At 47.3% G+C, this 57,671-nt stretch carries 53 protein-coding genes and 3 pseudogenes (2 of these 56 running past the window's edge); 44 read left to right on the plus strand and 12 right to left on the minus strand.

Translation table 11 applies throughout. The features are described 5' to 3' along the window. A protein-coding gene (locus V1224_05880; GenBank protein WWR16963.1) for a glucose-1-phosphate adenylyltransferase crosses the window boundary here: on the minus strand, window positions 1-673 show its 5' portion. Its footprint begins 536 nt before the window's first position; 673 of the gene's 1,209 nt are visible here — the first part of the coding sequence; its start codon is at window positions 671-673; its stop codon lies beyond the left edge, outside the window. Between the two features lie 304 nt (window positions 674-977). On the opposite strand from V1224_05880, the gene V1224_05885 reads away from it, so the two are divergent. After that, on the plus strand, window positions 978-2,339 hold the full coding sequence (locus V1224_05885) for an MATE family efflux transporter (protein WWR16964.1): 1,362 nt from the start codon (window positions 978-980) through the stop codon (window positions 2,337-2,339). Between the two features lie 8 nt (window positions 2,340-2,347). Here V1224_05885 and V1224_05890 read toward each other — a convergent pair whose 3' ends face one another. Both V1224_05890 and V1224_05895 read right to left on the minus strand, forming a co-directional pair. Continuing rightward, window positions 2,348-2,911 (minus strand): TlpA disulfide reductase family protein, encoded by a 564-nt coding sequence (locus V1224_05890; GenBank protein WWR16965.1) that lies wholly within the window; start codon window positions 2,909-2,911, stop codon window positions 2,348-2,350. An 11-nt stretch (window positions 2,912-2,922) separates the two neighbouring features. Then, window positions 2,923-3,606: a cytochrome c biogenesis protein CcdA gene (locus V1224_05895; GenBank protein ID WWR16966.1), complete on the minus strand. Its 684-nt coding sequence runs from the start codon at window positions 3,604-3,606 to the stop codon at window positions 2,923-2,925. A gap of 142 nt (window positions 3,607-3,748) precedes the next feature. On the opposite strand from V1224_05895, the gene V1224_05900 reads away from it, so the two are divergent. The 3 genes from V1224_05900 (at window position 3,749) to V1224_05910 (ending at window position 8,449) form a co-directional block, all read left to right on the plus strand. After that, window positions 3,749-6,733, plus strand: a complete 2,985-nt coding sequence (locus V1224_05900; GenBank protein ID WWR16967.1) for a response regulator — start codon at window positions 3,749-3,751, stop codon at window positions 6,731-6,733. A 140-nt stretch (window positions 6,734-6,873) separates the two neighbouring features. Continuing rightward, entirely contained in the window at window positions 6,874-7,875 is a 1,002-nt protein-coding gene (gene bioB / locus V1224_05905; protein ID WWR17426.1) for a biotin synthase BioB, read from the plus strand. Then, window positions 7,865-8,449: a biotin transporter BioY gene (locus V1224_05910; protein WWR16968.1), complete on the plus strand. Its 585-nt coding sequence runs from the start codon at window positions 7,865-7,867 to the stop codon at window positions 8,447-8,449. The genes bioB and V1224_05910 overlap by 11 nt, the downstream gene beginning before the upstream one ends. Window positions 8,450-8,496: 47 nt before the next feature. Here the strand turns inward: V1224_05910 and V1224_05915 are convergent, their stop codons facing one another. Beyond that, complete coding sequence (locus V1224_05915) at window positions 8,497-8,883, minus strand: response regulator (GenBank protein WWR16969.1); 387 nt, start codon at window positions 8,881-8,883, stop codon at window positions 8,497-8,499. Further along, entirely contained in the window at window positions 8,880-12,149 is a 3,270-nt protein-coding gene (locus V1224_05920) for an ATP-binding protein (protein ID WWR16970.1), read from the minus strand. Before V1224_05920 ends, V1224_05915 begins: the two co-directional genes overlap by 4 nt. Window positions 12,150-12,307: 158 nt before the next feature. Between V1224_05920 and deoD the strand changes: the two genes are divergently transcribed. Continuing rightward, window positions 12,308-13,021 carry a purine-nucleoside phosphorylase gene (gene deoD, locus V1224_05925; protein ID WWR16971.1) on the plus strand — a complete coding sequence of 238 codons (714 nt, stop codon included), beginning with the start codon at window positions 12,308-12,310 and terminating at the stop codon, window positions 13,019-13,021. Between the two features lie 425 nt (window positions 13,022-13,446). Here the strand turns inward: deoD and rpsT are convergent, their stop codons facing one another. Continuing rightward, window positions 13,447-13,710 (minus strand): 30S ribosomal protein S20, encoded by a 264-nt coding sequence (gene rpsT / locus V1224_05930; protein ID WWR16972.1) that lies wholly within the window; start codon window positions 13,708-13,710, stop codon window positions 13,447-13,449. Between the two features lie 242 nt (window positions 13,711-13,952). Here rpsT and gpr point away from each other — a divergent pair, with 242 nt between their 5' ends. From gpr to sigK, 8 genes are all read left to right on the plus strand, one after another. After that, window positions 13,953-14,861: a GPR endopeptidase gene (gene gpr / locus V1224_05935; GenBank protein WWR16973.1), complete on the plus strand. Its 909-nt coding sequence runs from the start codon at window positions 13,953-13,955 to the stop codon at window positions 14,859-14,861. A 35-nt stretch (window positions 14,862-14,896) separates the two neighbouring features. Further along, window positions 14,897-16,165 carry a stage II sporulation protein P gene (locus V1224_05940; GenBank protein ID WWR16974.1) on the plus strand — a complete coding sequence of 423 codons (1,269 nt, stop codon included), beginning with the start codon at window positions 14,897-14,899 and terminating at the stop codon, window positions 16,163-16,165. A gap of 121 nt (window positions 16,166-16,286) precedes the next feature. Further along, window positions 16,287-17,546, plus strand: coding sequence for a BMP family ABC transporter substrate-binding protein (locus V1224_05945; protein ID WWR16975.1), 1,260 nt, complete (start codon window positions 16,287-16,289; stop codon window positions 17,544-17,546). Window positions 17,547-17,561: 15 nt separating this feature from the next. Then, window positions 17,562-19,277, plus strand: coding sequence for a DUF5722 domain-containing protein (locus V1224_05950; protein WWR16976.1), 1,716 nt, complete (start codon window positions 17,562-17,564; stop codon window positions 19,275-19,277). Window positions 19,278-19,325: 48 nt separating this feature from the next. Then, entirely contained in the window at window positions 19,326-21,140 is a 1,815-nt protein-coding gene (lepA, locus tag V1224_05955) for a translation elongation factor 4 (GenBank protein ID WWR17427.1), read from the plus strand. After that, a complete protein-coding gene (hemW, locus tag V1224_05960) occupies window positions 21,130-22,383 on the plus strand; it encodes a radical SAM family heme chaperone HemW (GenBank protein WWR16977.1) in 1,254 nt (417 codons plus the stop codon). The genes lepA and hemW overlap by 11 nt, the downstream gene beginning before the upstream one ends. Window positions 22,384-22,475: 92 nt before the next feature. After that, on the plus strand, window positions 22,476-24,263 hold the full coding sequence (locus V1224_05965; GenBank protein ID WWR16978.1) for a methyl-accepting chemotaxis protein: 1,788 nt from the start codon (window positions 22,476-22,478) through the stop codon (window positions 24,261-24,263). 111 nt (window positions 24,264-24,374) lie between these two features. Continuing rightward, window positions 24,375-25,070 (plus strand): RNA polymerase sporulation sigma factor SigK, encoded by a 696-nt coding sequence (gene sigK, locus V1224_05970; GenBank protein ID WWR16979.1) that lies wholly within the window; start codon window positions 24,375-24,377, stop codon window positions 25,068-25,070. Between the two features lie 263 nt (window positions 25,071-25,333). Here sigK and V1224_05975 read toward each other — a convergent pair. From V1224_05975 to V1224_05995, 5 genes and pseudogenes are all read right to left on the minus strand, one after another. Beyond that, a pseudogene (locus V1224_05975) lies at window positions 25,334-25,845 on the minus strand (tyrosine-type recombinase/integrase). Between the two features lie 26 nt (window positions 25,846-25,871). Beyond that, on the minus strand, window positions 25,872-26,012 hold the full coding sequence (locus V1224_05980) for a hypothetical protein (protein ID WWR17428.1): 141 nt from the start codon (window positions 26,010-26,012) through the stop codon (window positions 25,872-25,874). After that, window positions 26,002-26,844 carry an MATE family efflux transporter gene (locus V1224_05985; GenBank protein ID WWR16980.1) on the minus strand — a complete coding sequence of 281 codons (843 nt, stop codon included), beginning with the start codon at window positions 26,842-26,844 and terminating at the stop codon, window positions 26,002-26,004. Before V1224_05985 ends, V1224_05980 begins: the two co-directional genes overlap by 11 nt. A 94-nt stretch (window positions 26,845-26,938) precedes the next feature. Next, on the minus strand, window positions 26,939-27,259 hold the full coding sequence (locus V1224_05990) for a MarR family transcriptional regulator (protein WWR17429.1): 321 nt from the start codon (window positions 27,257-27,259) through the stop codon (window positions 26,939-26,941). A 228-nt stretch (window positions 27,260-27,487) separates the two neighbouring features. Beyond that, entirely contained in the window at window positions 27,488-27,820 is a 333-nt protein-coding gene (locus V1224_05995; GenBank protein WWR16981.1) for a winged helix-turn-helix transcriptional regulator, read from the minus strand. A gap of 125 nt (window positions 27,821-27,945) precedes the next feature. On the opposite strand from V1224_05995, the gene V1224_06000 reads away from it, so the two are divergent. The 5 genes and pseudogenes from V1224_06000 (at window position 27,946) to V1224_06020 (ending at window position 32,285) form a co-directional block, all read left to right on the plus strand. Further along, window positions 27,946-28,491, plus strand: a complete 546-nt coding sequence (locus V1224_06000; protein ID WWR16982.1) for a flavodoxin family protein — start codon at window positions 27,946-27,948, stop codon at window positions 28,489-28,491. A gap of 14 nt (window positions 28,492-28,505) precedes the next feature. Next, window positions 28,506-29,057 carry a flavodoxin family protein gene (locus V1224_06005; protein WWR16983.1) on the plus strand — a complete coding sequence of 184 codons (552 nt, stop codon included), beginning with the start codon at window positions 28,506-28,508 and terminating at the stop codon, window positions 29,055-29,057. A 470-nt stretch (window positions 29,058-29,527) separates the two neighbouring features. Then, a pseudogene (locus V1224_06010) lies at window positions 29,528-29,755 on the plus strand (recombinase family protein). 819 nt (window positions 29,756-30,574) lie between these two features. Continuing rightward, entirely contained in the window at window positions 30,575-31,114 is a 540-nt protein-coding gene (locus V1224_06015) for an RNA polymerase sigma factor (GenBank protein ID WWR16984.1), read from the plus strand. Between the two features lie 85 nt (window positions 31,115-31,199). Then, window positions 31,200-32,285, plus strand: a complete 1,086-nt coding sequence (locus V1224_06020; GenBank protein ID WWR16985.1) for a DUF4179 domain-containing protein — start codon at window positions 31,200-31,202, stop codon at window positions 32,283-32,285. 328 nt (window positions 32,286-32,613) lie between these two features. Here the strand turns inward: V1224_06020 and V1224_06025 are convergent, their stop codons facing one another. Further along, window positions 32,614-33,246: a DJ-1/PfpI family protein gene (locus V1224_06025; protein ID WWR17430.1), complete on the minus strand. Its 633-nt coding sequence runs from the start codon at window positions 33,244-33,246 to the stop codon at window positions 32,614-32,616. Window positions 33,247-33,365: 119 nt separating this feature from the next. Here V1224_06025 and V1224_06030 point away from each other — a divergent pair, with 119 nt between their 5' ends. From V1224_06030 to V1224_06155, 26 genes and pseudogenes are all read left to right on the plus strand, one after another. Continuing rightward, on the plus strand, window positions 33,366-34,298 hold the full coding sequence (locus tag V1224_06030; protein ID WWR16986.1) for a YafY family protein: 933 nt from the start codon (window positions 33,366-33,368) through the stop codon (window positions 34,296-34,298). Between the two features lie 88 nt (window positions 34,299-34,386). Further along, a complete protein-coding gene (locus V1224_06035; GenBank protein ID WWR16987.1) occupies window positions 34,387-34,800 on the plus strand; it encodes a DUF3788 domain-containing protein in 414 nt (137 codons plus the stop codon). Window positions 34,801-34,953: 153 nt separating this feature from the next. Continuing rightward, window positions 34,954-35,847 carry a CAP domain-containing protein gene (locus V1224_06040; GenBank protein ID WWR16988.1) on the plus strand — a complete coding sequence of 298 codons (894 nt, stop codon included), beginning with the start codon at window positions 34,954-34,956 and terminating at the stop codon, window positions 35,845-35,847. Between the two features lie 338 nt (window positions 35,848-36,185). Then, a complete protein-coding gene (locus tag V1224_06045; GenBank protein ID WWR16989.1) occupies window positions 36,186-37,145 on the plus strand; it encodes a PilT/PilU family type 4a pilus ATPase in 960 nt (319 codons plus the stop codon). 143 nt (window positions 37,146-37,288) lie between these two features. Continuing rightward, on the plus strand, window positions 37,289-38,830 hold the full coding sequence (locus tag V1224_06050) for a YifB family Mg chelatase-like AAA ATPase (protein WWR16990.1): 1,542 nt from the start codon (window positions 37,289-37,291) through the stop codon (window positions 38,828-38,830). Beyond that, on the plus strand, window positions 38,820-39,800 hold the full coding sequence (gene dprA / locus V1224_06055; protein ID WWR16991.1) for a DNA-processing protein DprA: 981 nt from the start codon (window positions 38,820-38,822) through the stop codon (window positions 39,798-39,800). Before V1224_06050 ends, dprA begins: the two co-directional genes overlap by 11 nt. A gap of 38 nt (window positions 39,801-39,838) precedes the next feature. Beyond that, window positions 39,839-41,932: a type I DNA topoisomerase gene (gene topA, locus V1224_06060; GenBank protein ID WWR16992.1), complete on the plus strand. Its 2,094-nt coding sequence runs from the start codon at window positions 39,839-39,841 to the stop codon at window positions 41,930-41,932. An 80-nt stretch (window positions 41,933-42,012) separates the two neighbouring features. Next, window positions 42,013-42,828 (plus strand): GTP-sensing pleiotropic transcriptional regulator CodY, encoded by an 816-nt coding sequence (gene codY / locus V1224_06065; GenBank protein WWR16993.1) that lies wholly within the window; start codon window positions 42,013-42,015, stop codon window positions 42,826-42,828. 170 nt (window positions 42,829-42,998) lie between these two features. Beyond that, window positions 42,999-43,388, plus strand: coding sequence for a flagellar basal body rod protein FlgB (gene flgB, locus V1224_06070; GenBank protein ID WWR16994.1), 390 nt, complete (start codon window positions 42,999-43,001; stop codon window positions 43,386-43,388). 18 nt (window positions 43,389-43,406) lie between these two features. Continuing rightward, window positions 43,407-43,850, plus strand: coding sequence for a flagellar basal body rod protein FlgC (flgC, locus tag V1224_06075; GenBank protein ID WWR16995.1), 444 nt, complete (start codon window positions 43,407-43,409; stop codon window positions 43,848-43,850). Between the two features lie 85 nt (window positions 43,851-43,935). Beyond that, on the plus strand, window positions 43,936-44,265 hold the full coding sequence (gene fliE, locus V1224_06080; protein WWR16996.1) for a flagellar hook-basal body complex protein FliE: 330 nt from the start codon (window positions 43,936-43,938) through the stop codon (window positions 44,263-44,265). A gap of 19 nt (window positions 44,266-44,284) precedes the next feature. Further along, on the plus strand, window positions 44,285-45,883 hold the full coding sequence (locus tag V1224_06085) for a flagellar M-ring protein FliF C-terminal domain-containing protein (protein ID WWR16997.1): 1,599 nt from the start codon (window positions 44,285-44,287) through the stop codon (window positions 45,881-45,883). A gap of 7 nt (window positions 45,884-45,890) precedes the next feature. Then, window positions 45,891-46,901, plus strand: coding sequence for a flagellar motor switch protein FliG (gene fliG / locus V1224_06090; protein WWR16998.1), 1,011 nt, complete (start codon window positions 45,891-45,893; stop codon window positions 46,899-46,901). Continuing rightward, window positions 46,894-47,736, plus strand: coding sequence for a FliH/SctL family protein (locus V1224_06095; protein ID WWR16999.1), 843 nt, complete (start codon window positions 46,894-46,896; stop codon window positions 47,734-47,736). The genes fliG and V1224_06095 overlap by 8 nt, the downstream gene beginning before the upstream one ends. 8 nt (window positions 47,737-47,744) lie before the next feature. After that, window positions 47,745-49,058 (plus strand): flagellar protein export ATPase FliI, encoded by a 1,314-nt coding sequence (gene fliI, locus V1224_06100; GenBank protein ID WWR17000.1) that lies wholly within the window; start codon window positions 47,745-47,747, stop codon window positions 49,056-49,058. A gap of 7 nt (window positions 49,059-49,065) precedes the next feature. Beyond that, window positions 49,066-49,533, plus strand: a complete 468-nt coding sequence (gene fliJ / locus V1224_06105) for a flagellar export protein FliJ (protein WWR17001.1) — start codon at window positions 49,066-49,068, stop codon at window positions 49,531-49,533. 41 nt (window positions 49,534-49,574) lie between these two features. Continuing rightward, complete coding sequence (locus tag V1224_06110) at window positions 49,575-50,480, plus strand: hypothetical protein (protein ID WWR17002.1); 906 nt, start codon at window positions 49,575-49,577, stop codon at window positions 50,478-50,480. Between the two features lie 81 nt (window positions 50,481-50,561). After that, on the plus strand, window positions 50,562-52,034 hold the full coding sequence (locus V1224_06115; GenBank protein WWR17003.1) for a flagellar hook-length control protein FliK: 1,473 nt from the start codon (window positions 50,562-50,564) through the stop codon (window positions 52,032-52,034). A 14-nt stretch (window positions 52,035-52,048) separates the two neighbouring features. Further along, on the plus strand, window positions 52,049-52,975 hold the full coding sequence (locus V1224_06120) for a flagellar hook capping FlgD N-terminal domain-containing protein (GenBank protein ID WWR17004.1): 927 nt from the start codon (window positions 52,049-52,051) through the stop codon (window positions 52,973-52,975). A gap of 3 nt (window positions 52,976-52,978) precedes the next feature. Then, complete coding sequence (locus V1224_06125) at window positions 52,979-53,380, plus strand: TIGR02530 family flagellar biosynthesis protein (protein WWR17005.1); 402 nt, start codon at window positions 52,979-52,981, stop codon at window positions 53,378-53,380. A gap of 97 nt (window positions 53,381-53,477) precedes the next feature. Beyond that, window positions 53,478-53,765: pseudogene (locus tag V1224_06130) on the plus strand (flagellar hook-basal body complex protein). A 699-nt stretch (window positions 53,766-54,464) separates the two neighbouring features. Further along, the gene (locus V1224_06135) at window positions 54,465-55,517 is read left to right on the plus strand and encodes a flagellar hook-basal body complex protein (GenBank protein WWR17431.1); all 1,053 of its coding nucleotides are present in this window, start codon (window positions 54,465-54,467) and stop codon (window positions 55,515-55,517) included. A gap of 138 nt (window positions 55,518-55,655) precedes the next feature. Further along, window positions 55,656-55,841 (plus strand): flagellar FlbD family protein, encoded by a 186-nt coding sequence (locus tag V1224_06140; GenBank protein WWR17006.1) that lies wholly within the window; start codon window positions 55,656-55,658, stop codon window positions 55,839-55,841. A 27-nt stretch (window positions 55,842-55,868) separates the two neighbouring features. Then, a complete protein-coding gene (locus tag V1224_06145) occupies window positions 55,869-56,663 on the plus strand; it encodes a motility protein A (GenBank protein WWR17007.1) in 795 nt (264 codons plus the stop codon). Further along, window positions 56,656-57,468 carry a flagellar motor protein MotB gene (locus V1224_06150; protein ID WWR17008.1) on the plus strand — a complete coding sequence of 271 codons (813 nt, stop codon included), beginning with the start codon at window positions 56,656-56,658 and terminating at the stop codon, window positions 57,466-57,468. Before V1224_06145 ends, V1224_06150 begins: the two co-directional genes overlap by 8 nt. A gap of 24 nt (window positions 57,469-57,492) precedes the next feature. Further along, window positions 57,493-57,671: the 5' end (the start) of a flagellar basal body-associated FliL family protein gene (locus tag V1224_06155; protein WWR17009.1), read on the plus strand. The gene runs 337 nt beyond the window's last position; only the first 179 of its 516 coding nucleotides appear in the window; it begins with the start codon at window positions 57,493-57,495; its stop codon lies beyond the right edge, outside the window.

A 57,671-nucleotide genomic window follows, 5' to 3' on the forward strand; every position in this document is an offset into this window, starting at 1 on the left:
TGGGGATAATGTTATTGCCAAAATCGTTCTCGGAATTCGGATCTGCTTCGTCTTCTTCCAGATATTTTTTGAGAATATCCCAGTTGAAGATATAGATACCCATGGAAGCCAGATTGGATTTCGGATTTTTCGGTTTTTCCTGGAATTCGGTAATCTTGTCATTGTCATCCGTAACCATCAGACCGAAGCGGGATGCTTCCTCCCAGGGAACTTCCATAACGGCCACACTGAATTCTGCACCCTTTTCCTTATGGAATTTCAAGAAATCACTGTAGTCCTGTTTACAGATCTGATCACCGGAAAGGATGATGACATACTGCGGGTCATATCTCTCGATAAACGCGATATTCTGATAGATCGCATTTGCTGTTCCCTTATACCAGTCCGATCCGCTTGCTTTCTGGTAAGGCGGCAGAACATGTACGCCTCCGTGGAGACGGTCAAGATCCCAAGGCTGTCCGTTTCCAATGTATTCGTTTAATACCAGTGGCTGATACTGAGTCAGAATGCCTACCGTATCAATACCGGAGTTGACGCAGTTAGATAATGGAAAATCTATGATACGGTATTTTCCACCGAATGGTACTGCTGGTTTTGCAAGCTTCTGTGTCAATGTATATAGACGGGACCCCTGTCCACCGGCGAGAAGCATTGCAATCATTTCTTTTGCCATAAAACTACCCTCCTCTAAAATTTGTAAATCATAATAAGATTTTACCTCAAAACGTGTCAGAATGGAAGATTTTATATAAAAATTTTTCGAAATCCTTATATAAATTTGTATATTTTTTCCTTAAAATGTCGTTTTTTTATAATTTTATCGTTTTTATGTCTACACAGGGAATTTTGATAGACAGGCCTGTCTGTGTTATACTATATGACGTGAATTTGATTTTATTACCACAGCCAATGAACCGGACGGGTATCGGTATGGGGATTTGACGTATGATCGGAGAAGACGGAAAGAAGGAGCGGATATGCAGGATAAACAGAAAACGGAGTTGTTTGAACAGATGGCAGTGCCAAGAGCGGTGGCGAAACTGACGATCCCTACGATCATCAGTTCTCTGGTGATGGTTATTTATAATATGGCGGATACGTATTTCGTGGGTATGATGAATGATCCGATCCAGAATGCGGCGGTCACTCTGGCGGCGCCGGTGCTGCTGGCATTTAATGCGGTCAACAATCTATTTGGCGTCGGCAGTTCCAGTATGATGAGCCGGGCTCTCGGGCGGAAAGATTATGATATGGTCTCCCGCAGCAGTGCGTTCGGATTTTATCTGTCTCTGGTCTGCGGTGTTTTATTTTCTATTTTTTGCACGGTATTTTGCGATCCACTGCTTGTCTTACTTGGTGCTGACGCCGGGACTATGGCGGCTACCGGTGCCTACATGAAATGGACTGTCAGCTTTGGCGCGGCTCCGGCAATTCTCAATGTCGTGCTGGCTTATCTTGTGCGTTCGGAGGGGAGTTCCTTTCATGCGAGCGTCGGCACGATGAGCGGCTGCCTGCTCAATATGGTTCTTGACCCGATTTTTATTTTACCATGGGGAATGAATATGGGAGCCGCCGGCGCAGGTCTGGCGACATTCCTCTCTAATTGTGTGGCCTGTATCTATTTCTTTGTTCTGCTGTTTGTGAAGCGCGGTCACACTTACGTCTGTATCCATCCGGGCAGACTTGGCTGGAGAAAGGCGGTCGTACTCGGCATATGCGGTGTAGGCATACCGGCGGCGATTCAGAATCTGCTGAATGTGACGGGCATGACGATCCTGAACAATTTTACTTCCACCTTTGGCGCAGATGCGGTGGCGGCGATGGGGATCACACAGAAGATCAACATGGTTCCCATGTATATTGCGCTTGGCTTTTCACAGGGGATCATGCCGCTTGTCAGCTACAGTTATTCAAGTGGGAATTATAAGAGAATGAAAGAGACGCTTTCTTTTACAATGAAGACAGTGCTCACCTTTATCGTGGTCATGGCGGCCGCTTATTACTGCGGCGCCGGTTACCTGACAGGGTTGTTTATGAAAAATGAGACGATTGTGGCATATGGGACAAGATTTCTGAGGGGCTTTTGTCTGGGTCTGCCCTTTCTCTGTGTGGACTTTATGGCGGTCGGCGTATTTCAGGCGGTGGGAAAAGGTAAGGAAGCCTTTTTCTTCGCCATTATGCGCAAGATTATTTTGGAAATACCGGCGCTTTATCTGCTGAACGCTCTGTTTCCGCTGTATGGACTTGCCTACGCACAGTTTACCGCAGAAGTCGTACTGGCGGCCGCTGCGGTCTGTGTGCTGTGGCGTATGTTTGCCAAATTGCAGAGAGACGTCTGAAAGCCCGCTTACCTGACGGGTTCGATGGCTTCCCTCAGTATGTCTTCATCAATCATGCCGACATATCTCTGTACGAGATAACCGTCACTGTCTATGATGAAGGTAGTGGGAAAGGAGTTGACTGCGAACGTATAGAGCGCTTCCTGCTGTGTGTCGTAATAGACGGGGAAGCGGTATTCCTGCTCTGCAAGGAAGCTGTCCGCGGTCTCTTTTGTTTCTCTCATGCCGTCGGTGGCATTGATCATCAGAAAAGCGATGTCATCGCCGGTCTCTTCCCATAATTTGTGAAAGTCCGGCATTTCCGCTTTACAGGGAGGACACCAGCTGGCCCAGAAATTGACAACGACAGGAGTGCCCCGGAATGAGGAGAGCTTTACTTCATTGCCATCCTTGTCAAAAACTGTGAAATCCGGCGCAAGCAGCTTCTCGCTTTCGGGGTCTGAAGCCGATTCAGACGACGGATTTTTGAGAACCGTATAGCTGCCGCTTAAAATCCGGTAAACCTGTGCGCTGCCGATCAGAAAGACGGCCAGCAAGGCGATGCCTGCCATAAGTTTCCATTTTGATTTCATACATTTCCTCCTTAATTAGCAATGGGGGTGAACAGGGAAAGAAAATATGCCATGCGGCCGGTCATCATCAGGATGCCTACCAGGACGAGAAGAGAGCCGGACAGCAGATTGACGATGCGGTAATGCGTTTTGATCCACTGGAAAGTGGACTTCATCTGGTCGATAAAAAGCGCGCTGGCGACAAAGGGGATGCCAAGCCCCAGGGAATAGCACAGCAGCATGAAAAGTCCCTGTACCGCGGAGCCCTGGCGGGAGGCGAGCATCAGGGCAGAGCCAAGAAATGCGCCCACGCATGGAGTCCAGCCGATCGAAAAGACGATTCCGAACAGAGCGGAAGAGAGAAAGTGTAGCTCGTGGAATTGCACTTCTTTCCGTCTTGTCTGATTGAGCACGCCGATCCGGATCAGTCCCAGAAAGTTTAATCCGAAAATGATTACAATCAGGCCGGTCACTACATTGACGGCAGCGGCATAGCGCTGAAGAAGCTGTCCGATGCTGCCGGCAAAGACACCGAGCGTTACGAAAACGAGTGTGAAGCCGCAGACAAATCCCAGCGCATTTTTCAGTGCCCTGCCTTTGCCCGATTTTGGGCTGTTTCCACCGGCAAAGTAAGAGATATATACCGGAAGCATGGGGAGCAGACAGGGAGAGACAAAGGTGATAATTCCCTCTAAAAATGATAATAAATACTGCATGTTCGTTCCTCCTGATTTTGAATTATAGTATACCAGTTTTCGGCGGGGATGCAATGAAAACATTTTTTCCTCCATATATTTCATTTTTATTTTGAAAATGATATGATAGGGATGCAGCTAACGGTAGGGAGATTTGAAAAATATGAAGAACTTTAAGATTATTGTGTTTAATGCGGCGATTGTGGTCATGGTCACGCTGTCGATTCTGCTCTATGTATCCCATCAGCATGAGGATGCCCGGGAGAATGCCAGCCGGTCTTTTGAGATGACGACACAGACGATGGAAGCTGTGGCCAGCTCTTATCTTGTGACGACGCAGAATCTGGTTGACAGTCAGGAAAACTATATCAATGGAAACCGGATGACTCTGGAGGAAGCCATTGCGTATGTGAGGCAGACGAGGACGAGCAACGAAATATCCAGACATATCGTGATGCTTGATACACTGGAAGGGATGTCGACAGACCCGTCTGCGGCAGATGCGGACGATTATCATGTCAGCTATGCCGGTCTGGACGTGATTGATCTGGAGAAACTGGAGCATAAGCAGGGTGTGTATCTGACGGGAAGTTATCGGAACCCCATGGATGACACTATCGTTGTCTCTTATTGTAATAAAGTAAAGATTACAGATGAGGACGGCGTGGAGCGGCCGGCAGCCCTGCTGCGGGTATTGCCCGTATCTATTTTACAGGAACAGTGGGTGTTTCCTTCCTCTTATGCCGATGCGGAAACACTTTTGATGAAAACGGACGGGGACTGTGTGGTGGGCCAGCATATCGCTCCGGGCAGCAACTTTTATGAGTTTATTGAATCTTACAGGAGCAGCGAGGTCAATATCGCAGATCTGGAGACGGTGATCACGGAACAGGAAAAAGGCGCTTTCTCCGCTCTGGACGCACAGGGAAAAGAGCTTTATGTTACCTACTGCCGTCTGCAGGCGAACCGGGACTGGGTGCTTGTCAGCTATATCCCGGCCACGTCGCTTCGGGTATCGACGACAGACTGGACGATCCCCTGCATAATCATTGTGGCACTGGCGGTTGTGCTTGCCGTGGATGTCTTATACTTCGGAGCGCAGGCAAAGCAGAAACAGAAGATTCAGGAGACCATGCGGGAACAGTTGGATGTGATCGACGTGTTGGGGCAGGAATATCTGATGCTCTGGGGCGTTGACGTACATACAGGTGTCTGCAAACTTTATCGGGCAGATCCGGAAAAGATCAGTGTGCTCCAGCAGATTGGTGTCTCGGAGTCAATGGATTATAAGACAATCATCAGTCGTTATATTGATCATTATGTGACCCGGGAAGAACAGGAGGAACTGAAAAAGACTATTCTTCGGGACGGCTTTTTTGAAGAGATCGCGGAGAACAGTATCTATACTGTGAATTATACAAGGCAGATCGGGGAAGAAATGCGTTATTTCCAGATGTGCTTTGCGAAAAATATCCGTTCCGGCGGGGAGGCAATGGGCGTAGTTGGATTCCGGAATATTGATGAGACGGTGAGAAATGAAATGCGCCAGAAAAAACTGCTCAGTGATGCCCTGGAGCAGGCGGAGGCGGCAAACGAGGCAAAGAGTAAATTCCTGTCCAATATGAGTCACGATATTCGCACACCGATGAACGGAATTATCGGTATGACGGCGATCGCCGGCGCGCATCTGGATGATCAGGAGCGGGTGGCCGACTGCCTGAAGAAGATTACCGTGGCCAGCAAGCATCTGCTCGGACTGATCAATGAAGTCCTGGACATGAGCAAAATTGAATCGGGCAGGGTAGATCTCAATGAGGAAGCCTTTAACCTGTCCGATCTTGTTGACAATCTGCTGACAATGAGTAAGGCACAGATACGTGCGCATCAACATGAACTGGTCGTCAATATTAACAATGTGATTCATGAAAAAGTCATCGGTGACAGTCTGCGTATCCAGCAGGTATTTATGAATCTGATGGGAAATGCGATCAAGTATACACCGGATGGCGGGGAGATCAAACTGACGATCTCCGAGAAAAAGACGAACCGTAAGAAGACCGGGTTTTATGAGATCGTATTTGAGGACAATGGGATCGGCATGTCGGAAGAGTTTGTACAGCGGATCTTTGAGCCTTTTGCTCGCGCGGACGATGGCAGGATCAGTAAAATACAGGGCACAGGCCTTGGTATGCCGATTGCAAGAAATATTACCCGTATGATGGGCGGCGACATAGCGGTGGAGAGCAGACTGCATGAAGGTTCCAGGTTTACGGTGACGTTCCTGTTGGAACTGCAGGAGGAAGAAGAGATCAGCTATGACAAATTCATTGACTTGTCGGTACTCGTAGTTGATGACGACAGTATGAGTTGCGAATCCGCCTGTGATATGCTGGACGGAATGGGCATGAAGAGCGAATGGGTGCTCTCCGGCAAAGAGGCGGTCGCGCGGGTTGCGCAGAGACATGAGTCCGGCGATGACTTTTTCGCGGTGATCGTGGACTGGAAAATGCCGGAGATGGATGGGGTTACCACAACGATGGAGATGCGCAAAATTGTGGGCGACGACATCCCGATCATCATCATTTCCGCCTATGACTGGTCTGACATCGAGCAGGAGGCCAGAAAGGCGGGGGCCGACGCCTTTATCGGTAAACCTCTGTTTAAATCGAGAATGGTGTCACTTTTTCACGAGTTTGTGGAGGGGGCACAGGAGGAAAAGAAGGATAAAGATACACCTCTGGAAGATCTTGGCAAACTGGATCTGAGCGATAAGAGGGTGCTTCTTGTCGAGGATAATGAACTGAATGCGGAGATTGCCCAGGAAATACTGGAAATGACAGGTATTAAGGTGGAGCTGGCGGAAAACGGTTCAGTGGCGGTCGATATGGTTGCCGCGGCTGCGCCCGGATATTACGACATCGTGCTGATGGACATTCAGATGCCTTTGATGAACGGGTATGAGGCGACGAGAGCAATCCGTGCATTTGACCGGAAGGATACGAAGGAGTTGCCGATCATTGCCATGACGGCCAATGCGTTTGTGGAGGACGTACATGCTTCGAAAGGAGCGGGAATGAACGGGCACATGGCGAAACCCCTGGATCTGCGTGTACTGTCGGAAGTACTGCATAAATGGGTCTTGAAATAAAAGAACCGGTACCGATACCAGGCCGGCGCGCCGTAGATTGTAAACCATAAAAATATAATAGTTGACAAATGAAACGTCAGATTGTATACTTAAATCCGGAAAAGGTTGACAATGATTCGACGGATGAGAGGTACGGGAAGATGAGACATTTGGCGGATGAGATAATCAAAGGAAGACGGTTAGGCAGAGATGATGATCTGACCGTCTTTCTTCATGCGGATCTGGAGGAGCTGAAGAAGGGCGCCGATGCAATTCGCAGGGCACTTTGCGGCGACAGAGCAGACTTATGCAGCATTGTGAACGGAAGAAGCGGGCGCTGCAGTGAGAACTGCAAGTTCTGTGCCCAGTCGGGGCATCACCATACGGACTGTGAGACTTATGGATTTCTGAGTCAGCAGGAGCTGCTGGATGACTGCGGACAGATGCAGAGCCAGGGTGTGGACCGCTTCTCGATCGTCACATCGGGACGGACGATGGAAGGAGAGGATCTGGAACGGTCGATCGCGGCTTATGCGGCCATGCACCGGCAATATCCGGATATGATACTCTGTGCTTCTCATGGCCTGATGTCAGTGAAAGATATGTGCCGATTGAAAGAGGCCGGTGTAACGGTATACCACACGAATGTGGAAACTTCACCGCGCTTTTTCCCAGAGATCTGTACGACGCATACGTTTTCGGATAAGCTCATACAGATCAGCAGAGTGAAGGAAGCAGGGCTTGTGGTCTGCTCCGGCGGTATCTTCGGGATGGGTGAGTCATGGGAGGACAGGCTGGATATGGCAATCCTTCTGGCCGAACTGGAGGTGGGTTCGATCCCGCTGAATTTTCTGATTCCGATCAAGGGAACGCCGCTGGCAGACCGGCCGAGACTGACCCGGGAGGAGATCGTCCGCATCGTCGCGACGTTCCGGTATTGTAATCCGGAGGCTTACATCCGCATTGCAGCCGGCAGGATCTATTTTGAAAATGGTGCACAGGTTTTATTCCAGTCGGGTGCGAACGCCGTACTGACCGGGGATATGCTGACAACGACGGGCAGCGGGACTGCCCAGGACAGAGAAATGCTGACGGGACTGGGCTTTACGCTGAAACCGGATTCGTCTGCCAATGGAAACAGGAGGAGATATTATGAATCATAATGGAAAAGAAAGTCAGGCAATGCCGCAGACCGGCAACGCAAAAGTAAGGGAACTTGCGCTGATCGGACTGACAGCAGCGGTGATCTGTGTCGCAGGACCGTTTGCCGTTCCGCTTCCGGTCAGCCCGGTACCGATCTCGCTGACCAATCTGGCCATCTATTTTGTTATCTATGTGCTTGGAATGAAGCGGGGATGTATCAGCTATCTCATCTATCTTTTGATTGGTTTTGCAGGGGTTCCGGTATTTTCCGGCTTTACTGCGGGACCGGGCAAGCTGCTGGGCCCTACGGGTGGATACTTGATAGGCTTCATTTTTATGGCGCTTATCATCGGCTATTTCATCGATAAGTGGCCTGCCAGACGGGGACTGTGTTTTCTGGGAATGGCGGCCGGTACGGTTGTCGCCTATGGATTCGGGACGGTATGGCTTGCCTATCAGGCGCAGATGCCCTTTGGAAGTGCGCTCGCAGCCGGGGTTCTCCCCTTTCTCCCCGGTGATGCCGCGAAGATTATAATCGCTATGCTGGTCGGTCCCCAGATCAGAAAGCAGCTGCAGAGGGCAGGTCTTAATTGACCTGCCCCGGACTGTTGCTGGAAAATTTACACATTATCCCGATTGAGCTACTTGTTTTCTTCATTCAGCAGCTTATGTATTTTATCCATAAACACTTCCTCGTCAATCGGCTTTACGGTATAGTCATTCGCACCGCCCTTTACCGCCTTTATGACGTGTTCTCTGTCATTACTTGATGTCAGAAAAAGGACAGGCACTTCTTTCAGCTCATCTTTTTTGCGGATCATTTCAAGCATTTCATATCCGTTCATTTCCGGCATATCAATATCCAGGATAATCAAATCCGGCGTATCCGCTTCCTTTAAATATCTCAGGGCGCGCATTCCTTTTGAGAATGCATGGTACGCATACTTTTTGCTCAAAAGCATTTCAAGCATTTTTAGTATAAGTCCGCTGTCATCCACAGCTACGATACTTTTTTTGTCTGTCATCATTTAGGATCCTCCCTGTAGTTTTTCAAAAGTCCGATTGCTTTATCCTCGTCGAACTCATCCTCTATTGCCGCCAAAACATCCGTAAACCTTTGCCTCATATCCGGATGCAGTGGACTTTTCAGCCATTCTTTGATCTGTCTGACCGCCGCCTCCGTTTTGAAATCATCGATCAGCGCCGCCACTTCGTCAAGCTTCTCCTGTGGTAATTCAAGCAATTTACCGTCATCTGAAAGATCTGTCTCCTCCTGAATAGGGGCATATTTTTCATAAATGTCCTGAAACGTTTCCAGCGCGATTGTCCATGTCTGTTTCAATTTCTCCCAGTGTGCGGTTACATAATCTTCATGCCCCGCCTTACTGTGCATTTCATGCTCATATGCCATATCTGCAAGGTCATCCGCGCCAAGCGTTCGTGCATTTCCTTTTAAGGAATGTACCTGAATGGCATAATCTTTTATATTATGCTCGAATAAATACTGTTGCAGCAGTTCTATTTTGTTTTGATCCCTGAGAAACATCCGCACAAGTTCCAGATAGATTTCCATATCGCCATGGGAATGTTTCAGCCCGTTTCTGACGGAAACTCCCTGTTCCAGATACCTGTCATATGTATCGGCGCCATTTCCCGTTTCCGGATCGCTGTCCGTTTCTTTGACAGCTTGAATCAACTCTTCGGGAAGATATTTGCGGATTGTCTGTTCCAAAAGCTGCGCGTCAATCGGCTTTGTCAAAAATTCCTCAAAACCTTCCGTGAGATACATTTCTTTGGCGCCTGCCACAGCATTTGCCGTCAGTGCAATAACCGGGGTGGCTTTATTTGGAAAATCCATACGTTTTGCGAGCGTTTTTATCTTATGCAGTGTCTCGATCCCGTCCATCTCAGGCATCATATGGTCCATAAAAATTATGTGGAATTTCTGTTTCTGCACGTATTTGAGGCATTCTTTTCCGGATTCTGCCGTCACAATCTGAAGCATTGTCCGCTTTAACAAAGCCTTAAATACGGTCAGATTCATTGCATTGTCATCCACCATAAGGACACGGCCTTCAGGAGCTGTAAAACTGCCTTTTTTACTGCCGCTTTGCTGTACGGTTCTCGCCTGCATTTTCTGAAAGCTGCCAGTGGGCCTGGGGTTTACAATTTTCTGCGGTATGATTACGGTAAAGGTAGAACCTTTCCGGTATTCACTCTCAACCTTCATATCACCGCCCATCATCTTAAGCAATGACATCGTGATATTCATGCCAAGGCCTGTTCCTTCGATGTGTCTGTTTTTCCCCTCGTCAATCCGTTGAAAACTTTCAAACAGTTTTCCCATATCTTCTTTTCGGATCCCAATCCCTGTATCCTGCACGGATATTTTCAGTAACAGTTCCATGTCGCTTTGGCGTTCGTAAGCAATCTGAAGTCTGACACTGCCTTCCTGTGTATACTTTACCGCATTTGTCAAAAGATTTGTCACAATCTGTTTCAGTCTCATTTCATCCCCATGCAATACACAGGGAAGTGTTTCATCCAATTCCACGTCAAATGCCAATCCTTTTTCCTCTGCACGCAGATCAACGATATTCCACAAATCCGTAATGACAGCCGACGTCTCATAATCTACGGGAATCATTTCCATTTTCCCGGATTCAATCTTCGACATATCCAGAATATCATTGACCAGAAACAGCAGTGTTTTTCCGGAGCTTTTGATATTGGCCGCGTACGTCAGAATCTGCGGATCTTTGGCTTCACGAAGTATCATCTCGTTCATTCCAAGCACCGCGTTAATCGGCGTCCTGATTTCATGCGACATATTGGAAAGGAAACGGCTTTTTGCCTCTCGTTCGTCCTCTATTTTCTTGCGCTTTTCGATTTCTTTCGTCACATCGATAACGACACCGAAAACATCGCCGTTATCCTCGATTTCATCCAGTTTGACATAACGCTCCCGGCAGGAGTAGATACAGGTTTCATCGTCGACAAGATTTTTGCGTAAATCGGTGATAAACTTTCGGAAAATCTTGTAGTCTGCGGCGAACATTTCGTCCTCCCCCGTTTCCAGGGCAAGGATTTCAGGAACATATTCGCTGATATGTACCCTTTTCATATACGGATTGTATTCGTACACGCCGATGGGCATATTGGTTTTGCCGATAATATAGGATATTTTGCGGTCGTTGTTCAGAATGCTCTTTTTCATCTGATTGATATAGCGGCTGAGGTCAGCAAACTCCACACTGCTTTGTATATCGACAGTTTCGTCCAGATTCCCCTGGGAAATGCTGTGCAGTTTATTGTTGATATTGTAAATGCCTTCCACTACATACTTGTTCATATAGTGGGTTACCACATGGGATAAAATAACCGCTATCACAATCAGGCAAACCGCGAATTCTAACATTGTGGACGGGATCCGCCGATACAGGTCCTGACAGGAAATGACACGCCCGATATAGTTTTCGCCGGACTCCATAAATACACAGTAGGAATTGATACCGTTTACGTCCGTATAAAAACCATTGTTGTCAACATGGATTGTTTCGGGGTTCAATCCTATTTCCGAACCGTTTTTTTCAACGCAGGACAAGTCGGTAGAGCCGACAATGTTTCCGCTCTCTTTGTTGATGGCATAATAATTAGCATCGGAATTGACGCGTAACAGGGAAAAAATATGGGACAGTTCGTTTTTCTCCGTGACTTTCAGAACATTGACAGGCTCCATGCCAACCTGTACGATAAAGTTTCCGTCGTGGCTCCATAGTGCGGAATACTGCATCATTTTCATTTCAGCCGTATTCGGTGTAATATCCTGGACAAGGCGCAGAGATTTGTCCTCGAGCATGGGCTTGAAAAAATTCATCTGTTCGCCCGAGTCAAAGGTATAGTCGTAGTACAGCGGGTGAGTTCCCGAAAAAATACGTCCTGTCGTGTCAAAAATATGAATTTCATCAACCTCCACAATCGTAGCGATTTTTTTCAGGTCTTCCACACTGTTTAAAACAGAAAGATTATTTTCTATCATATAAGCGATGGTCTCTGCATTGTGCAGACAGGTTTCCCGATATTCCTGTTTGATATCGATCAGTTCCTGCGTATTTTCCTTCAAAACCTGTTCAATCTGACAGAAGGTTTCCGTGGCCTGCAGGTAAGCCTGTTGCCGTTCGTTGACTACCTGGAAGTAAAAGATAATTACCAGAAGGACAACGATCAGCGAGAAAGTGACAATTTGCATGTAATGGCTGATGATATTTCTAAGGGTGCGCATTTCTGTTTTCAAAGGTCTCCTTTCAGAAAAACATTTTATCAGTTAGAGTGTAAAGAAACAAGAATATCATAGCTTGGGCGCTGGATTTCGCAGAACTCCGATTCCCTGTCGTGGCCGCTTGCGGACCTGTTTTTCCTGTGATATGATGGGTTTGACAGGAGGGATGAAAAATGACGAAATTACCGACACCGACGCCTCATAATGGAGCCAGGGAGGGCGAGATCGCCGGAACAGTACTGATGCCGGGCGATCCGCTCCGCGCAAAATATATCGCGGATACGTATCTGCAGGATGTCGTCTGCTTTAATACCGTGCGCAATATGCTGGGCTATACGGGCACCTATCAGGGCAGACAAATCTCCGTGATGGGAGGCGGCATGGGAATGCCGTCGGTCGGGATCTATTCTTACGAGCTGTATCATTTTTACGGGGTGGAGAGTATCATCCGCGTAGGCTCTGCCGGCGGATATGCCGATGACGTAAAGGTCATGGACATTGTCATCGGGATGGGTGCGTGCACGAACTCCAACTATGCCCATCAATTCGGGCTGCCGGGGACCTTTGCTCCGATCGCAGACTATGAACTGCTTCAGAAAGCGGTGGAAGTGGCCGGGCGGCAGGGCAAAACGGTGAAAGTGGGGAACATTCTTTCTTCGGATACCTTCTATTCCGATGACGCGACAGCGAAAGACAAATGGAAACGAATGGGCGTGCTTGCGGTCGAGATGGAAGCGGCTGCTCTTTATATGAATGCGGCCAGAGCCGGGAAAAAGGCGTTATGTATCCTGACAATCTCGGATCATCTGTATGCTCCGGAGGAGTTGTCGGCGCAGGAGCGGGAGACCGGATTCGGCAGCATGATGGAGATCGCCTTGGAATTGTGACATCCGGCGAACCATGAGATCCGGGTGTCAAAAGCCTGTATGTTTATTTCTGTTTTCCGTTCTGTATCATTAATCTGCTTTCGCTCAAAGACTACGGACATAAGAATTTCTAAATGTTCTGCTCAAAAGCATCATTTCGGAAGGCAAGCGGCTGATATTCGCCATCCGGGCTCAGATCAGCCTTTTACGGACATCCCTGTCCGCAAATTGCCTGACTGGAACAGAACATTAAGAAATACTAATGTCCTTCATATCTCGCGTTCATCAGATTATTGATACAGATTGGCAATGATAAAAAGAAAATAAGGCTTTTGACATCCGGATGCTTATAGCAAATAAAAAAAGAACTTACATGACGGTATAAGTTCTTTTTTTATTTGCACAGAGGGAACTCTCCTCTGTCCGATTTGCTATAATAAGATTCATCAAGCCATCTTGTTAAAGGCCAGATTCAAACGGGAAATCTTTCTGGATGCGGTATTCTTGTGGAATACTCCTTTATGAGCGGCTTTGTCAATGATGGAAGTTGCGTTTGTCAAAGCGGCTTTCGCAGCATCTTTATCATTCGTCTCGATCGCAGCGTATACTTTTTTGATCGCTGTCTTTACACCAGACTTGATCGCTTTGTTCCTCTCCATCTTTGTACGGTTCACAAGGATTCTCTTTTTCGCAGATTTGATATTTGCCAAGGTCTACACCTCCCACTGTAATATACTGTAGTTTTCAGAAGATGTTTCATTAAATCCGGACACGGACGTTCTAATGTAAACATACATTTGCATTATAGGTAAAATACGGTTTTTTGTCAATACATATTTTTGTCTTTTTGGTAAAAGATAACTCAGGAGAAAGGTGTCTGAACCGTAATATTCAGAAGTGAATAATATAGAGAAAGTGCAGCGTGAGCTGGGAAAGAAACAGGGATTGTCAGATGAGTTGTTTTCAGGTTAGAACAGATTTGGCGTTGGAAGCAAGAGAGAGCATTGGAAAAGCGGAGGAAGAGCTTCGGGGTGTCACCGTAGAGGAATATGACCGGGAAGAAATACAGGTGCATATTACAAAAGTAGTGATTTCTTCCAAAAATGGCGCCAGAGCGATGAACAAACCTATGGGAAATTATATTACGCTGGAAGCGCCTGCCATGCAGGAGGCGGACGACGATTATCACCGGGAGATCTCGGAAGAACTGGCATCGCAGATCAGGAGTATCATTCCCCGGGCGGGTGAGGAGCAGTCAATCCTCGTAGTGGGACTGGGAAACCGGGATGTGACGGCAGATGCTCTGGGGCCGGGGGTTGTCGATAATTTATTTATTACAAGGCATATCGTGCGGGAGTACGGAAAAGCCGCCTATAATAAGGAAAAAATGAATCTGGTGAGCGGCATTGTTCCTGGTGTCATGGCGGCAACCGGGATGGAGGCGGCGGAAGTCGTCAGAGGTGTCGTGGAGCAGACGCAGCCGGATCTGGTTATCGTTGTCGATGCGCTGGCGGCGAGAAGCACCAAAAGACTGAACCGGACGATACAGGTCACGGATACGGGGATTCAGCCCGGCTCCGGGGTGGGCAATCACAGAAATGCGCTGACGATGGAGAGTCTCGGGGTGCCGGTCATTGCCATCGGCGTGCCGACGGTCGTGGATGCGGCGACGATTGTCAGCGACGCCGTGGAGAAGATGGAGAAAGAGATGGGTGACGAGGAGAAAGTGTTCCGCACGGACCGTATCCGCACAATGTCGGAGCTGAACAATATGTATGTTACGGGCAAGAATATTGATGAGATCATCAAACGGCTGAGTTATACCGTATCGGAAGCGCTGAATCTTGCATTCGAGTTATAAAATGACAGCGCATCCGCATATATTTGCCTATGCGGATGATCGATTTGAAAAAAAGCATAAGAGCGGACGGGAGGAGAAGAAAAAGGAATCTGTTTATAGCCTTTCTTCTCCTTCTGGGGTGCATTCTGGCGTTTGGACAGGGACCGGGAGCAAGACGCGGCGGCTCTCTTGATTTCAGGAGCGGGATGCTGGGAGAAGTACAGGAAAAGACGTATTTAGCGTATCTTCCTGTATTTTCTTTTGTGGAAGAAGGAATCAAAAAGGAGAAAGATACCCCTTATCTGGCCGATCTTTTTACCGGTCTGGTTCCCCTGTATGAATATATGGAGCTTACCTGTGTGGCGCAGATGCAGCCGGAGAGTCAGAGTACGGTGGAACGCATCATAGAAGGGCAAGAGTCTCATGAAAAAGACATGGAAGATCTGGAGCTGGACAGTGATCTGATTGAGGCAGTGAAAGAGGAAAATGAAAAGATCAACAACGGAGCAGAGGAAGAGATGCTGCAAACCGGAGAATTTCCAGCGGCGCAGAAAGTGCTTTCCATAGACAGGACATCCCTGCAGGATTTTGACAAACTTGTCTCGCAGTTCTATGCGATAGACAGCACGACCTATATCGGCCGGGATCAACTTGATGTGCAGAAGCTGACGGCAAAAGATATGACATTGCAGCAGACGGATGCCTCCAGTCCACAGATACTGATTTACCATACCCATTCTCAGGAAGGATTTGTCGATTCCATACCGGGGGACGATACGACGACGATCATGGGGGCAGGGGAGAAACTGGCGCAGATCCTGCGCGACCAATATGGCTTTAACGTGATCCACCATATGGGAAAGTATGATGTCGAGAGTCGTGATTATGCGTATTCCAATGCGGCGCCGGGGATCGAACAGGTGCTGGCTGAGAATCCGGGGATCGAGGTTATTATTGATCTGCACCGGGACGAGGTACCAGCGGATACGAAGCTGGTAACAGATATTTGCGGACGGCCCACGGCGAAATTTATGTTCTTTAACGGACTTTCGAGAACGAATAAGACAGGCGAGATCGAATACCTGCAAAATCCCAATCTTGATGAAAATCTTGCGTTTTCTTTTCAGATGCAGATGGTGAGTAATGAGTATTACCCGGGCATCACCAGAAAAATCTATCTGAAAGGCTACCGGTATAATATGCACTACCGGGGCAAGACACTGCTGATCGAACTTGGCGCGCAGACGAATACGGTGGAAGAGATCATGAACGCCTGTGATCCGCTGGCGCATATTCTCTCGCTTGTGCTCTCGGGCCAGGAATAAAGAAAATAAGAAATATATGGAAAGAAAGGATGACTTACGGCAGACATTAAGGTATAATATCAAAGATATGATACCGCCGGATGGCATAACGATATGAACTTTCAGGAAGGGACAGTAGCGGATGAGACTTCCATTTATTGTTACTATAAAAAAATGTCTTTTTGTCACGGGAGCGATGCTCCTGTTTCTTTGTACGTGTACAGGCTGTGGAACAGGACAGGGCAGTGTGCACGATATGGAGAGGGAGAGCGAAGAGACAACGGAAGAACCGGAAACGAAAGAGGAAACAGAGGCCGCAGACAGTACAGATACGGCGGTACAGGGCGAGGCAGAGGAAATTTCCGGGGAAGATCATGACCGGAACCGCCGCAAAACGGGCGGGCCGGTGGCGCTTGTGATCGGCACAGGGCCGGCGATGGACGACGGATACAATCAGGCGGCCTTTGAGGGCGTACAGTCATATGCACAGTCCGCGGGAGTGACATATGCCTGTTACAGTGCGGAAACCGATTCTCTGGAGGGCTATGAGGAGGCAGTGCTTTCGGCCATTGAGGACGGTGCGCAGCTCGTTGTCTGTGCCGGCTCTTATTTTGAGCAGGCGGTGGGCAGTCTGCAAAACAGGGACAGCGACATTTATTTTCTGCTGCTGGACGGCGTTCCCAAAGACGGTTCCGGTCATATGATGGACATCGCGCCGAACGTACACTGCACCTCTTATGATGAGGAGGAGGCAGGTTATCTGGCGGGGTATATGGCGGTTCTCGAAGGCTATACCAGGCTGGGATTTATCGGCGGCGGCAGACAGTTCCCCTCCGTGTGCCGGTACGGATACGGGTATATACAGGGGATCGATGATGCGGCGGTCTCTCTGGGAATCGGCGATGAGGTTTCTGTCGATTACTGGTATGCGGATACCTTTCTTCCGAATGAGCAGATCGAGGAAACGGCGCTTGCGTGGTATACGTCGGGCACAGAGATTATCTTTGCCTGCGGTGGCGTTCTCTATCAGTCGGTGCTTGCTTCCGCGCAGGTCTGCGACGGCAGGCTGATCGGAGCGGATGTCGATCAGAGCAGCGTCTCGGAGCTTTTTCTCACTTCTGCCGTAAAAGGAATCCGGTCTTCGGTCATTACTGCACTGGATGACTTTTATGCGTCCGCAGGCATCTGGCCGGAGGAACTGGCCGGACAGACCATTGCCTACGGCGCGGAAAAGAAATGCATCGAGCTCCCCTCCTCGGAGGAGGCATGGCGTTTTGAACATGTGTCGACAGATGATTATCTACGGATACTTGCAGACTTAAAGACCGGAAAGATTCAGGTGTCTGATGAAATAGACATCTGTCCGGAGACGACGGTTTCGGTCATTTATCACGATCAGTAACAGGAGGCTCGTCCCTTGCGCGAAGAAACACCCCATCATCAATTTTCCATAGCGGTTATCGGACTGTTTTTTGTCTTTCTTTTTTTCTTCTGTGGATGCGGGAGAAGCACATTTGTCAGTTCACGCGCCGATGCGGGTCAGCAGGCAGTGAAAGAGAGGGAACGCAGACTGACAGAGGGAAATGTAACGCTTTCTGCACGTGAGCTGGTATCTTATGGACAGATTGAAGCCTGTGTCATTCAGGATGATAAAAAGACGCTCTCACTTACTCTCACACTGCCGGATATTCCGGGGAGTGATGACGTCTATCTGTATCTGTTTGCGCTGGAGCCTTATGAATCTTATGAGACGCTCCGCCAGCCGGGCGCCGGCCCTGTCGCTGTCACAGAGAAATCAAGAAATTCACAATTTGTCTGGCCTTATGAGGAAGAGCAGTTATTTCAGCAATTTGTTCCCACACTGTGTATGGACGGGCAGTATGTGCCGCTGTCTCCGGGTATGTACATAAATAATCCGGAAACGATCGCAGATAATGCGGACAGCTATCCACAGACAAATTCCAAAAAAGGATTGCTGCTTGACCCACAGATGGTAGAGACTCCGCTTTTGGAGGACCTGCACTTGCAGCATGCGATCTATAATATTCCCCTTTCTCTGATTGTCGGGGAGACAACCAATGAAGTGTTTCCGACGATCACTTATTCGTATAAAGGGAAGGACTATCAATTTGACGGCGCCGTCATAGCGAGTTATGATTATCTTTTCGGGTATCTTGAAGACCATGAGATATTGGCTACGGCCATTATCTTAAATGACTGGGACGAGCAATATCCGGAATTGATTCATCCACTGGCATATCGGGAAGGGACGGGCGCTTATTATTATGCGTTCAATACGGCGGAGGAAAAAGGCTGTCTCCATCTGGAGGCGATCGCCTCTTTTCTGACCGAGCGCTATTCGGGGAAGGAGCATGGCCTTGTCTCAAGCTGGGTCATCGCCAATGAAATCAATCAGCATAAGATCTGGAATTATATGGATACGGACGATATAGCGCTGTATGCCGCTGAGTTTGAGAAGGCCCTGCGGATTTTTTATACGGCGGCCAGGAGCAATTATGCGGGTGCGAAAGTCTATTTCAGTGTGGATCACGAATGGAACAGGGAAGGCAACGATAATACGGAATATTTTAACGGCATGGAATTGATCACACAGATCAATGAGATTGCCCGCCAGAAGGGAAATTACGACTGGGGACTGGCGATTCACCCCTATCCGGATCCTCTGACGCGGGTGAACTACTGGACGGAACAATATGATAAGACGATGGATGCGCCGCTGCTGACGCTGATGAATCTGAGTACGACAACAGATTTTATGAGTCAGGAAGAATATCTGGACAGAGCCGGACATGTGCGAAGCATTACCGTGACAGAGCTCGGATTTACGTCTGCTTCCGGGGAGAAACTGCAGGCGGCGGCCTTTGCATACTGCTATTATATTATTGATGATAATCCATATATCGAGGCTTTTATGATGAACCGTCAGACTGACGCGCCGGAGGAGATGCGGCAGGGATTGGCTTTTGGTATTTATGAGAGAGACCACACGAGTAAGTATATCAGAGACGTGTTTCAATATATTGATACGGACGAGGCGGACCGCTATCTGGATTTCATGCTGAACATTCTGGGGGCTGACAGTCTGGAGGAGGCTTTGTCCTGGGCGCGGTAGCCTATATATACGAAATTATTTCAAAGAGATGGAAGGATGGGAACGAAGATGACATACACGGACCAGAGCAAGATCAGGAACTTTTGCATTATTGCGCATATCGATCATGGGAAATCTACTTTGGCTGACAGGATTATTGAAAAGACAGGGCTGCTCACGGAGCGGGAAATGCAGGCGCAGATTCTGGATAATATGGAGCTGGAGCGGGAGCGGGGCATTACGATTAAATCGCAGGCGGTGCGCATTGTATACAAGGCACACGACGGAGAAGAATATATCCTTAATCTGATTGACACGCCCGGACATGTGGATTTCAACTACGAGGTGAGCCGCAGTCTGGCGGCCTGTGACGGTGCGGTACTCGTCGTAGATGCGGCACAGGGCATTGAGGCGCAGACACTGGCCAATGTCTATCTGGCTCTGGACCACAATCTGGACGTATTTCCGGTTATCAATAAGATCGATCTTCCGAGTGCGGAGCCGCAGAGGGTAATTGATGAGATTGAGGACGTGATCGGACTGGAGGCGCAGGATGCGCCGCTCATATCTGCGAAAAACGGCATTGGTATCGAGGATGTACTGGAGCAGATCGTGACCAGAATTCCTGCGCCGTCAGGCGATGCGGACAAGCCGTTATCGGCGCTGATTTTTGATTCGCTGTATGATTCTTACAAGGGAGTGATCATTTTCTGCCGGTTGATGGACGGCAGGGTAAAAAAAGGCACAACGATCCGTATGATGGCTACAGGTGCGCAGGCAGAAGTCGTGGAAGTCGGTTATTTCGGCGCCGGACAGTTCATTCCCTGTGTTGAACTTTCGGCCGGGATGGTGGGATATATCACAGCTTCTATTAAAAATGTAAAAGATACGATGGTGGGCGATACGGTGACGGATGCGGATAATCCGTGCGCAGAGCCGCTGCCGGGATATAAAGAGGTCACACCCATGGTGTACTGCGGCATGTATCCGGCTGACGGGGCGAAGTATCCCGACCTGCGGGATGCGCTGGAAAAGCTGCAGTTAAACGACGCTTCGCTGCGCTATGAGCCGGAGACCTCGATAGCACTCGGCTTTGGGTTTCGCTGCGGCTTTCTGGGACTTCTTCATCTGGAGATCATTCAGGAAAGATTGGAACGGGAGTACAATCTCGATCTTGTGACGACGGCACCGAGCGTGATCTATAAGGTGCATAAGACGGACGGAGAAGTGATCGAACTGACCAATCCTTCCAATCTGCCGGACCCGACAGAGATTGATTATATGGAGGAACCAATGGTCAGCGCGGAGATTATGGTGACGAAAGATTTTGTGGGCTCGATCATGGAATTGTGTCAGGAGAGACGGGGACGTTATATCAGCATGGAATATATGGAAGAAACGCGTGCGCTGCTAAAATATGAGCTTCCGCTCAATGAGATCATCTATGACTTTTTTGATGCACTGAAATCGCGGTCGCGGGGGTATGCTTCGTTTGACTATGAACTGAAGGACTATGAGCGCTCGGAGATGGTGAAGCTGGATATTCTCATCAATAAGGAAGAGGTTGACGCGCTTTCCTTTATCGTACACAGTGCGAGCGCTTATGAGCGAGGGCGGAAGATGTGTGAAAAGTTAAAGGAGGAGATTCCGCGGCATCTGTTTGAAATACCGATCCAGGCGGCGGTAGGCGGCAAGATCATCGCCAGAGAGACAGTCAGGGCAATGCGCAAAGATGTGCTGGCAAAATGCTATGGCGGCGACATTACCCGCAAAAAGAAATTATTGGAAAAGCAGAAAGAGGGCAAGAAACGGATGCGCCAGATCGGTAGTGTGGAAATTCCGCAGAAAGCCTTTATGAGTGTGTTGAAGCTGGATGATAAATAAAAAATGGGAAGGGAAAGCGGACAGAAAAATGGAGCGGGACACAGAGCATCTGCATACACTGGGTGTATACATTCATATTCCGTTCTGCCTGCAAAAATGTCTGTACTGTGACTTTCTGTCGGCGCCGGCGGAGGAAGCAGTGAGAGATCGCTATGTGAAGGCGCTCTGTGAAGAGATCCGTGCGGAAGCGGTGCATTATGGACGCTGCAGTGTGGCGACTGTATTTATCGGCGGCGGAACGCCGTCCGTCCTCTCCGGGCAGCAGATTCAGACGGTCTTATCCTGCCTGCGGGCACATTATCGTCTGGCGGCGGGCGCGGAAATCACGATGGAGATGAATCCGGGGACAGTGACGGAGGAAAAGCTGTCCGCTTATCAGGCGGCAGGGATTAACCGCGTCAGTCTGGGACTGCAGTCTGCAGACAACGAAGAGCTGCACAGACTGGGCCGCATTCATACGTGGGAAGCATTTCTGGAAAGCTACCGGCTTTGCCGGGCAGCGGGCTTTTCCAACATCAACGTGGATCTGATGAGCGCCCTGCCCGGACAGACACTGGACTCTTACAGAGAGACAGTGAGAAAGGTTGTGGAACTGCAGCCGGAACATGTCTCCGCTTACAGTTTGATCATTGAAGAGGGGACTCCCTTTTATGAAAAGTACGGAGAGGGCGCGGAAGAAGCGAACGGACAGGGAAAGTATAAGGGTGGCAGTGATGCTCTGCCGGATGAAGAGACGGACCGCGCCATGTATGAGGAGACAAAGCGGCTGCTCGGGCAGGACGGATACTCACGGTATGAAATATCCAATTATGCAAAACCGGGCCGGGAATGCCGGCATAACTGTACTTATTGGACACGGGGAGACTATGTCGGTCTGGGTCTGGGCGCATCTTCGCTGGTGGATAATGTCCGCTGGCAGAATATCGGAGAGCTTGGCGAATACCTGAATGCGTGTGCGGGAGAAAAGAAAAGAGAAAGATACATACTGTCTGCGGCGGAGCAGATGGAGGAGACGATGTTTCTTGGTCTGCGGATGATGCGGGGCGTGTCAGAAGCAGATTTTTTGCGGAAATTTGGATATTCCATGGAGGAGATCTATGGGGCGGTGATCCGCAGACACAGGCAGCAGGGACTTTTGACGAAAGAAAAAGGAAGAATCTGTCTGACGGATGCCGGAATTGATGTGAGCAATTATGTAATGGCGGATTTTTTGCTGTCTTATGAGAGGAAGGAAGAAAAATAATAATAGTAATTATTGCTTTTTTCTTCAAGAATATATATAATCAGAATATAAATGGTAATTTTTGTAACGTAACACTTGGGGAGGAAGGTTAAATGTCGGGACAGAAAAAGGAAAACAACAAGACTCATGGGTTGGCGACAATTCAGCAACGGCTGACGGAAGGGATTATTTCCATGTCCGTCGGCGGCGGAGTCTTGACAACGTTTTTGATTATTTGTATGATCGTTATTTTGATCTGTTCGGAGAGCGTAGGACGGGATTCCAGGGAGCAGCAGAAGGTATTCGAGCTGATCGTGGAGACGAACCAATGGATTCTGGAGTTGGAGAACAGTGTTCATAATGGCACGCCCTTCGAAAGCAATACGGATCTGGAAAATACAAAGTTTCAGAAGTTTTATTATGACACGAAAGATGCGTCCGGAAACGCAGGCAGCGCAGTGAAAGAGGCTGAGGCGATCTATCAGGAAGTCTTTGCAAAAGCCAACAAAGTTCTGGAGCAGTACGGGACTGATCCGGAGGGTGCCAAGGAATTGTTGGAAAATGAAGTTATTCCCACACAGGCAAAACTCAGAGAAGCGCTGTTTCAGCTTTCTACGGTTTACGGAAATGTAGTGGCCGGGTCTGTCGGTCTGGTGAGGATTGTCATTATAATCGGCATTGCTGTCGGCGTTCTCTCGGCATTTTTCATTATTTATCTGGCGATCAGGACGAGTAAGGTGATGTCGCGGCAGATTGCAGATACGATCAACGCTATCGCAGAGTGGGCGGAAAAGCTTTCAGAAGGAGCGGATGACCTGGATATGGATGTCGAGCAATTACGACAGGTCGATCTGGCAGAAGTAAAGCGGATGATGGATTCCTTCCTGAAAATGGCGGAGAGTATTCGGGACAATGTGCGGGTCGTAAAGAAAGTGGCGGACGGTGATATGACGGCCTTTGTCAACATCCGTTCCAGCGAGGACAGCCTGGGCAGGAACTTATACCGTATGGTACAGAATAACGATCTGATGTTTGCGGAGATCACCAGGATCGCAGATACGGTCAGAGATGACGCAAGATCTATAGCGACCGCGAACCAGTCCCTGGCGGAGAGCTGTACAATGCAGGCGCATACGGTTGAGGAATTTCACGAAAACGTCAGCAAAACAAGCGAGCTGATTCAGAACAGTTCCAGACAGGCCAGGGGAGCCTATGAATTCTCGGATGAGATCCGCCGTGAAGTCAATGAAAATATGAGCAAAATGGAGGAATTGTTATCGGCGATGAGTGACATCAGCACTTCCTCTGCGAAAGTGTCGAATGTTATCGCGAACATAGAGGAAATTGCAAGTCAGACGAATCTGCTGGCATTGAATGCGTCTATTGAGGCGGCCAGAGCCGGAGAGGCCGGAAAAGGCTTTGCCGTAGTGGCGGACAGCGTGAGAGAGCTGGCGGAGAAGAGTGCCAAAGCGGCGACAGAGAGTAAGAATCTGATCAATGATACGTTAGAAAAGACAAAAAGAGGTAACGAGATTTCCAATGATACCTTTGGCGTATTTCAGACTATCGTGGAGAGCGTGGAGAAGATCATCGGTGTGACAAAGACAATCTCTGATTCGGGTGAGGAACAGCAGAAATATATGGAAGAGATTGAGAAAAGCATTGCTGAAATTTCTGACAGTGTTTCTTCCAATGCGGCAGCAAGTGAGGAGACCTCTGCGATGAGCGAGGAGATCGACAAAAATGCCGAGAGTCTGAAGAGTTCCATGAGTCAGTTCAGCCTGCGTCAGAGAAAGCAGGGTCAGCCGTATATCCCGCCGGAGAAAGAGGACGATCCGGAGTTTATCAGGGTTGCCACAGAAAATTATGAGAAGTACAACAGCGATAAGAAACCGTTTTGAGGATGAGTTGATGAGCGCGGTGTAATGAATACAACCTGCCGGATGGGTGGAAAGGCACTTTAGGAAAGTACACTTCATAGAATGATAGTAAACTGACTATGGGGGCTCCTTTTGAAAACCTTTCAGCAACCTTTATCCGCAGAGGAAGAAGCCTGCTGTATCAAAGATATGCAGGAGGAGGGCAGTGAGAGCGCCAGAGCCGCGAGACAGCTTTTGATCGAGAGGAATCTGCGGCTTGTGGCTCACATTGCCAAAAAATATCAAAATCTGGATGAAGATATGGAAGATCTGATTTCCATAGGGACCATAGGGCTGATCAAGGCAGTCAATACGTTTGATGCTGAGAAGAAGATACGCCTTTCCAGCTACGCCAGTAAATGTATTGAAAATGAACTGCTGATGATGATCAGGGGGAGGAAAAAGAGATCAAAAGAGGTTTCCCTGTATGAACCTATCGGAACGGACAAAGAGGGCAATGAGATCAGCCTCTTGGATATTATAGAAAACGAACAGACAGATATTCTGGAACAGATGGAGCTGGAGCGAGGCGTAAAAAAACTGGGAGAACTGCTGCGAACGAGACTGGATCAGCGGGAGCGTGAGATCATCTGTATGCGTTACGGCATTCTTATCCCCGAGGGGAAAGAGACGGACGGCAGGAATGTGTTTCCTGTCCTGATCGGACACAGCGATGAAGTAACACAGAGAGAAATCGGTACGATGCTCGGGATATCGAGGAGTTATGTGAGCAGAATCGAAAAGCGTGCGCTGGAAAAGCTCAGGCAGGGAATGGAGAGCATGGCGTAGACAGAAAAACATGATACAGTGAACATAATGAATAGACAGGGATATTGCAAACCGCAGAGCGGCTAAGTGTAGTATCTCTGTTTTTAATATAAAATTATTTGTAAATTCAGATTATCTCTTTAGAAATTCTTATATGTCGGAATAGCTTGTATTTATGGGATTTTCCGGCATTTTTGATATGGGGAGGAGTTTATATATACCTTTATAATCCCGTGGATTCTTTCTCTCAATGGTAGTAAATATGTAGTAAATTCTGTCTGCGGTTATGTCACAATTAGCCGTTTCATTTCAGCCCTTGCGGAAGCAAAAGTTGCGTGTGTGCAATAGTTCAGCGTCATGGTGATGCTGGAATATCCCATGATATACTGTAACGCTTTCGGGTTCATTCCAGCATTGGCTAAGTTGGTGCAAAACGTATGACGCAGGGTGTGGGGTGTCATTACTTTGGGGAAGGCTTTCTTCCTGTTCCGCTGTGTAGAAAACAGCTTTCAAAGAACGCGTATCATTGCTTATGGTTTTGTAGGATATTCCCTTTTCTTTCATGCGCAATGCCCATTCTTTCGCGTCGTACAGCTTCACACTGTCAATGGGGCAGGAACCAAGTTTATCCGGTTGCAACAGCTTCATCAGCCGTTCGCGCCCCTTTGTGGTGTTATGCCTTACATCCCCCCCGGTGGCTGTTCTGCTTGCAGACGGCTATTTTCTTTCCGATTGTGTCTGTCCCATCGTCAAGGTCTTTCTGTATCTCTTTTCCCTTATCTCTATGAGATATGTCATATTAAATGATTTATATGTTCATATTCATAGGCAAAATATCCCGTTGTATACTTCTTCACCCAATGCGCCGCTATTAAGGCATAAATCGTAATTCTGCGGTATGCCCAACGGACGGTCTGTATAGTGTGAATAATAGATTTTCCTCCGGGCGTCTTTATCTGCAATTCGTTTCCGGGGAGAGTGCGCCGTACTTTGTCATCAGGTTGTTTGATACAAATGCTACCACTGTCGAAGTCAGGTTATTTGCTCCGCTTGCAAATCCAAGGCTTGCAATTCTTCCCGCAGTCCGAATATCCAAATTAAAAGACTGTCTGGAAAGTTTGATTGTTTTCATTTGGAACAGATAAGCGATATTAAACAAAAGCCCAAATAACTGGCTTAAAATGGTTGCAATCGCGGCACCCTTAACACCCCAGTGAAATGCAAATATGAAAATCGGGTCAAGAATAATATTGAGGACTGCCCCAATCATCATGGAAAGCATGGCATAACGTGGGCTTCCATCTGTTCGGATTGCGCTGTTAATGGTGTTTCCAACAATTTGAAAGGTAAACCCAATGACAATAATGCGCCCATAATCAAGCGCATAGGGCAGTATATTTTCCGTTGCCCCGAATATCAGACATAGCGGTTTCAAAAAAGCAAAGGCAATAACAGTCCAGATAATGCCGAAAACACTCCCGAACATAATCGAAGTCCCTAAACCTTTTGCTGCTTTTTCACCCTCACATTTCCCAAGGCTAAGGCTGAAAAAGGCAGCAAGACCGTCGCCGAACAGTGTAGCAATGGCAATCGTGATCGTTGCGATTAGGGCGATAATGTCTGTGGCTCCGTTCCCCAAAAATCCCACGCCCTGACCGATAAAAATCTGGTCTACCATGTTGTAAAGGGAATTGATAATCAGTGCTATGATACTGGGAATGGCATAGCTTGTAAGCAATTTTCCGATTTTTTCATAGCCAGGCGGATTGGCTGTCGTCTGTGTGTGATTTATCATCGTGTCCTCCTTTGATTAGAATTCTAAGTATATGGGTAAAAAAATATCTATTTCGTATTCTCCGTCATTTGCAGAATAACTTTTTCAAAGACTTTTAATCTTCTTCGGAGATACCCACAAACATACTGTGCATATACTCATTGATGCGGTTTGTAATATCGTCCTTTATCGCAAGCGTCTGTTCCGTCAGGACAAGTTTTTTATAACGTCTGTCGCTGTCTAAACTTTCACGGCGCAAATAGCCATTACGTTCCAGATTGCCGATAAGGCTTGTGACAGAAGAACCTTTAATCTCTAAGAATTCTTCTATGTCTTTCGGGAATATATCTTTCCCTTCTGATTCGACAATAATATAGCGCAGGATTAGACCTTGAATACTGGTTATTGATGTACCCGTAAAAAACCGGAAAAGTATCTCAGCATTCTCCTGTTTAACTTGTCATATTTTTCCATCAGCTTTTTTTCGTCCATCATGTCACTTTCCTGATTCTAGTGTTCACTGATATGGACAATACCACAAAAGTTAAGCTGAACTGCTGAAAATACCACGCTTTATCCATGATAACATATAGATCTTGAACATCAAAAATGCAGCGGAGACTATGGCGATCTCCGCTGCATTTTTTGCATTATATCCTGTCATTCAAATTCGATTATGCTCTCCCCATTCGCACATTCCATCCAAGATAGGCATCAAGGATTTTCCACGCTCCGTTAAGCTGTACTCAACTTTAGGCGGAATTTGAGGATATTCCTCCCTGTGTACCAGTTTGTCAGCTTCCAATTCTTTCAGTGTGGAACTTAATGTTTTATAGGAAATCTCCCCAATATATTTTTTCATTTCATTGAAACGCACAACCTTGAATTCCATCAGGGTATAGAGGATTGTCATTTTGTATTTACCATTGATTAAAGACAAAGTATAGCTGAAACCTGTATCATTAAGGCACTCTTGCGAAATACATCGTTCGTTCATTGTATGCTTTCCTTCAGGTAAGTATCTCACCTATATGTGCGTACTTGATTTTACTTCAATTCTTGCTACAATCATACTATCAGGAGCGGGCAAAGTCAAGTCCGCAAAATTGGGAGGTACTTTACATGAGCAAGAAAATTGTTGTTATTACCGGAAGCCCTCGAAAGAAAGGCAACAGCTTTGCCATGACAGAGGCATTTATTCAAGCGGCAGAGGCCAAGGGTCATACTGTCACTCGCTTTGATGCCGCCCTGAAAAGTGTTGGCGGCTGCCGGGCTTGTGAAACGTGTTTCAAGACCGGAAAAGCCTGTTCCTTAGACGACGACTTCAACACGATTGCTCCAGCTATCTTGGAGGCTGACGCGGTGGTCTTTTCCATGCCTGTATATTGGTATTCCATCCCTGCACAAATCAAAGGGGTTATTGACCGCCTGTTCTCCTTTGTGTTAGGCGGGAAGGATATTGCTGGGAAAGAGTGTGCGGTTATTGCCTGCTGTGAAGAACAGGATATGTCTGTTTTTGATGGGGTTCGCGTTCCGATGGAACGCTCTGCCGCACTAATGAAATGGAAGATGATAGGAGAGGTTCTTGTTCCTGGCGTTCTGAATGTTGGTGATATTGAAAAGACAGATGGCTGTATACAAGCGGCAGCCCTGGTGGAAAAAATTTAAGGAGGAAGAATACCATGCCAAAAAAAATTGTCATTCTTAACGGCAGTCCTCGGAAAAAAGGCAATACTTCCGCATTGGTCAAGGCGTTTATCCAAGGGGCGGAGAGCGTCGGTCATAACGTAACAGAATTTTTTCTGGACAGCATGAACATCCACGGCTGCAAAGGCTGTTTTGGTGGACACAGCGGCAGGGATTGTCCTTGTGTCCAAAGGGACGATATGGACAAAATTTATCCAGCGGTACGGGAGTGCGATGTGATCGTACTGGCCAGCCCGCTCTACTACTGGAATATGAGCGGGCAAATCAGGACTACTGTTGACCGCCTGTTTGCGTTGGAAGAAGGGGACGGAAATCTCCTGCGCGGGCATGGAAGGGCGTCTGCTCTGCTAATGGCGGCGGAAGGTCATGACTTTGAAGATGTTCTTCTTTACTACAATCACTTGATGGGGCATTTGAAGTGGAATAATCTCGGTCATGTTCTCGCCGGTGGAAACGGAGACATAGGAGATATTGAGGGGAAACCCGAAGTATCTGCCGCTTATGAATTAGGCAGATCCATAGATTAAATAAACTCTGAATCTGCCACACGACGGCAAAAGAAAAAAGTCGTCGTACAAGCAGGAGAACAACAAGATGGAGATTACCATCAAGAGATACAGGTAGCGAAAAAATAAAAGATAGCAGTATTATGACATTTGAAATTTTGTTTTTGACAATAGCATTAAGGACAAAATCTAATAATATAGAGTAGTTAGTAAACAAGGGACATTATCCGAATTATGAAAAAAGCCTTGGGAAAAATTATTATAATATGATAAAGGAATATGAAAAAAGGTAAGTGATAGACTCCAATCGATTAATAATAATGTGTATATTCGAGATGATATAATGGGTAAAACTTTTTTTGGATTGCCAGTTTGTATGATGAATATCAAGATGGCGCTTGTAGACCATATCATTATGGTAAGCAAGCCAAAGGCAGGATAGAAATTGCAAGGAACTTTTAATAGGAGGGATATTGTCGAATTTTGTTAGGGAGTTTGTTTCCCCTACGGAAAAGTTTGACACGTCCACCCCAATGGGCCGGGCGATGCTGAACATCTGCATTGTGTTCGCGCAGCTGGAGAGAGAAACCATCCAGAAGCGGGTGCAGGACGCATGGTATGTCCGGTGTCAGCGCGGCTTCAAAATGGGTGGATACGCCCCCTATAGATTTCGGACGGAGCCAATCATCATTGACGGCATCCACACCAAGAAGCTGGTGGCAAAGCAGATGGAGCTGGCCCAGATGGAGAGCGAGATTGCCAAGATGACCGTCGAGGCGGTGTCCCCAGAGCAGATTGACACGATTTCCAACTACCTGGATGATTGGGAGAATGTCAGCTTCGAGGATAAGCAGCAGGTGTTGGATTTGATGATTACCGTTATTCGCGCCACTAGCGAGAAGACGCAAATTGAATGGAAATCTGACGGTGGGCATACTGTCAGGCCATTATATTTTATGCCCTTGTCCAGTGTAGTTCCGTTTACTGGCCGACAATCAAGGGAAGTATCGTGGAAAACCAAGGTACTTCCTTTTTTCGTTGTTCAGAGCGGAGCGACTTTTTCTCCGATGCCACGCAGAGGGGACTTGCAAGTTATTATGAGATTGTGAGTCATGATGTGTTGAGATTGCCTCGTACACTGTGTATTCCTCCTGCAGTTTTAGTCTCAATCGTTATGGAAAGATCAGCGGTATGTGGGTGATGCCGTGTACGGAAAGGTAACACGGGCAGCCGTAGGGAGCAGGAAAGCTCGCGCCGTACCCAGGGAATAATGGATCATCGCTGTGGATACTCATGCGTCGATTATATACCGTTTAAATATGAGACTGAAGTGAGCCGACTGACGAGCCGGAAGTTGGAAAAGTATGGAGCATATAAGGAGTGGCTACTGTCAAGGGAAGTACTTGTGCGGGAGAAAAACAAAGATTTTCCCAACATTTTCTGAGAATATGAAAACTTTTTTCCAGTGTCGTGACAATATATACATGCAAGGGCAAATCTTTACAAGTCGACTTGAAAGAAGAAGGAGAATGGCTGCTATGAATAATGACGAATTCGAGCGGTTTGTCCAGAAGTTTGGAAAAGACATTCTGCGGTTTTGCCGGATGACAGCCGGAGATGCGGAAAATGGGGACGAACTGTATCAGGACACGATGCTCAAGTTGCTGGAGAAAAAGAAAAGACTGGACTCTATGCAGAACACAAAGAGTTACGCTTTATCCACTTCAATCTATCTTTGGAAAAATAAGAAGAAAAAATATTCAAACAGGATGAGGCTGGTTCCGATTGACAGTATGGACGAGATGTCTGATGAGGGATATGGGTTTACTGATTATGATAACGAAGTTTCCCCGGAACATATAGTATTAAAGCAAAATGAGGTAGACATGATTCAAGGATTCGTAAATACTTTGCCGGAGAAGTACAGAATACCAATCTATTTGTATTATTCGGCAGATATGCAGATAAATGAGGTATCCAAGATTCTTGGACTACCGGAAGGAACTGTCAAAAGCCGGATGCGGAAAGCTAAAAAGCAGTTAAAGGAAAAATTGGAGGCGATAGGATATGACAGATGAAAAATTGGATCAAATCTTAAAGCAAGCCCTTGCTCCTGAAATAAGTGACAGAGAAATCCGGATACATAGAAGGAGGAAGGATGAAATGAATAAATATGCCAAAATAGGAAAATGCGCGGTGGCGGTAGTGGCTGCTACAGTTATTGGAATCCTCGGCCTGGGATACTTTAATCCGGTACTTGCAGCAAAGATTCCATTGATTGGAAAGATTTTTGAGAAGGTTGAGGATACTGTTACCTATTCCGGAGATTATGTGGATCAGAAAACTGTCCTGACGAATGAGGATCATGCGGGAAATTTGGATACATCGGACTATACCATATCCGATAAAGGAATCACACTGACTGCATCAGAAGTTTACTGTGATGGATATTCCCTATTCCTTACAGTAAATATTGAATCAGAAGATGGAGACTTTACACACATTCCCAAACATTATACTGGTATGAATGTTACAGATGACCGGACAGCCGCAGGATTTTATATAGGAGGAACATGGAGTGTGGATGGAAGTTCACCCGAATGGCTCGAAAATACGTTTGATGGCGAGGTCATCGACAACCATACATTTGCAGGCATGCTGAAGATCAATCTTGCGGAGAAACATACGGGCAGCGGCGAACTTAACTTAAATGTAAGTGGTCTTGGTTATGATGATGACAGGATGCTTGATGGCGAGGAAATATCGGCATCTCACTGGACGGATGGCAGCTGGAATATCGTTATTCCGTTTGAAGTAAACGGAACAGATGTAAAAATAATTGAAGTGGGTGAGAAAAAGGGGAATATTACGCTTGAAGATGTAGTGGTATCTCCGTATCAGGTAATTGTCCATGCGGCGACACCAGGAGAGCAGAGGGAACTGACAGACGACAGGAGGGAAAAACTGCTTTCCATAGATCCCGATATGACGGATGCGGAAATGTTTGAACTTCTTGGGTGGTCTTATGAACCCTGCTATACAATTTGCTTTAATCAGGATGAGGAAAGGCTTTATTCGGATATGGAAATGGCAGGCAGGGCCGGATTTGCTGTTCAGGGGAAAGAGATTAATAAATTGTTTGTCTTCATTTTTGACAATCTTGATGATTGGACTCAGATGAAGGAGGAAGGAATGAACAGCAGCGCTGCAGACAGGGCTGTCATTTCAAAGGAAATTCATGTAGAGTAAGTGTTATTTACCAGTATAATTTTTGAACCCTGCGTTCAAAGTGACGATGGCGCATTGGATTATCGGGGGCTTACTATTACCAAAGCTGTCATGCCAACTTTTTCATATTTATGCTTCCAATCCTGTTTCTGTTTGACTTCGAGCGTCTATATCTATATGGTTCCTGTCATTACGGTAGTGACTTAAGTGGCAATTCTCCATGAGAAAATCATCGTCATGGCCGCGGCTGGAACGGCCATGACATTTAACTTGCCATGCGACGGCTTTTTTCTTCTGTTATCGTGTGGCAGTCTTCATATTTTGTAATCTGCCCCGTGGAAAAGGCAGGTCATCTGCCGGTTGGCAAAGTCTGCATGAGAGCAAAGAAATGCTGCTCCCTGCCGCTGCGGAAGTAATGATACCATGCTTCCAGCGTATCAGGCTGAAAGACTTCCAATCGCTCAATGATTAGTTTTGCCCATGACAAAGCTCCGGTGGAACTTGCTGTGATCAAGTTGTGGTCTGCAACAGAGGGTTTGTCAACATAGAACTGCTGTCCTTTGTAACGGGGAGCATACATTTCAAGGTATCCTGTTCCGTTGCTGGTGTGCAGGCGCCGGTCCAGCAAGCCGGCATTTGCCAGCGCAGCGGTGGCACCACAGATGGCACATACCGTAGCGCCTGTGGAGAGAAGGTCTCCTGCCTTTTTAATAATGGCACTGTGCCTGGGATCATTCCAGGTGTTTGCACCTGGCAGCAGCAGTATGCTTTTTTCATTCATCGCAATATCGTGAATGGAACAATCCGGAATTACGGACAGGCCGCCCATTGTCCTGACTGCCTCATGTGAGATACCGGCCGTTTTGACCGATATGTCCGGTGCCTCTTCCCTGAAAAAACGCTTAGAATTTAATTCCGCAGTAACATATCCCAGTTCCCAATCTGCCAAAGTATCAAGGATATAAACATAGACTGTAAACATAATCTTTCCTCCGCTTTCATTTTCTGCCATGCCATTCGTATTTTCATTGTACCAGACAATTGTTGACATCAGTATGGCAATAATCTATAGTAAAAGAAGATTATGGAAGGCGGTATCAAATGAAAGTTGACAGGCTTGTCAGTATTATTATGATGCTTCTTGATCAAAAGCGGATAGGTGCACAGGAACTGGCAGATCTGTTTGAAGTTTCGCCCCGTACCATTTATCGTGACATAGATGCAATCAATATGGCGGGTATCCCTGTTCGTTCCATATCGGGAGTTGGCGGCGGCTTTGAAATTATGCCAGAGTACAAAATTGATAAGAATGTTTTTTCGACTGCCGATCTTACCGCAATTCTGATAGGGCTTTCGAATCTTTCCAACATGATACGAGGGGATGATCTTGTCAATGTTCTTGCGAAAATCAGAAGTTTCATTCCTGCCGACAGGGCGAAGGACATTGAGGCAAAGACCAATCAGGTCTGTATAGATTTAAGCTCGTGGTCGGGCAATCAAAATATCCAACCGTACTTGCAAAAGATAAAGTCCGCTTTAGAAGATCACAAGCTGCTTACTTTTGCATACATAGCTCATCATGGGCATAAAGCTGTGAGAATAGTCGAGCCATATCAGCTTGTACTGAAAAGCAGCCACTGGTATTTTTACGGATACTGCCATGACAGAAGAGATTACCGTCTGTTCAGACTATCCCGTATGTCAGATCTGCAAATAAAACAGGAAGTTTTTGTTCCACGGGATTATCAAAAACCGGTTTTGGATTTTGAAGAAATCATACAGACGATGCAAACAGAAATAAAAATACGCATTCATAAATCTGTGCTGGACAGGGTACTTGAATTTTGCACTTTTGACCACTTTCTCCCGGATGGTGACGAGCATTACATCGTAAATTTTCCGTTTATTGAAAATGAATATTACTATGATATTCTTTTAAGTTTTGGAGTTAACTGCGAGTGCCTCGCGCCTTCGCACATCCGCACAAAAATGCGGCAAAGAATACAAAACATGGCTGTCATATATAGCGATTAACGCCCATAAAAGCTACTGTTCATAATGTTCATAAGGGACTGATTGGCAGAAAAAGGCAATCAGCCAGATACAAAGAGAGGAGGCAATTATGCTTGATAAAATACCTGACGCAGAACAAATGACAACCTTAGTTGGTGAATCTTCCTATGAAATATGGAATAAATTATGTGCCTTAATTGATGAAAAATATGAAATGGATCGACTTTGGGCCAAAGGCGGGAAAGCATGGACTTATGAATATAAATACCGCCGGGGCGGCAAAACTTTGTGTGCGTTATATGCGAGAGAGAACTGCATAGGATTTATGATAATTTTAGGAAAAGATGAACGCGTGAAATTTGAAAATGACAGAGAAAGCTATTCCGAAGAAGTTCAAAGAATCTATGATGAAACGCAGACGTATCATGATGGAAAATGGATGATGTTTGAGCCAACAGACACTTCTTTGTTTGATGATTTCATCAGATTATTACAAATAAAAAGAAAACCAAACAAAAAATAGAGAATTAACGGAAATTATGGCTGGTCGGGGAGATACCAAATTTTTAATTTTTTTTAAAAGATTTCCATAGATATTGATATGACAGGCAAAATTGTATATGATAAGAGTAACAGATAGTTTTATCTGTGAAATGGAAAAGGAGGGTGGTACAAAATGAAAAGAAAATGGGTATTGATCGGTCTTCTGACAGGGGTGATGCTGCAGACGTCCATGACGGCTCTGGCAGCACCGAAACAGATGAGCGACGGAACGGTTTTTGACGCGGCATATTATGCAAGCAGTAATCCTGATGTCAAGGCAATTTTTGGCACGAACGAACAGAATTTATACATGCACTACAAAATGTTCGGGAAAAACGAGGGCAGGCTTCCGGTAGCGCCAACGGAGTATCCGACCCCTGCAACGCAGCAAACGGTAACAAACATAATGGAGAATGGTTTCGATCCGGTATATTATGCCAACAATAACAAGGATGTTGTCGCAGTGATCGGCAACGATCCTCAACAGCTATATTTGCATTATACGTTATTTGGAAAGAGTGAGGGAAGAAAAGGCTGTGCGCCTGATTCTCAGAATACGAATACTTCTTCCAACACATCGTCTGCAACAGGCACTTTTAAGTATGGTCTTGATGAGACCCAGTATAACCGGGTAGTGCAGAGAGCAGACAGTAATGTCAGCAATGCAAAATCTCTCGTCAACAAGATCAATGATTACAGAGATGATAAGGATAAGAAAAAGGTGTACCGTGATGATCTTCTGGCAGATGCCGCAACACTGCTGGCAATGGAGATGGATGATAATGAAAGGGCTTCCAGCACTCGTCCGAACGGCAGTTCCTATTCGTCTGTATTATCGCAGTTTGGTATCAGCGGTTACGAATATCATGGTATGATCTATCAGAAAAACAATACCTCAGACATGAGCAAGCTGTTGGAAGAATGGAAATCAGACAGCAGTGACAGGTCGGAGCTTCAGAATAAGCATTACAAGTATGTGGGCGTAGGCAGAAGTAATAAATATTGGGTATTGCTGTTTACGGATTAACACTCAGAGAATGATCTGTAAGGATGATTTGTAGGAAAAACGGAAAATCAGACCGGGAATGTCAGGACAGGCGGCATTCCCGGCCTGTTTTTTAGGCTGGCCTTGAGAAAAAGGGTTAAATGGGTGTTACCTTATTTTAATTGGGGACTGAAAAGATTCAAAAAAGAATTGCTTGCTGATCTGACGACATCTGTGTATATTATCAGTGGAGGAGTAAATAACAGGGATACCCTCAGTGGACAAGGGCACGCACGCCCCTTTGTCCACTGAGGATAGGAATGGTTCTGCTCATAGGACACTGATAATATTAGACAGTTGAATGACGTTTGGAGGAAAACATGGCGATAACGATCGAAGAAATATTAGCGGAAGCAGTGCAGGCAGGGGCTTCTGACGTACATGTGGCGGCCCAGGCCCAGCCGATGATGCGTATAAACGGGAAATTGACGGCAATGTCCTACCCGAAACTTTTTTCGGAAGATGTGCTGGCACTGCTTATCTCCGTGATGACAGAGACGCAGCGACGTCTGTACGAGGAGCGGGGAGAGTACGGTATGGCTTTTGAAGTGCGTAAACTGGGAAGATTTCGGGTGAACGCCTATAAACAGAGAGAAAACGTGGCGCTTGCACTGCGTCTGATCGGGTCACGGATTCCTTCCCCGGAAGAGCTGGGAATTCCGCAGCAGGTCATGGAACTGAGAAAGAAAAAAAGAGGGCTTGTCCTTGCCGCCGGGGAAGTGGGAAGCGGCAGGACGACAACGCTGGCGGCCGTGGTCGACAGAATCAACAGTACACGCGCCACACATATCGTTACACTGGAAGCACCTGTTGAATATGTGTATGTGCATAAGAGATCAATCGTCACACAGCGGGAAGTGGGGATTGACTGTGCCAGTTATGAAGCCGGACTGCGTGCTGCCATGCGGCAGGACGCTGATGTCATCTTTGCAGGGGAACTGAGGGATGCAGGGGCTGTTGATGCTGCGATTGCAGTGGCAGAGTCCGGGCGTCTTGTCTTATCTACCGCGAACACACCGGATATTGCGTCTGCCATTGAGCGCATGGTGGATATATTTCCTATTCAGAGACAACAGCAGATCCGTAAAAGATTGTCTGCAGCCTTGGAGATGGTCATCTCACAGCGCTTTCTGGAATCAAAGGCAGAGGACAGGAGAAAAGTTTCTTTTTCTGTCCTGCAGGTGACAGACCCGGTGCGGGAGCTGATTTGCCGCGAAGAAATGGACGCGCTTCCGATCTGGCAGCAGAGGGAAGAAGTGGGGGGCGCGACAAAAGAGTGATTTTACACTTGTATTTCAGACTAAATTCCCATATAATATATATGGGAATTTTATTTTCCCATCATCTGAGAGATTCATGGCAGTTCGCCGCAAATTTCCAATTTTGAAGTGAGTCAAATCTATTATTTTAATAAGGAGAATGAATGTTCAGTACGATATTATCGGGTGCTTTCTGTGGGATCGACAGTTATCTGGTACAGGTGGAAGTCGACGTAAGTCAGGGCCTTCCCTGTATGGAGATGGTGGGATGTCTGAGCCGGGAAGCGGGAGAGGCCAAACAGAGAATACGTGTGGCATTGAAAAACATAGGCGTTCGTATACCGCCATCGAGAATTACGATCAATCTTTCACCGGCAGACCGACATAAAAACGGTACGGGTTTTGACCTGCCTGCTGCTGTCGGTCTCCTTGTTTCGATGGGAGAGATCGGGGCGGACAGGATACGAAATATTCTGTTTGCAGGAGAACTGGGTCTGGGCGGAGAACTGAAGCCTGTGAGAGGGATTCTTCCTATTGTAAAGCACGCATCTCAGATGCACGTTCCTGTCTGCATTGTGCCGGAGGCGAACTGCGCGGAGGCGGGAGTGATAGATTCGGTCACTGTGTATGGGGCAAGTCATATTTCGCAGGTGATACGGGCGTTAAAGGAAGGACCGGATGCGGGGCTCGTCAGGGCAAAGGCTGCCTGGGGAGAGAATAGTCAGGGGACTGGAAAAGAGGATTTTGCGGATATTTATGGGCAGGAGACGGCGAAACGGGCGTCAGAGATTGCGGTGGCAGGATTTCACCATCTGCTGTTGATCGGACCGCCGGGCAGCGGCAAGACAATGATCGCCAGGCGCCTGCCGACGATCATGCCGCCCCTTACATTGGAAGAAAGTCTGGAGGTTTCTTCCGTGTACAGTGTGTGTGGGAGATTGAAAGACGGAAGAATATTGGAAGAAAGGCCCTTTTTGTCGCCGCATCATACGGCTACCGGCAGTTCTTTGATCGGCGGCGGTCGGATTCCTGTGCCGGGCGCGGTCAGCCTTGCTCACAGAGGGGTATTGTTTCTGGATGAGCTGCCGGAATTTGGAAGAAGAACGATTGATATGCTTCGCCAGCCCATGGAAGATAAAAAAGTGCAGATAGCCAGGGCGTATGGAACGATCACGTATCCTTCTGATTTTATGCTGGCGGGAGCTATGAATCCGTGTCCCTGCGGCCATTACCCGGACGAGGATCGTTGCAGATGCAGTCAGAATGACATACGCAGATATTTGAATAACCTTTCGGGACCGGTCCTGGACCGGATCGATCTGTGTGTGGAGGTGCCCGGGATAGATACGGAAAAGATAGGGGAAAAGAAGCAGGGAGAGAGCAGTGAGCAGATCCGCAGCCGTGTCATCCGGGCAAGGCAGATGCAGGAGAGACGGTTTGGCCCGGATATGCGGTTTAATGGCCGCATGAGTATCAGTGAGACAGAGCGGTATTGTATCCTGGATGAACAGGGGAGGAAACAACTGCAAAGAGCGGTGAAAACATTTTCCCTGAGTCTTCGGTCTTATCACAAGATTCTGCGCACGGCGCGTACGATCGCGGATCTGGCGGGAGAAGAACAGATTGGGGTATGTCATGTCAATGAAGCGGTATACTATCGGACAGCGGCTGCTGTCTATTGGGAGAGGACGGCAGATGGACTGTAAAGAATATTGCATATTGAAATCGGATGACCGTTATCCGCGGCTGCTGCGTGGTATTGGCAGTGCACCGGGGAAACTGTATGTGAGAGGACAGCTGCCAGATGACAATATTCCTTCTGTGGCGGTGATCGGGGCCAGGAGATGCAGCAGCTACGGGAAAGAGATGGCTCGTTGGTTTGCTTCCGCGCTCGCTGAGGCTGGCGTACAGATTATCAGTGGGATGGCGCTCGGCGTGGACGGCATTGCCCAGCGGGCCGCCCTGTCTGCAGGAGGCAGGAGCTTTGGGGTGCTGGGCTGTGGGACGAATGTGTGCTATCCGCGTGCCAATCATGATTTATACGAGGCGCTTTTGAGGCAGGGAGGCATTCTGTCGGAACATCCGGCGGATACGCCGCCGCTGGCCCGGCATTTCCCTTCCAGAAACCGGATCATCAGCGCTTTGGCCGATGTGGTGCTTGTCGTTGAGGCAAAAGAACGAAGCGGTACGTTGATCACGGTGGATTTTGCATTGGAACAGGGGAAGGACGTGTATGTTCTGCCTGGCCGGATCACGGATACGCTCAGCTGTGGCTGCAATCGTCTGCTCCGTCAGGGGGCCGGTATTGCACTGGAGCCTGCGGATATTCTGGAAGCTTTTTATGGGAAAGGCAGGTTGCCGTCAACGCTTCAGGGCATGGAGCAGGAAGAGGCAGCCACGGCTCAGATGAGCCAGAAGGAAAAAATCGTGTGGAATTATTTGGGAAACCGGCCTGTTACGCTGCAGGAATTATACGGAGAGATCAGAGAGGCTGAAGAGGGGAATGTGACGGAGCTGGCGGAAATAACTGATATACTCATGGATTTTGTGCTGCAGGGAATTGTCTCACAGGAAAGGGGGAATCAATATCGGAAGAGGGGAAAGTCTGATATTGCCGATGCTTGTCACGGAAACAAAATAAAAACCACTTGCCATTCCGAAAGTTTTGGTTTATAGTTTCATAAGATTTAATTGATGAGGAGAGCAGAGCAGCGATGGCAAAATATCTGGTAATTGTAGAATCACCCGCCAAAGTAAAAACGATCAAAAAGTTTCTTGGCGCCAATTATGAGGTTGCGGCCAGCAACGGACATGTAAGGGATTTACCGAAAAGTCAGCTCGGGATCGATGTGGAGCATGATTTCGAGCCAAAATATATAACGATCAGGGGAAAAGGAGACATTCTTGCAAACTTGCGCAAGGCGGTGAAGAAAGCGGAAAAAGTATATCTGGCTACCGACCCTGACCGGGAAGGAGAGGCCATATCCTGGCATCTGCTGCACACGCTGAAGCTGGAGGGCAAGAAAGTCTACCGGATCACATTCAACGAGATTACAAAGAGTGCGGTCAGGGAATCTCTGAAAAATGCCAGAGAGATCAACATGGACCTTGTGGATGCCCAGCAGGCGCGTCGTGTGCTGGACCGTATGGTAGGCTACCGAATCTCGCCGCTTTTGTGGGCAAAAATCAAGCGGGGACTTTCGGCGGGCAGAGTGCAGTCAGTGGCACTGCGCATCATCTGTGACCGGGAAGATGAGATCAATGCCTTTATTCCGGAGGAATATTGGAGTCTGGATGTTCTCCTGGATGTGGACGGGGAGAAAAAGCCGCTGACCGCCAAGTATTATGGGACCAGGGATGCCAAGAAGACAATCGGTTCAAAAGAAGAACTGGACCGGATTCTGAAGGATCTGGAAGGGAGCTCCTATCAGGTGGATGAAGTGAAGCGGGGAGAGCGTACGAAGAAACCGCCGCTTCCTTTTACAACTTCCACATTGCAGCAGGAAGCAAGTAAAGTGCTGAACTTCTCCACACAAAAGACAATGCGTCTGGCACAGCAGCTCTACGAAGGTATTGACATAAAGGGGAGCGGCACGACAGGAATTATTTCCTATCTGCGTACCGACTCCACGAGAGTATCGGAAGAGGCGGCACAGCTGGCGAAAGCATATATCGTGCAACAGTACGGAGCTGACTATGTAGCGGGCACAGGCGGTGGAAAAAAGAGCGGACAGAAAATACAGGACGCTCACGAAGCGATCCGCCCTACGGATATCAGCAGAACGCCGATTTCTCTGAAAGGTTCTCTCAGCCGGGATCAGCTCCGGCTGTATCAGCTGATCTGGAAGCGTTTTACCGCGAGCCAGATGGCTCCGGCCAGATATGAGACGACTTCGGTGAAGATCGGTGCAGGGGATCACCGTTTTACGGTTGCCGCTTCTAAAATTGTGTTTGACGGGTTTATGAGTGTGTACACGAACGATGATGAGGATAAACAGGAAAACAATCTGCTGGCCGGCAGAATTGAGAAAGATTCCGTGCTGAAGTTCCGTGAGTTTTCTTCCAAACAGCATTTCACACAGCCGCAGCCGCATTATACGGAGGCCAGTCTCGTGAGGGCGCTGGAGGAGCTGGGCATTGGCAGGCCGAGTACGTATTCGCCCACGATCACGACGATTCTGGCCCGCCGGTATGTGACGAAAGAGAACCGGAATCTTTATGTGACAGAGCTGGGTGAGGTCGTGAACAATATGATGAAAGAAGCCTTCCCGAGTATCGTTGACGTGAGCTTCACCGCCAACCTGGAAGCACTGCTTGACAAAGTGGAAGAAGGTGTTGTAGGCTGGAAGACGATCGTTTCCAATTTTTATCCTGATCTCGATGAGGCAGTCAACAGAGCGCAGGAAGAGCTGGAACATGTACAGATCGCCGATGAAGTGTCCGATGAGGTGTGTGAGCTTTGCGGCCGGCAGATGGTCGTAAAATACGGTCCTCATGGGAGATTTCTGGCCTGTCCCGGTTTTCCGGACTGCAGGAATACCAAACCATATTTTGAAAAGATCGGTGTAGCCTGTCCGAAATGCGGAAAGGATATTGTTCTGAAAAAGACGAAAAAAGGCAGAAAATATTATGGCTGTATCGACAATCCGGACTGCGATTTTATGGTATGGCAAAAACCGGCTACGGAGAGGTGTGGGAAGTGTGGTTCCCTGATGTTGGAAAAAGGGCATAAATTGGTGTGCATGGACGAAACTTGTGGGAATATTGTGGAAAAACATAAAAATTCAGATATTGTACGAATTTCATAAAAATTTTGTGTAATTTAAGAGAAAAGTGTTGCAGAGAGGGGGAGATTATATTACAATACACTATATGGAGGGTATCCAATATGGGCAGCATACAACTACTGGACAAAACAAGAAAAATCGGAATGCTTTTGCATAATAATGAATCCAGTAAAGTGGTATTTAATGACATCTGTAATGTTATGAAAGAGATATTGAGTTCCAATGTACTTGTGATCAGCAGAAAAGGAAAAGTGCTGGGCGTTGGAATATCGAGTGGAGTGGAAGAGATCAGAGAACTGATCAATGATAAAGTTGGCGGCTATATTGATCTGATGTTGAATGAGAGAATGCTTGGTGTTCTTTCTACGAAAGAAAATGTAAATTTGCAGACACTTGGCTTTGAGAATACAGACACCCGAAGATTTCAGGCGATCATAACGCCGATTGAGATTGCCGGGGAACGTCTGGGTACGTTGTTTATCTATAAATGTGATGCGCCTTATGAGATTGATGACATCATACTCTGCGAGTATGGAACTACGGTAGTCAGTCTGGAAATGCTTCGTGCGGTCAATGAGGAGAGCGCAGAAGAGGCCAGGAAACTGTCTGTCGTCAAGTCGGCGATCAGTACGCTCTCTTTTTCCGAGATGGAAGCCATTACCCATATATTCGAAGAGTTAAATGGTCAGGAAGGCATTCTGGTGGCAAGCAAGATCGCTGACAGAGTAGGGATTACCCGTTCTGTGATCGTCAATGCTTTGCGCAAGTTTGAAAGTGCGGGTGTGATTGAGTCCCGCTCTTCCGGCATGAAAGGTACATATATAAAAGTTTTGAATGATGTGGTATTCGATGAAGTAAATAAGCTGAAGCAGCAGAAACAACAAAAGGACAGTTTTCAAAGCGAAAAAGGCAGGTGATGGTTTCATGGAGGAAACCGTAGCGTTAAAGGGACTTAGTAGGAAATAGGTCCCATTTTACGTTTATTAAGTAGAAACACCTTGTTTTTTCAGTATAAAAATATATAATAAAATAGGGTAGACTGGATTGTGGAAAGTATGCCCTTTTGTGAAGGAGGAGAGTATATCGCATGTTTCATTCAAACGTATTTGATTACATCAATGTGCTGGATAAATCGGCGGACGCTGCCTGGATTCGCCATGAGGTGATCTCCAATAATATCGCCAATGTAGATACACCGGGATATAAAAGGCAGGATGTGAATTTTGAGGGAGAGCTTCAACGTGCACTTGGGAATTCCAGGTACACAAGTGTGGATGCGAAAGTAGGGGGGCTGAATCTGAGCCGGCTGAAACCCAGGACATACACGGATTATGCAAATTTTTCCTATCGGGTCGACCGCAACAATGTGGATATTGATACGGAAAATGTGATGCTTGCTTCCAACCAGTTGAAGTACAATGCGATTATGACAGGAGTAAATCAGGAGTTTACGAACCTGAAGCTCGTAATGAAATAACAGATAAGGGGGATCACAATGAGTATCTTTTCATCGTTTGATGTGAATGCGTCCGGTCTGACTGCGGAGCGTTTCCGTATGGACATCATATCGCAGAACGTGGCCAATGCCAATACGACGAGGACGGAGGATGGCACGCCATACCGTCGTAAAGTCGTTACGTTTGCGGAAAAGGAGACACAGACGCCCTTTAGTCATGTCCTGGACGTGGCAAGAGATAATTATTCAGGCAAAGGGGTGAAAGTCACCTCGGTTCAGGAAGATTCCTGGACAGATATGAAAATGGTCTATGATCCAGCTCATCCCGATGCGGATGATAATGGTTATGTTCTCTATCCCAATGTCAATATTGTGACAGAGATGACTAATATGATCGATGCAAGCCGTGCATATGAAGCCAATGCGACAGCATTTAACGCCAGCAAGGCAATCGCCATGAAAGGGCTGGAGATGGCGCAATAGTCTGACGCGGCACCAGGTGTGAAAGGGAAGCATCAGTTTGGTGGCAAACGACATAATATGGACAAAGGGTAAGAGGTGAGTAGAGATGGATATTGCATCGCTTTATCGTGTAAACTCCGATGCCGTAGAGAAAGCGGTAAAACAGACGCAGGCGGCGAAAAAGGCGGAGGAAGCAAAAGAGGGAAAAGATGTGTTTGGCGCTATGCTCAGCAGCGCCATTGATAATTTACATACAACGAACAGTTATATTTCCGATATGGAAAACGAAGAGCTGAAACTGGCGCTCGGACAGACGAAAAATACTCATGATCTTTCGATCGCAATGCAGAAAGCATCGGCAGCCTTACAGTATACGGTCGCTGTAAGAGACAAATTTATGGATGCATATAAAGAAATTATGCAGATGCAGATCTAAGGCATGGGAGTAAAGCGAAATGACTGACAGGTTAAAAGCGATTCCGGCGAGAGTGCTGGAATGGTGGAATAAATTTACTTCAAAACAGAAGACGATTATCATATGTATTGCCGCAGGTGTCATCATTGCACTTGCGATATTGGTAACGGTTCTTACGAGGCCTCAATATGAACTGCTTGCGAACTGTGAAAGTACAAAAGAAGCATCCCAGATCACAGAACTTTTAGATGGGGCGAGCATAACCTATACTGTGTCAGATGACGGTTATCAGATTAAAGTACTGAGTGAACAGGTGTCAGATGCCAATCTTCTGCTGGGTGCCAACAATATTCCGGCTGCAGCCTATGGGATCGACAATGTGACAAACGGCGGTTTCTCCACGACGGAGTCAGACAAACAGAAGAGATATAAACTCTATCTGGAAAGTCAGATGGAGGAAGATCTCGTTCGGTTTGAGACTGTCAAGAAAGCGGACGTACAGTTGTCACTCCCGGAGAATGACGGTACACTTCTCTCCAAAAACGAGGAATCGTTTGCCAGCATTATTCTGGAGTTGGACGGGGAGTTCACACAGGAAAACGCGGCGGCTATGGCACAGTTTGTCAAGACGGCGCTTGGTAATGAAAATGCGGATAATATCACAATTCTTGACAGTCAGGGAAATCTCCTGTTTTCGGGGGAAGACAATTATTCTCTGACAGGTACTGCCAACAGCCAGCTCTCTGTGAAGCAGCAGGCAGAGCGGCTCGTCAAAAATGAAGTAAAAAAAGTGCTGCTGGGAACGAATCAGTATGATAATGTAGAAGTGGCAAGTAATCTTGCTCTTGATTTTTCCTCCACGGAGATTACGGAGCATGATTTTACGCCTGCAGAGGGGCAGTCTCAGGGCGTCCTCAGCCACGAAAGTATTTTCAGTGCAGAGAATATAAACAGTTCCGGCAATCTGCCAGGAACAGATTCTAACAGCGAGACGACGTACGAAATGCAGGACAGCGATCAGTCCTCATCCTCCCAGTCAGAAGAGTCCAGAGATTATCTGCCCAATGAGCGGGTGATGTCTCAGACGATTCCGCCGGGACTGATCAAATATGAGGAGTCATCCATATCGGTCACTGCCATTACATATAACGTACAGAGAGAAGAAGATATTAAAGCCCAGGGACTGCTTGATGGCATCAGCTGGGAAGAATACAAGGCGGCAAACGGGGCAAGAGTTGCGCAGCCTGTCGATGACGATATGATCAATGTGGTGTCCAAAGCGACCGGTATCGCAGTGGAGAATGTTGCGATGGTGGCCTATGAGGAACCGCTGTTTATTGACAAAGAGGGCTTGAATATTCAGGCGACGGATGTTATCCAGGTTATATTGATCCTTATTATTCTGGGATTACTTGCTTTTGTTGTATTCAGAAGTATGAGGAGCGAGAAACCGGCAGAGGAAGAGGAAGAGGAACTCTCCGTGGAAAATCTTTTGCAGTCCACGCCGGAATCGGAGCTGGAGAACATTGCCGTGGAAGAGCGGTCAGAGACTCGTAAGCTGATTGAAAAATTTGTGGACGATAATCCGGAAGCGGCCGCAAATCTGCTTCGGAACTGGCTGAACGAAGATTGGGGGTAAATAAGATATGGCAAATGACTCAGGGTTATCAGGTCTGCAGAAGGCAGCCGTACTGCTGATCGCATTGGGACCGGAAAAGTCTTCCCATATCTTTAAACACTTAAAGGAAGACGAGATTGAGGAGCTGACGCTGGAAATTGCAAATACGCGAAGTATTACGCCGCAGCTGAAAGAAACTGTGATTGAGGAGTTCTATCAGATCTGTCTGGCACAGCAATATATCGCGGAGGGCGGCATCGGGTATGCGAAGGAGCTTTTGGAGAAAGCTCTGGGAGAGGACAGAGCACGCGATGTGATTGGCAAACTGACAGCGTCGCTGCAGGTTAAGCCTTTCGAGTTTGTCCGCAAGACAGATGCGTCTCAGCTGCTCAACTTTATACAGGATGAACATCCGCAGACGATTGCACTTATTATGTCCTATCTGTCTGCGACGCAGTCGTCAATGATATTGTCAGCGCTGCCTCCGGAACGTCAGGCGGATGTTGCGAAACGTATTGCCATGATGGACAGAACGAGTCCGGATGTCATTAAGGAAGTGGAAAAAGTGCTGGAATCCAAGCTGGCTTCTCTTGTCAATCAGGATTACACCATTATTGGCGGCGTCGATGCGGTCGTGGAGATCTTGAACTCCGTAGACCGTGGTACGGAAAAACATATCATGGAAACACTGGAGATTGAGGAGCCGGAGCTTGCCGACGAGATCAGGAAGAAAATGTTCGTATTCGAGGATATTCTTCTTCTGGACGACAGAGCGATACAGAGAGTATTGCGCGATGTGGAGAACAGCGATCTGGCGATTGCGCTGAAGGGTGCGAACGAGGAAGTAAAAGCTGCAGTCTTCAAAAACCTGTCAAAGCGTTTGGCTGCCATGATCAAGGAAGATATGGAATTTATGGGACCTGTCCGCATGAAGGATGTGGAAGAGGCACAACAGAAGATCGTAAATATTATCAGAAAACTGGAAGATTCTGCTGAAATTGTTATTTCCAGAGGTGGAGGAGATGAAATTGTTGTCTAGTAACTTGCTGAAGGGGAACTGGGTGCAGTTTCAGAACGATGACACAAGGATTATCAATAGTAACAGGATTATAGAGCAACGGATAGGAAGCTCCGGCAGCGGGGCGGGAGAAGATACAGAGGAACACACGGAAGGATTTACAGAAGGGTTAAAGGTTGAGGAACTAAGCGGTCTGACAGCTGATCCGGAGGATGGTTCCAATGTAATCAAGTCTGAGGAGCCGGTTCCTGCGGCGCCTGTTTATGAGGGACCGAGTCCGGAAGAGCTGATTGCTCAGGCAGAGGAGGAGATCCTCCAGAGAAAGAAAGATGCGGAAGCGGAGATTGAGGCCTATCGACAGCAGGTGATTGAAGAGGCCAGGCAGGAAGGAAGAAATCAGGGCTATATTGACGGCACGGCTGCCGCACAGTCAGAGATTGAAGAGACAAAGCGTCAACTTGAAGCGGCATATAACAACAGGCTTCAGGAGCTGGAACCAGAGCTTGTGAAGCAGTTGACGGGTATTTATGAACATATATTTCACATGGAATTGGGAGAGTATCAGAATCTTGTCATGCAGCTTTTGGAAGGATGTATGCAGAGGATTGAAACAAGCAGCAGTTACATCATTCATGTCAGTCCTGACGATTATCCGTTTGTCAGTATGCAGAAAAAGCTGCTGATCGAAGGACTGGGAAACAGAAATGCCATGCTGGAAGTAGTGGAAGATATGACAATGAGAAAAAATGAATGTATGATCGAGGCAGACGACGGCATATATGATTGCAGCCTGGATATACAGTTGACGGCGCTGCGCAGAGAACTTCTGGTTCTTTCCTATGAAGGCGTGGAGTAAGACAGATCATGATTGATTTATCGAAATACGAAAAACTGAAAGATCGGGTCTATTACAAAAAGCTCGGCAAGGTACTGAATGTGGTAGGTCTGACGATTGAGTCTGCAGGGCCGGATGCCAAGCTGGCAGATATTTGTTTCATACATCCGGAGGGAGATGAAGGGTCAGGCATCATGGCGGAGGTAGTGGGCTTTAAAGACGGAAGGACATTGCTCATGCCTTATGAGAATACCGAAGGTATCGGTATTGGTAATCTTGTCGAAAATACGGGTAATTCCCTGCGGGTTGCGGTTGGTGATTTCCTTCTCGGTAAGACATTGGACGGTCTGGGCAGACCGACAGATGCGGCTGTTCAGATACCGCTTGGCGCTCCCAGTTATTGTGTGGAGTCAATGCCTCCGGATCCGATGAGCCGCACGATCATTGATGAGCCGCTTCCGCTTGGCGTGAAGGCAGTAGACGGTCTGATTACTGTGGGAAAGGGACAGAGGATCGGCATTTTTGCAGGTTCAGGTGTGGGAAAATCTACACTGATGGGTATGTTTGCCAGAAATACAAAAGCAGAGATCAATGTCATTGCGCTGATTGGTGAGCGTGGCAGGGAAGTCAGAGAATTTATAGAGCGCGACCTTGGGGAAGAAGGTATGCGCCGTTCTGTAGTAGTGGTGGCTACATCGGATAAACCTGCACTGGAACGAAATAAAGCAGCCAAGACGGCGACTGCTATTGCAGAATATTTCAGAGACCAGGGAAGAGACGTGTTGTTGATGATGGACTCTCTGACCCGTTTCTGTATGGCGCAGAGAGAAATTGGTCTGGCAACCGGTGAACCACCGGTGACGAGAGGTTATCCTCCCAGTGTGTATTCAGAATTGCCGAAACTGTTAGAGCGGGCCGGCAGAGATGCGAAAGGTTCGATTACCGGACTGTATACGGTTTTGGTAGATGGCGATGACTTTAATGAACCGATCACGGACACTGCGCGAAGTATTCTTGACGGACATATCATGCTCAATCGTAAGCTCGCTCATAAAAATCATTATCCTGCGGTGGATATTTTGCAGAGTATCTCCCGATGTATGTCTCAGGTAACAGAAAAAGAACACAAAAAAGCTGCCGGCAAACTGAAGAATGTGCTGGCTACTTATAATGAAGCGGAAGATTTGATCAATATTGGCGCTTATAAAAAGGGCAGTAATCCGGGCATTGACTATGCGGTGGAGAAGATAGAAGCCACGAATGAATTCCTGATGCAGGATGTGGACAGCAAGTACACGTATGAAGAGACGATACAGATGCTGCAGGCATTGTATGAGGAGTGAGCAGTAGATGTCAAAGTTTGTTTACCGGATGCAGAATATCTTAAATATCAAGCAAAAGCTGGAAGATCAGGCACGGATGGATTTTGGCCTGGCAATGGCGAGGCTGCGGGAAGAAGAGGAAAAACTGGAATTTCTGCAACAGCGAAAACAGGGATATGAGGAGCAGGCAAGAGAATCGCTGCGTGCTGCGCTTAGAGTAAACAGGATGCGTGAGAACAAAGAGGCGATCCTGCGCATGGATGAATATATGGAAGAGCAGAGGCAGGAAATAAAAAAGGCGCAGAACACTGTTGAAGTGGAGCGGCGCAAGCTCCAGGCGTCGATACAGGAGAGAAAAATACAGGAAAAATTGAGAGAAAATGCCTTTGAAGAATTCATGGGAGAAGAGAAGGCGAGAGAAAGCCGGGAGATCGATGAGTTGACCAGTTATACATACGGGCAGAAGAAGATCGAGGAAGCAGCTGCGGAAGCATAAACGAGCAAACAAGGAGAGGCGGAGACGGCGCCGGAGAAACTATGGCAAGAAAGACGACCCAGGAAACAGAAAATGAGAATATGGAAAGTGAGCAGACAGCTGACGACAAAAAGCGTCTGAAGGAAGAGAAGAAGAGACTGAGGGCTGAGCAGAAAGCACAGAAAAAAGAAGCCAAGCGCCGGGCGAAAGAATTGGATGCCCAGGAAGAGCAGATGGATGAGGAGTCGGAAAGTGGTTCGACGCCGATCGTTCTTGTCACTTTTATTATTGTAGTGATCTGGATCGCTATTCTGGCAATTCTTATTAAATTAGATGTGGGAGGTTTCGGTTCCACCGTTTTGCGTCCTGTGCTTGAAAATGTTCCGGTAGTCAACAAAATACTTCCGGCGGAAAAGATGGCGCAGCCGATGGGAGGAAGTACGGCAGACGAGTATTACGGCTATACGGATCTGCGCGATGCGGTGGAACAGATCAAACGTCTGGAGCTGGAGCTGGAGAATGCACAGTCCGGTAACGCGGAAGTTCAGGACAGGATCGCGGAGCTGGAGGCGGAGATCGAGCGTCTGCGTACGTTTGAGGACAATCAGGTCGCTTTTGAAAATATTAAAAATGAATTTTATGACGAAGTAATTTATTCAGATAAAGGGCCAGGGGCAGAGGCATTTCTGAAATATTATGAGTCTATGGATCCGGCTACGGCAGAAAAGCTCTATAAGCAGGTGGTGGCGCAGCAACAGGTAGATTCGCAGATACAGGATTATGTCAATGCGTATTCTGAGATGAAACCACAACAGGCGGCCGCTATTTTTGAGGCGATGCAGGATGATCTGGACTTGGCTGCCAAGATATTAGGGGCGATGGATGCTGAGACAAGGGGTAAGATTTTGGGTGCGCTGGATGCGGAAGTGGCGGCCAGACTGACCAAAATTATGGATCCGGAATCTTAATTTCCGGGGATAAATACCGATATACATTTTGTATATACATGATATAAAGGTACCTTGAAAATTTAAGAAAGGAGGAGACAGATGACCAGCACAAATGTAACAAAAGCGGCGGGTCTGTTACTGGGGAACACAAATATTGGTCCCGCAGGAACAGGAGCGGCAGGCGGAGCCGACAACGGTTTTTCTGAGATCATGAACCGTACATCAAAAGACAGCGGCAATCAGTTTCAGAAAACGAGAGATGAAGTACAGTCGACAGTGGCAAAGGCGCCTGTTAATGTAAGTAAAATAAACCGCGGCAATGTAAAAAATGTCAGAAACGAAGAGTCAGGAAAGACTACTGCCAAAGAGGAAGAAGGCAAGATTTCCGATACTACGGAAGAGGAAAAGGCAGAAATCGACGAAGCGACCGAAGAGATTGTTGAGGAGGCCGTCACCGAGATTAAAGAGGCCATTCAGGAGGAATTGGGAATCTCTGAAGAGGAACTGGAATCGATCATGAGTATACTCGGGCTGACAGCCGCAGATCTGTTGCAGCCGGAAAATATGCAGGCTATTGCCATGGCGGTGGCAGGAGAGACCGATGAGCTGTCCATGCTGACAAATGAAACACTGTATCAGAATGTTCAGAATCTGACAAATGTGGTGGAAACGGTTCGGGCGGATGTGCAGGCGGAGCTTGGAGTCGATGATGAGCAATTTGCACAACTGTTGGAGCAGATGGAAGTAAGTGACGAGCCACAGGAGGCGATTGAGATTCCGGAACTGTCAGTGGAAACAGAAAGCAGAGAACCGGTGGCAGTCGCACAGCAGCAGGAGGAAGTTGACCAGCAGGAAGAGACAGAACCACAGCAGGAGACGGCGGAAATCAAAACACAGACCGGTGAGAAACGGACAGAGAACAGTGTCAGAGAAGAAGAGACACAGACGACTCCGGTCAGGGCAGAGAGAAATACCTCGCAGACAGGAAGAGAGTCCGGAGGAGAAAGCCATGAAAGCGGCAACCCCTTTTTACAGGGCTGGAACCGTACCGGATTGGATGCGTGGGAGGCAGATCCATTGCAGAGCCGGACAGAGATACCGTTTGAGACAGTGGATACGCAGGATGTGATGAATCAGATTACGGAGTATATGCGTATGGAAGCAAGACCTGAAATCACGGAACTGCAGCTTCGTCTTCAGCCGGAAACACTGGGTACGCTTCATATTCACCTGACAGCAAAGGAGGGCGCGCTGACTGCACAGTTTGCGGCGGAAAATGAAGCGGTGAAGGCGGTACTGGAAGCACAGGTTGTACAGTTAAAGGAAAATCTGAGCGAACAGGGTATCAAGGTGGAGGCGGTGGAAGTAACGATCGCCAGTCATGAATTTGACAGAAATTTTGCGCAGAATGGGGAACAGAATTCCCAGTATCAGGAGCCGAGAAAAAAAGGTGTGCGAAAGATCCAGCTTGATGACAATATTCCGCTTGACGAAATGGAGCTCTCCGACGAAGAGCGCCTGACTGCGGAGATGATGGAGCAGAATGGCAATACAGTGGATTTTATGGCATAAAGGAGGAGAAAAGCATGAGTTTGGTAGCACCTGTAAAAAATGGTCAGGTTCAGGATGTGACACAGGCTACTTCCGCGGAAGAAACAAAGAAAAGCAATAGTACGCTTGATAAACAGGCATTTTTGCAGTTACTTGTGGCACAGATGAAATACCAGGACCCGTTGGAACCGACTTCCAACACAGAATATATTTCACAGCTGGCTACTTTTTCCAGTCTGGAAGAGATGCAGAACATGCGCGGCGCCATGGAGATGCAGAGGGCGTCAAGTCTGGTTGGTCAGGAAGTTTATGTCAAGACGACGGATGCAGATACAGGAAGTACAGGTTTTATTCATGGCAAGGTAGATTTTGTAACTTATCAAAATGGCAAGGCCTATGTTTCCGTAGGTGGAAATACGTATCCGCTTGATGATGTGGACAGCATTTACGACGCTGAGTATTCCGAGGCATATGAGAAAGCATATGAATGGACAGTGGGGCTGAATAAGCTGCCGGCACTTTCCAAGGTTACTCTTGCACATGAAGAAGATATTATGAAGTTAAAGGAAATCTATGATGGTATGACAGATTACCAGAAGACGTTCCTGACGAAAGACAATCAGAAGAAACTTGAAAACTATGTAGAGCGGATAGAAACCCTGAAAAAGAACCAGGAAGAGGAAGACAATAAGACGGAAGATACCGACAAAACCGAGGGTTCTGATAAAAATGACGGGTCCGACAAGACGGAAGGCACTGACAAGACCGAGGATTCTGACAAAACAGAGGGTTCTGATCAGACAGATGGGTCTGACAAAACGGAAAGCTCTGACAAGACCGATCAGGCAGAAAATGCTGATAAGGTAGACGGAACGGGTGGCAAGGCACAGGGGAGTGATAAAACACAGGAAGCCGGGGAGACAGAAAAAACCGGAGAGATCGATCAAGTGGAAGGAGAATAAGCAGTGAAAGTGCAGGATAGTCAATACCTTTCCGCACTGCAGTTCCAGGATCAGTTTTACCACCAGAAGACCGCGGCAGGAAAACCACAGACTTATACGGACGGGATGTCTTTTCAGGATATTCTGACGCAGAAGACAAGGCAGACGGACGGCGGACTGAAGTTTTCCAAACATGCGATGGGCAGGCTGGCGGACAGAGATATCAGGCTTACGGACGAACAGATGGAGCGTCTGAGCGATGGAACGCAGAAAGCCGGTGCGAAAGGAATCAGAGAGTCGCTGGTGATCGTAGATCAGCTGGCGTTTATTGTAAACGTACCCAATCAGACAGTAGTAACAGCGATGGATCAGACAGAGACACAGACAAATATATTTACCAATATTGATGGAGCCGTAATCATGTAGCCGGACCTCAGGGAGGCTGCTGTTCCCGACTGACAGACGGAACAGATACGGATCATTCGACAGGAATTAGGAGGTCATATTAACTATGATGAGATCAATGTTCTCTGGTGTGGCAGGACTTAAGACACATCAGACAAAGATGGATGTAATCGGTAATAATATCGCAAACGTCAATACGACGGCGTATAAATCCAGTTCGATCAATTTCAGCGAGCTGCTCTATCAGACGACATCCAAGGCTTCAGGGCCGAATGCAACGACAGGTAAGGCAGGTATCAATCCACGACAGATTGGTCTTGGTGTACAGACCGCGGCGATCAACACGAGCATTACTTCCCAGGGTGCGGCACAGTCGACGGGCAATCCCTTTGATGTCAGAATTAAGGGAGAATCGTTCTTTGTTGTTAGTGACGGTAATACGAATTATTTCACGCGTGACGGCTCTTTCTATGTTGATCCGGCGGGAAACCTGGCTATGACGTCGAATGGTTTCAATGTCATGGGCTGGGGTGTCGATGAGGCAACGCAGACGATCCGTAAAGATACGGTGCAGGCGCTCCGAATCATGAGCAGCGCCAATATGACGTATCCGCCGGAGGCGACGACACAGGCTTATGTGGATGGTATTCTTGACAGAAACGAGCCCGATGCGGCTACCGCTTCCGGAAAGACACTGAACCTGAGCTTCTTTGATGCCCTTGGATATTCATATACAGCTAAATTTGCGATCCATCAGACAGATACCAAAGGGGAATATACGGTCGAACTGTCAGACATCATAGATTCCGAGGGAAGGTCTGTCGTGGATGTCTATGGGGTCAGCGGAATTGACGATATTGCCAACTTCGGCGGCACGAATACGATGAGCAGTTCGGAGATTCTGTCACTTGTGACGGGAGCGCATTATGATCCAAACACAGGCACCTATACCAAGGAAGCCGGTTTTGAAGATGTATTTTCAGATTTTACACAAAACAGACTGTCGGGTATCACTTATACCGTGCCTGACGGACAGCAGTCAGGTACTTCGGGTACCGGTGCCGGCGGTATCGGCAATACAATGACTCTGAACGGTGAGGGCAAGATGTCGAAAGAAGATCTGGGAAAGATCAAGGGACTGATCTATGTTCCTGCCAACGAGTCCACATACGTTCCCGCAGGTGGCGGCGGAAATCCGGTCGCTTATTATTACTATGAGACACCGGGTGCCAACCCGACCGATCCTCCGGTAAAACATTATCTGACAGATAATCTGGCGGACAATAATAATGTGGATGACTGGAAGTCGATTTTGGGAGTCAACGACATCACAGGGCTGACCTTCGACGATGATGGAGTCAGCTATACGTTGACACAGGAATTTACGTTTGCTTCTGATGGTATTATATACAATCAGAACGGTAAGATCTTTACGACACCAATCACTCAGGAAGAGGCTTATGGGATCGATACTTCCGATCCGAACAAGACATTTGCCTTTGCTGTGGCGGAGAATGGGACGGCACAGGTGACGACGACGACGACTTATAAAGGTTTCATTCTGAAATTCAATGTAGATAACGGTGAGTTCGAGTCCATTGACGGTAAGGACAATGTGTTGCTTGACTTTAACACTACTGCGGTGACAAAGGGTGGCCAGACCGTATCACTGCGTAGCTTCAGCGACATTAATATAGACTGGTCATACGTGACCTGGTTCAATAATGGAGGTACCTCTACGATTTCCAGTACGCCGGGTACGGAAGAAAAAGGGATTGGCGCCGGGCGGAAAGAAGGAGCGATGGATGGTCTCTCAATCCAGGAGAATGGTGAGATCTATGCAAGCTATGACAATGGTATGACGAAACTGCTCGGACAGATTGCCGTGGCGAAGTTTGCCAATGCCGCAGGTCTTGAGAAAGCGGGAGAGAACCTGTATTCTGCGACACTCAACTCCGGAGAGTTCGATGGTGTGGGCGTGGATATTACTGCAGATGGTGCAGGCGGCATGGTGACAGGGTCTTTGGAGATGAGTAACGTGGATCTTTCTTCGGAGTTTACGGAGATGATTACCACACAGAGAGGTTTCCAGGCAAACAGCCGTATCATTACCGTATCTGATACGTTGCTGGAAGAACTTGTAAATCTGAAACGATAGATAACAAAATAGAAAGCGTAAATATGGGAAGCGGGGGAACTATGAGAGTAGTTGCCCTGTTCCTGTGTTTATTTTATTATTATGGAAAAGCGTGGCGAGATGTTTTCGCATGAGAAGCATGAGTGAGGGAATCAAGTTATGATCGAGCTGACAAAAATGAGTGGGCAGAAAGTACTGGTAAATCCCGACCTGCTTGAGCTGGTGGAGGAAACACCGGATACCGTAGTGTCATTTACGACGGGCAGAAAAATAATTGTAAAAGAAAGTAGACAAGAAGTGAAAAATTTAGTAAAATCGTATAGAAAGGATATTTTTGCAGGTTAATGCAAAACTAGAGGGGTGGAATAAGTAATGGATATAGCATCAGTAATTGGCCTGGTCCTTTGTTTTGGTATGGTTGTGTTCGGTATTATCAGTAATTCCGGACCGGCAGGTGTTCCCTATTTCTTTGATGCAGCTTCTGCTATCATAACATTCGGTGGTTCATTTGCTGCGATTCTGGCTTCCAAAACGATGGATGAATTTGTTGCCGGTTTAAAGAGCTTCGCCCTTGTTCTGAAGGCTCCGGTCTTTGAGGTGACATCGATCATTAGTAAGATTATTGATCTGTCCAATGTGGCCAGAAAAGAAGGGCTTCTTTCTTTGGAGGAAGCGGCAGGGGATCTGGAAGATGAATTTCTGAAGAAGGGTATACTGCTTATCGTTGATGGTACTGATCCGGAACTTGTTCGTGCCATTATGGAGACAGAGCTGGTCAGTATGGATGACAGGCATAAATCAAAGATCGGGTTTTGGGAAGATGTGGGAACGATGGGTCCTGCCTGGGGTATGATCGGTACCCTGATTGGTCTGGTTCTTATGCTTCAGAATATGGATGACCCGTCCTCGATCGGTCCTGCTATGGCGGTTGCATTGATTACGACGTTGTATGGTTCCTTGCTTGCCAACTGGATTTGTGCGCCGGTTGCCAGTAAGTTAAAAGTAAATAATAATATGGAGGTTCAGGCAAAAGAGATTATTATTGAAGGACTTCTTTCCATTCAGGCCGGAGAGAATCCCCGTGTTATTGAAGAAAAGCTGAAATCCTTCCTGGCTCCAAAAGACAGAAGTGCAGCGGATGACGGTGGAGGTGAATCAGATGGCTAAGCAGCGGAAGGAAGAACCACCAAAGGGTTCACCCGCATGGATGAATACGTTCAGCGATCTGATGAACCTTCTGTTATGTTTTTTTGTGTTGCTTTTTTCCATGTCTACGGTGGACGCGCAGAAATTCGAGCTGATAGCCTCCTCTTTTTCGCAGTCTTTCAGTATTTTTTCTGCGGGGGCAACAGCAATCGGCGACGGACTTCTGATCAGTAATGGTGTCAGCCAGCTGAATGAACTGGATGACTATGTGAACAGTATGGGAAAGGTTTCCGATGGAGACACCGACAATGAGACAAAATATCTGGAGGAAATGACGGAAGCTCTGGATGCGGAAAAATTGAAAAAATCTGAGGAACTTGCCGAGAAGATCGAAGAGGCGATGGATGAGCAGGAACTTGCCAGGGAAGTGGATATGGAAGTCACATCTCAATATGTGCAGCTCTCTCTGAAAGGAGCCCTTCTGTTTGATTCGGGAAGTGCTCAACTGAAGGAGGACGCTTTGCCAGTTATGGATAAACTGGGACTGATCCTGGAGCGCTATGCCGGCAGTGTGATCGAAATTGAGGGTCATACGGACAATGTGCCTATCAGCAGCGCACACTTTGCCAATAATAATGAGTTAAGCAGTGCGAGGGCTCTTTCCGTGTTTGATTACTTTGTGGGAACGACGAGTCTTGATCCTGCGATGATCAAACATTCCGGCAGAGGAGAGTATGTGCCGATCGCAGATAATTCTACTCCTGAAGGAAGAGCTAAGAACCGAAGAGTAGAGATCAGAATTTACCATACATTGAGTTCATATTAAGCGAGAGCAGGAGAGGAGAATGATATGAAAAGAAATCTGTTATCCGTCATTATACTGGCACTTCTGGTTGTAAACCTTGTGCTGACTTCGATTATGATGGTTAATGTAAACAGTGCTTCCCAAAAGACGGCGGAGCTTGTCACAGACATTGCGCAGGTATTGGATCTGGAACTTTCTGACGGTACAGGGGGAGCTATGACGAG

Source organism: Lachnospiraceae bacterium JLR.KK008 (assembly GCA_037015955.1).
Classification (GTDB): Bacteria; Bacillota; Clostridia; order Lachnospirales; family Lachnospiraceae; genus VSOB01.

What these genes read in the sequence shown, in the direction of transcription:
- V1224_05885 (WWR16964.1), top strand. Translation starts at nt 978, where the DNA reads ATGCAGGATAAACAGAAAACGGAGTTGTTTGAACAGATGGCAGTGCCA.
- V1224_05890 (WWR16965.1), bottom strand. Translation starts at nt 2,911, where the DNA reads ATGAAATCAAAATGGAAACTTATGGCAGGCATCGCCTTGCTGGCCGTC.
- V1224_05895 (WWR16966.1), bottom strand. Translation starts at nt 3,606, where the DNA reads ATGCAGTATTTATTATCATTTTTAGAGGGAATTATCACCTTTGTCTCT.
- V1224_05900 (WWR16967.1), top strand. Translation starts at nt 3,749, where the DNA reads ATGAAGAACTTTAAGATTATTGTGTTTAATGCGGCGATTGTGGTCATG.
- bioB (WWR17426.1), top strand. Translation starts at nt 6,874, where the DNA reads ATGAGACATTTGGCGGATGAGATAATCAAAGGAAGACGGTTAGGCAGA.
- V1224_05910 (WWR16968.1), top strand. Translation starts at nt 7,865, where the DNA reads ATGAATCATAATGGAAAAGAAAGTCAGGCAATGCCGCAGACCGGCAAC.
- V1224_05915 (WWR16969.1), bottom strand. Translation starts at nt 8,883, where the DNA reads ATGATGACAGACAAAAAAAGTATCGTAGCTGTGGATGACAGCGGACTT.
- deoD (WWR16971.1), top strand. Translation starts at nt 12,308, where the DNA reads ATGACGAAATTACCGACACCGACGCCTCATAATGGAGCCAGGGAGGGC.
- gpr (WWR16973.1), top strand. Translation starts at nt 13,953, where the DNA reads ATGAGTTGTTTTCAGGTTAGAACAGATTTGGCGTTGGAAGCAAGAGAG.
- V1224_05940 (WWR16974.1), top strand. Translation starts at nt 14,897, where the DNA reads ATGATCGATTTGAAAAAAAGCATAAGAGCGGACGGGAGGAGAAGAAAA.
- V1224_05945 (WWR16975.1), top strand. Translation starts at nt 16,287, where the DNA reads ATGAGACTTCCATTTATTGTTACTATAAAAAAATGTCTTTTTGTCACG.
- lepA (WWR17427.1), top strand. Translation starts at nt 19,326, where the DNA reads ATGACATACACGGACCAGAGCAAGATCAGGAACTTTTGCATTATTGCG.
- hemW (WWR16977.1), top strand. Translation starts at nt 21,130, where the DNA reads ATGATAAATAAAAAATGGGAAGGGAAAGCGGACAGAAAAATGGAGCGG.
- V1224_05965 (WWR16978.1), top strand. Translation starts at nt 22,476, where the DNA reads ATGTCGGGACAGAAAAAGGAAAACAACAAGACTCATGGGTTGGCGACA.
- V1224_05985 (WWR16980.1), bottom strand. Translation starts at nt 26,844, where the DNA reads ATGATAAATCACACACAGACGACAGCCAATCCGCCTGGCTATGAAAAA.
- V1224_05995 (WWR16981.1), bottom strand. Translation starts at nt 27,820, where the DNA reads ATGAACGAACGATGTATTTCGCAAGAGTGCCTTAATGATACAGGTTTC.
- V1224_06000 (WWR16982.1), top strand. Translation starts at nt 27,946, where the DNA reads ATGAGCAAGAAAATTGTTGTTATTACCGGAAGCCCTCGAAAGAAAGGC.
- V1224_06005 (WWR16983.1), top strand. Translation starts at nt 28,506, where the DNA reads ATGCCAAAAAAAATTGTCATTCTTAACGGCAGTCCTCGGAAAAAAGGC.
- V1224_06015 (WWR16984.1), top strand. Translation starts at nt 30,575, where the DNA reads ATGAATAATGACGAATTCGAGCGGTTTGTCCAGAAGTTTGGAAAAGAC.
- V1224_06020 (WWR16985.1), top strand. Translation starts at nt 31,200, where the DNA reads ATGAATAAATATGCCAAAATAGGAAAATGCGCGGTGGCGGTAGTGGCT.
- V1224_06025 (WWR17430.1), bottom strand. Translation starts at nt 33,246, where the DNA reads ATGTTTACAGTCTATGTTTATATCCTTGATACTTTGGCAGATTGGGAA.
- V1224_06030 (WWR16986.1), top strand. Translation starts at nt 33,366, where the DNA reads ATGAAAGTTGACAGGCTTGTCAGTATTATTATGATGCTTCTTGATCAA.
- V1224_06035 (WWR16987.1), top strand. Translation starts at nt 34,387, where the DNA reads ATGCTTGATAAAATACCTGACGCAGAACAAATGACAACCTTAGTTGGT.
- V1224_06040 (WWR16988.1), top strand. Translation starts at nt 34,954, where the DNA reads ATGAAAAGAAAATGGGTATTGATCGGTCTTCTGACAGGGGTGATGCTG.
- V1224_06045 (WWR16989.1), top strand. Translation starts at nt 36,186, where the DNA reads ATGGCGATAACGATCGAAGAAATATTAGCGGAAGCAGTGCAGGCAGGG.
- V1224_06050 (WWR16990.1), top strand. Translation starts at nt 37,289, where the DNA reads ATGTTCAGTACGATATTATCGGGTGCTTTCTGTGGGATCGACAGTTAT.
- dprA (WWR16991.1), top strand. Translation starts at nt 38,820, where the DNA reads ATGGACTGTAAAGAATATTGCATATTGAAATCGGATGACCGTTATCCG.
- topA (WWR16992.1), top strand. Translation starts at nt 39,839, where the DNA reads ATGGCAAAATATCTGGTAATTGTAGAATCACCCGCCAAAGTAAAAACG.
- codY (WWR16993.1), top strand. Translation starts at nt 42,013, where the DNA reads ATGGGCAGCATACAACTACTGGACAAAACAAGAAAAATCGGAATGCTT.
- flgB (WWR16994.1), top strand. Translation starts at nt 42,999, where the DNA reads ATGTTTCATTCAAACGTATTTGATTACATCAATGTGCTGGATAAATCG.
- flgC (WWR16995.1), top strand. Translation starts at nt 43,407, where the DNA reads ATGAGTATCTTTTCATCGTTTGATGTGAATGCGTCCGGTCTGACTGCG.
- fliE (WWR16996.1), top strand. Translation starts at nt 43,936, where the DNA reads ATGGATATTGCATCGCTTTATCGTGTAAACTCCGATGCCGTAGAGAAA.
- V1224_06085 (WWR16997.1), top strand. Translation starts at nt 44,285, where the DNA reads ATGACTGACAGGTTAAAAGCGATTCCGGCGAGAGTGCTGGAATGGTGG.
- fliG (WWR16998.1), top strand. Translation starts at nt 45,891, where the DNA reads ATGGCAAATGACTCAGGGTTATCAGGTCTGCAGAAGGCAGCCGTACTG.
- fliI (WWR17000.1), top strand. Translation starts at nt 47,745, where the DNA reads ATGATTGATTTATCGAAATACGAAAAACTGAAAGATCGGGTCTATTAC.
- fliJ (WWR17001.1), top strand. Translation starts at nt 49,066, where the DNA reads ATGTCAAAGTTTGTTTACCGGATGCAGAATATCTTAAATATCAAGCAA.
- V1224_06110 (WWR17002.1), top strand. Translation starts at nt 49,575, where the DNA reads ATGGCAAGAAAGACGACCCAGGAAACAGAAAATGAGAATATGGAAAGT.
- V1224_06115 (WWR17003.1), top strand. Translation starts at nt 50,562, where the DNA reads ATGACCAGCACAAATGTAACAAAAGCGGCGGGTCTGTTACTGGGGAAC.
- V1224_06120 (WWR17004.1), top strand. Translation starts at nt 52,049, where the DNA reads ATGAGTTTGGTAGCACCTGTAAAAAATGGTCAGGTTCAGGATGTGACA.
- V1224_06135 (WWR17431.1), top strand. Translation starts at nt 54,465, where the DNA reads ATGTCGAAAGAAGATCTGGGAAAGATCAAGGGACTGATCTATGTTCCT.
- V1224_06140 (WWR17006.1), top strand. Translation starts at nt 55,656, where the DNA reads ATGATCGAGCTGACAAAAATGAGTGGGCAGAAAGTACTGGTAAATCCC.
- V1224_06145 (WWR17007.1), top strand. Translation starts at nt 55,869, where the DNA reads ATGGATATAGCATCAGTAATTGGCCTGGTCCTTTGTTTTGGTATGGTT.
- V1224_06150 (WWR17008.1), top strand. Translation starts at nt 56,656, where the DNA reads ATGGCTAAGCAGCGGAAGGAAGAACCACCAAAGGGTTCACCCGCATGG.